Origin of the sequence: Micromonospora sp. CA-246542 (genome assembly GCF_050942905.1) — a bacterium.
Classification (GTDB): Bacteria; Actinomycetota; Actinomycetes; order Mycobacteriales; family Micromonosporaceae; genus Micromonospora.
The window spans coordinates 6,659,113-6,715,177 of the sequence record NZ_CP192040.1; the positions used below are offsets into that span (position 1 = coordinate 6,659,113).

General features: G+C 72.4%; 53 protein-coding genes and 3 pseudogenes (2 of these 56 running past the window's edge). 21 read left to right on the top strand and 35 right to left on the bottom strand.

What is annotated here, in order from left to right:
- Positions 1-158, bottom strand: the start of a protein-coding gene (locus tag ACQP0N_RS31010) for a hypothetical protein (RefSeq protein ID WP_433116052.1). Its footprint begins 712 nt before the window's first position; the window shows 158 of its 870 coding nt (coding positions 1-158); its start codon is at positions 156-158; its stop codon lies off the left edge, out of view.
- Positions 159-252: 94 nt separating this feature from the next.
- Here ACQP0N_RS31010 and ACQP0N_RS31015 point away from each other — a divergent pair, with 94 nt between their 5' ends.
- Positions 253-1,419 carry a homogentisate 1,2-dioxygenase gene (locus tag ACQP0N_RS31015; protein ID WP_433116053.1) on the top strand — a complete coding sequence of 389 codons (1,167 nt, stop codon included), beginning with the start codon at positions 253-255 and terminating at the stop codon, positions 1,417-1,419.
- Positions 1,420-1,573: 154 nt separating this feature from the next.
- On the opposite strand, the gene ACQP0N_RS31020 is transcribed toward ACQP0N_RS31015, so the two are convergent.
- Genes ACQP0N_RS31020 through ACQP0N_RS31035 form a run of 4 tightly spaced genes read right to left on the bottom strand, consistent with a single transcriptional unit; the run spans position 1,574 to position 4,387 of the window.
- Positions 1,574-2,602 carry a tetratricopeptide repeat protein gene (locus ACQP0N_RS31020; RefSeq protein ID WP_433116055.1) on the bottom strand — a complete coding sequence of 343 codons (1,029 nt, stop codon included), beginning with the start codon at positions 2,600-2,602 and terminating at the stop codon, positions 1,574-1,576.
- 10 nt (positions 2,603-2,612) lie between these two features.
- Positions 2,613-3,098, bottom strand: a complete 486-nt coding sequence (gene ispF, locus ACQP0N_RS31025) for a 2-C-methyl-D-erythritol 2,4-cyclodiphosphate synthase (protein ID WP_355051025.1) — start codon at positions 3,096-3,098, stop codon at positions 2,613-2,615.
- Between the two features lie 51 nt (positions 3,099-3,149).
- Positions 3,150-3,845 (bottom strand): 2-C-methyl-D-erythritol 4-phosphate cytidylyltransferase, encoded by a 696-nt coding sequence (ispD, locus tag ACQP0N_RS31030; RefSeq protein ID WP_433116057.1) that lies wholly within the window; start codon positions 3,843-3,845, stop codon positions 3,150-3,152.
- 56 nt (positions 3,846-3,901) lie between these two features.
- Positions 3,902-4,387 (bottom strand): CarD family transcriptional regulator, encoded by a 486-nt coding sequence (locus ACQP0N_RS31035; RefSeq protein WP_007073334.1) that lies wholly within the window; start codon positions 4,385-4,387, stop codon positions 3,902-3,904.
- A gap of 329 nt (positions 4,388-4,716) precedes the next feature.
- Between ACQP0N_RS31035 and ACQP0N_RS31040 the strand changes: the two genes are divergently transcribed.
- The gene (locus ACQP0N_RS31040) at positions 4,717-5,394 is read left to right on the top strand and encodes a hypothetical protein (protein WP_433116059.1); all 678 of its coding nucleotides are present in this window, start codon (positions 4,717-4,719) and stop codon (positions 5,392-5,394) included.
- A gap of 5 nt (positions 5,395-5,399) precedes the next feature.
- On the opposite strand, the gene ACQP0N_RS31045 is transcribed toward ACQP0N_RS31040, so the two are convergent.
- The 4 genes from ACQP0N_RS31045 to ACQP0N_RS31060 form a co-directional block, all read right to left on the bottom strand.
- The gene (locus ACQP0N_RS31045; RefSeq protein ID WP_433116061.1) at positions 5,400-6,041 is read right to left on the bottom strand and encodes a hypothetical protein; all 642 of its coding nucleotides are present in this window, start codon (positions 6,039-6,041) and stop codon (positions 5,400-5,402) included.
- 31 nt (positions 6,042-6,072) lie between these two features.
- On the bottom strand, positions 6,073-7,131 hold the full coding sequence (locus ACQP0N_RS31050; RefSeq protein WP_433116062.1) for a type III polyketide synthase: 1,059 nt from the start codon (positions 7,129-7,131) through the stop codon (positions 6,073-6,075).
- Between the two features lie 85 nt (positions 7,132-7,216).
- Positions 7,217-8,383, bottom strand: coding sequence for an acyl-CoA dehydrogenase family protein (locus ACQP0N_RS31055; RefSeq protein ID WP_433116063.1), 1,167 nt, complete (start codon positions 8,381-8,383; stop codon positions 7,217-7,219).
- A 41-nt stretch (positions 8,384-8,424) separates the two neighbouring features.
- Positions 8,425-9,186: a class I SAM-dependent methyltransferase gene (locus tag ACQP0N_RS31060; RefSeq protein ID WP_433116065.1), complete on the bottom strand. Its 762-nt coding sequence runs from the start codon at positions 9,184-9,186 to the stop codon at positions 8,425-8,427.
- Between the two features lie 46 nt (positions 9,187-9,232).
- Between ACQP0N_RS31060 and ACQP0N_RS31065 the strand changes: the two genes are divergently transcribed.
- The 4 genes from ACQP0N_RS31065 to disA all read left to right on the top strand — a co-directional run bounded on the left by ACQP0N_RS31065 (position 9,233) and on the right by disA (position 13,862).
- Complete coding sequence (locus tag ACQP0N_RS31065; protein WP_433116067.1) at positions 9,233-10,072, top strand: UbiA family prenyltransferase; 840 nt, start codon at positions 9,233-9,235, stop codon at positions 10,070-10,072.
- A gap of 139 nt (positions 10,073-10,211) precedes the next feature.
- Entirely contained in the window at positions 10,212-11,006 is a 795-nt protein-coding gene (locus ACQP0N_RS31070) for a hypothetical protein (RefSeq protein WP_433116069.1), read from the top strand.
- 85 nt (positions 11,007-11,091) lie between these two features.
- Positions 11,092-12,549, top strand: coding sequence for a DNA repair protein RadA (gene radA, locus ACQP0N_RS31075; RefSeq protein ID WP_355050999.1), 1,458 nt, complete (start codon positions 11,092-11,094; stop codon positions 12,547-12,549).
- A gap of 131 nt (positions 12,550-12,680) precedes the next feature.
- Positions 12,681-13,862, top strand: coding sequence for a DNA integrity scanning diadenylate cyclase DisA (disA, locus tag ACQP0N_RS31080; protein ID WP_355051000.1), 1,182 nt, complete (start codon positions 12,681-12,683; stop codon positions 13,860-13,862).
- Positions 13,863-13,895: 33 nt separating this feature from the next.
- On the opposite strand, the gene ACQP0N_RS31085 is transcribed toward disA, so the two are convergent.
- From ACQP0N_RS31085 to ACQP0N_RS31095, 3 genes are all read right to left on the bottom strand, one after another.
- Positions 13,896-14,642, bottom strand: a complete 747-nt coding sequence (locus ACQP0N_RS31085; protein WP_433116071.1) for a hypothetical protein — start codon at positions 14,640-14,642, stop codon at positions 13,896-13,898.
- A 118-nt stretch (positions 14,643-14,760) separates the two neighbouring features.
- Complete coding sequence (locus ACQP0N_RS31090; protein WP_433116073.1) at positions 14,761-15,333, bottom strand: peptide deformylase; 573 nt, start codon at positions 15,331-15,333, stop codon at positions 14,761-14,763.
- Complete coding sequence (locus ACQP0N_RS31095) at positions 15,330-15,842, bottom strand: glycine cleavage system protein R (RefSeq protein ID WP_433116075.1); 513 nt, start codon at positions 15,840-15,842, stop codon at positions 15,330-15,332. The genes ACQP0N_RS31090 and ACQP0N_RS31095 overlap by 4 nt, the downstream gene beginning before the upstream one ends.
- 96 nt (positions 15,843-15,938) lie before the next feature.
- On the opposite strand from ACQP0N_RS31095, the pseudogene ACQP0N_RS31100 reads away from it, so the two are divergent.
- Positions 15,939-16,849, top strand: a pseudogene (locus ACQP0N_RS31100) (A/G-specific adenine glycosylase).
- A gap of 397 nt (positions 16,850-17,246) precedes the next feature.
- Here the strand turns inward: ACQP0N_RS31100 and ACQP0N_RS31105 are convergent.
- The 3 genes from ACQP0N_RS31105 to lysS all read right to left on the bottom strand — a co-directional run bounded on the left by ACQP0N_RS31105 (position 17,247) and on the right by lysS (position 22,253).
- On the bottom strand, positions 17,247-19,796 hold the full coding sequence (locus ACQP0N_RS31105; protein WP_179781273.1) for an ATP-dependent Clp protease ATP-binding subunit: 2,550 nt from the start codon (positions 19,794-19,796) through the stop codon (positions 17,247-17,249).
- Between the two features lie 491 nt (positions 19,797-20,287).
- On the bottom strand, positions 20,288-20,632 hold the full coding sequence (locus tag ACQP0N_RS31110; RefSeq protein ID WP_355051005.1) for a histone-like nucleoid-structuring protein Lsr2: 345 nt from the start codon (positions 20,630-20,632) through the stop codon (positions 20,288-20,290).
- Between the two features lie 112 nt (positions 20,633-20,744).
- Complete coding sequence (gene lysS, locus ACQP0N_RS31115; RefSeq protein ID WP_433116077.1) at positions 20,745-22,253, bottom strand: lysine--tRNA ligase; 1,509 nt, start codon at positions 22,251-22,253, stop codon at positions 20,745-20,747.
- Positions 22,254-22,340: 87 nt separating this feature from the next.
- Between lysS and ACQP0N_RS31120 the strand changes: the two genes are divergently transcribed.
- Positions 22,341-23,081, top strand: a complete 741-nt coding sequence (locus ACQP0N_RS31120; protein WP_433116079.1) for a class I SAM-dependent methyltransferase — start codon at positions 22,341-22,343, stop codon at positions 23,079-23,081.
- Positions 23,082-23,085: 4 nt separating this feature from the next.
- Here ACQP0N_RS31120 and ACQP0N_RS31125 read toward each other — a convergent pair whose 3' ends face one another.
- The 8 genes and pseudogenes from ACQP0N_RS31125 to ACQP0N_RS31160 form a co-directional block, all read right to left on the bottom strand.
- Positions 23,086-23,844: a type III pantothenate kinase gene (locus ACQP0N_RS31125; protein WP_425733664.1), complete on the bottom strand. Its 759-nt coding sequence runs from the start codon at positions 23,842-23,844 to the stop codon at positions 23,086-23,088.
- 17 nt (positions 23,845-23,861) lie between these two features.
- Positions 23,862-24,758 carry a carboxylating nicotinate-nucleotide diphosphorylase gene (nadC, locus tag ACQP0N_RS31130; RefSeq protein WP_433116081.1) on the bottom strand — a complete coding sequence of 299 codons (897 nt, stop codon included), beginning with the start codon at positions 24,756-24,758 and terminating at the stop codon, positions 23,862-23,864.
- Complete coding sequence (locus tag ACQP0N_RS31135; protein WP_433116083.1) at positions 24,755-26,449, bottom strand: L-aspartate oxidase; 1,695 nt, start codon at positions 26,447-26,449, stop codon at positions 24,755-24,757. The genes nadC and ACQP0N_RS31135 overlap by 4 nt, the downstream gene beginning before the upstream one ends.
- A 78-nt stretch (positions 26,450-26,527) precedes the next feature.
- Positions 26,528-27,424 carry a septum formation family protein gene (locus ACQP0N_RS31140; RefSeq protein ID WP_433116085.1) on the bottom strand — a complete coding sequence of 299 codons (897 nt, stop codon included), beginning with the start codon at positions 27,422-27,424 and terminating at the stop codon, positions 26,528-26,530.
- Between the two features lie 96 nt (positions 27,425-27,520).
- On the bottom strand, positions 27,521-27,949 hold the full coding sequence (gene panD, locus ACQP0N_RS31145) for an aspartate 1-decarboxylase (protein WP_433116087.1): 429 nt from the start codon (positions 27,947-27,949) through the stop codon (positions 27,521-27,523).
- A gap of 43 nt (positions 27,950-27,992) precedes the next feature.
- Positions 27,993-28,840, bottom strand: a pseudogene (gene panC, locus ACQP0N_RS31150) (pantoate--beta-alanine ligase).
- Positions 28,837-29,811, bottom strand: coding sequence for a Rossmann-like and DUF2520 domain-containing protein (locus ACQP0N_RS31155; RefSeq protein ID WP_433116089.1), 975 nt, complete (start codon positions 29,809-29,811; stop codon positions 28,837-28,839). The pseudogene panC and the gene ACQP0N_RS31155 overlap by 4 nt, the downstream one beginning before the upstream one ends.
- A gap of 135 nt (positions 29,812-29,946) precedes the next feature.
- The gene (locus ACQP0N_RS31160; protein ID WP_433116091.1) at positions 29,947-30,522 is read right to left on the bottom strand and encodes a TetR/AcrR family transcriptional regulator; all 576 of its coding nucleotides are present in this window, start codon (positions 30,520-30,522) and stop codon (positions 29,947-29,949) included.
- A 119-nt stretch (positions 30,523-30,641) separates the two neighbouring features.
- Between ACQP0N_RS31160 and ACQP0N_RS31165 the strand changes: the two genes are divergently transcribed.
- From ACQP0N_RS31165 to ACQP0N_RS31175, 3 genes are all read left to right on the top strand, one after another.
- On the top strand, positions 30,642-31,553 hold the full coding sequence (locus ACQP0N_RS31165; RefSeq protein WP_433116093.1) for an SDR family oxidoreductase: 912 nt from the start codon (positions 30,642-30,644) through the stop codon (positions 31,551-31,553).
- Between the two features lie 94 nt (positions 31,554-31,647).
- The gene (locus tag ACQP0N_RS31170) at positions 31,648-32,997 is read left to right on the top strand and encodes an SAM-dependent methyltransferase (RefSeq protein WP_433116095.1); all 1,350 of its coding nucleotides are present in this window, start codon (positions 31,648-31,650) and stop codon (positions 32,995-32,997) included.
- A complete protein-coding gene (locus tag ACQP0N_RS31175; RefSeq protein ID WP_355052481.1) occupies positions 32,994-34,181 on the top strand; it encodes an NADH-quinone oxidoreductase subunit D in 1,188 nt (395 codons plus the stop codon). The genes ACQP0N_RS31170 and ACQP0N_RS31175 overlap by 4 nt, the downstream gene beginning before the upstream one ends.
- A 6-nt stretch (positions 34,182-34,187) precedes the next feature.
- Here ACQP0N_RS31175 and ACQP0N_RS31180 read toward each other — a convergent pair whose 3' ends face one another.
- Complete coding sequence (locus tag ACQP0N_RS31180; RefSeq protein ID WP_433116097.1) at positions 34,188-34,922, bottom strand: hypothetical protein; 735 nt, start codon at positions 34,920-34,922, stop codon at positions 34,188-34,190.
- Positions 34,923-35,185: 263 nt separating this feature from the next.
- Here ACQP0N_RS31180 and ACQP0N_RS31185 point away from each other — a divergent pair, with 263 nt between their 5' ends.
- Positions 35,186-35,983, top strand: a complete 798-nt coding sequence (locus tag ACQP0N_RS31185) for a hypothetical protein (protein ID WP_433116098.1) — start codon at positions 35,186-35,188, stop codon at positions 35,981-35,983.
- Positions 35,984-36,122: 139 nt separating this feature from the next.
- On the opposite strand, the gene ACQP0N_RS31190 is transcribed toward ACQP0N_RS31185, so the two are convergent.
- From ACQP0N_RS31190 to ACQP0N_RS31200, 3 genes are all read right to left on the bottom strand, one after another.
- Positions 36,123-37,127, bottom strand: coding sequence for a glycine betaine ABC transporter substrate-binding protein (locus ACQP0N_RS31190; RefSeq protein WP_433116100.1), 1,005 nt, complete (start codon positions 37,125-37,127; stop codon positions 36,123-36,125).
- A 222-nt stretch (positions 37,128-37,349) separates the two neighbouring features.
- On the bottom strand, positions 37,350-38,087 hold the full coding sequence (locus tag ACQP0N_RS31195) for an ABC transporter permease (RefSeq protein WP_433116102.1): 738 nt from the start codon (positions 38,085-38,087) through the stop codon (positions 37,350-37,352).
- Complete coding sequence (locus tag ACQP0N_RS31200; protein ID WP_433116104.1) at positions 38,084-38,770, bottom strand: ABC transporter permease; 687 nt, start codon at positions 38,768-38,770, stop codon at positions 38,084-38,086. Before ACQP0N_RS31200 ends, ACQP0N_RS31195 begins: the two co-directional genes overlap by 4 nt.
- Before the next feature lie 2 nt (positions 38,771-38,772).
- Here ACQP0N_RS31200 and ACQP0N_RS31205 point away from each other — a divergent pair, with 2 nt between their 5' ends.
- Positions 38,773-39,774: an ABC transporter ATP-binding protein gene (locus tag ACQP0N_RS31205; protein ID WP_433116106.1), complete on the top strand. Its 1,002-nt coding sequence runs from the start codon at positions 38,773-38,775 to the stop codon at positions 39,772-39,774.
- Positions 39,775-39,783: 9 nt separating this feature from the next.
- Here ACQP0N_RS31205 and ACQP0N_RS31210 read toward each other — a convergent pair whose 3' ends face one another.
- The 7 genes from ACQP0N_RS31210 to folP all read right to left on the bottom strand — a co-directional run bounded on the left by ACQP0N_RS31210 (position 39,784) and on the right by folP (position 44,358).
- Positions 39,784-40,284, bottom strand: a complete 501-nt coding sequence (locus ACQP0N_RS31210) for a hypothetical protein (RefSeq protein ID WP_355052487.1) — start codon at positions 40,282-40,284, stop codon at positions 39,784-39,786.
- Between the two features lie 56 nt (positions 40,285-40,340).
- Positions 40,341-40,649 (bottom strand): hypothetical protein, encoded by a 309-nt coding sequence (locus tag ACQP0N_RS31215; RefSeq protein WP_355052488.1) that lies wholly within the window; start codon positions 40,647-40,649, stop codon positions 40,341-40,343.
- Between the two features lie 52 nt (positions 40,650-40,701).
- Positions 40,702-41,916 (bottom strand): ABC transporter permease, encoded by a 1,215-nt coding sequence (locus ACQP0N_RS31220; RefSeq protein ID WP_433116108.1) that lies wholly within the window; start codon positions 41,914-41,916, stop codon positions 40,702-40,704.
- 118 nt (positions 41,917-42,034) lie between these two features.
- Complete coding sequence (locus ACQP0N_RS31225) at positions 42,035-42,565, bottom strand: DUF3180 domain-containing protein (RefSeq protein WP_355052490.1); 531 nt, start codon at positions 42,563-42,565, stop codon at positions 42,035-42,037.
- A 19-nt stretch (positions 42,566-42,584) separates the two neighbouring features.
- The gene (folK, locus tag ACQP0N_RS31230) at positions 42,585-43,112 is read right to left on the bottom strand and encodes a 2-amino-4-hydroxy-6-hydroxymethyldihydropteridine diphosphokinase (protein ID WP_433116110.1); all 528 of its coding nucleotides are present in this window, start codon (positions 43,110-43,112) and stop codon (positions 42,585-42,587) included.
- Positions 43,109-43,474 carry a dihydroneopterin aldolase gene (gene folB, locus ACQP0N_RS31235; RefSeq protein ID WP_433116112.1) on the bottom strand — a complete coding sequence of 122 codons (366 nt, stop codon included), beginning with the start codon at positions 43,472-43,474 and terminating at the stop codon, positions 43,109-43,111. Before folB ends, folK begins: the two co-directional genes overlap by 4 nt.
- Positions 43,471-44,358: a dihydropteroate synthase gene (folP, locus tag ACQP0N_RS31240; protein WP_433116114.1), complete on the bottom strand. Its 888-nt coding sequence runs from the start codon at positions 44,356-44,358 to the stop codon at positions 43,471-43,473. Before folP ends, folB begins: the two co-directional genes overlap by 4 nt.
- A 345-nt stretch (positions 44,359-44,703) precedes the next feature.
- Here folP and ACQP0N_RS31245 point away from each other — a divergent pair, with 345 nt between their 5' ends.
- From ACQP0N_RS31245 to ACQP0N_RS31275, 7 genes are read left to right on the top strand one after another with little or no spacing between them, the layout of a single operon-like run.
- A complete protein-coding gene (locus ACQP0N_RS31245; protein WP_053654780.1) occupies positions 44,704-45,018 on the top strand; it encodes a hypothetical protein in 315 nt (104 codons plus the stop codon).
- 13 nt (positions 45,019-45,031) lie between these two features.
- Positions 45,032-45,394 carry a hypothetical protein gene (locus ACQP0N_RS31250; RefSeq protein WP_204942430.1) on the top strand — a complete coding sequence of 121 codons (363 nt, stop codon included), beginning with the start codon at positions 45,032-45,034 and terminating at the stop codon, positions 45,392-45,394.
- A gap of 46 nt (positions 45,395-45,440) precedes the next feature.
- Positions 45,441-48,806 carry an ATP-binding protein gene (locus ACQP0N_RS31255; protein ID WP_433116116.1) on the top strand — a complete coding sequence of 1,122 codons (3,366 nt, stop codon included), beginning with the start codon at positions 45,441-45,443 and terminating at the stop codon, positions 48,804-48,806.
- A 1-nt stretch (position 48,807) separates the two neighbouring features.
- Positions 48,808-50,760 carry an MFS transporter gene (locus tag ACQP0N_RS31260; RefSeq protein WP_433116118.1) on the top strand — a complete coding sequence of 651 codons (1,953 nt, stop codon included), beginning with the start codon at positions 48,808-48,810 and terminating at the stop codon, positions 50,758-50,760.
- Positions 50,757-51,314: a hypothetical protein gene (locus tag ACQP0N_RS31265; RefSeq protein WP_433116120.1), complete on the top strand. Its 558-nt coding sequence runs from the start codon at positions 50,757-50,759 to the stop codon at positions 51,312-51,314. The genes ACQP0N_RS31260 and ACQP0N_RS31265 overlap by 4 nt, the downstream gene beginning before the upstream one ends.
- Entirely contained in the window at positions 51,311-52,486 is a 1,176-nt protein-coding gene (locus ACQP0N_RS31270; RefSeq protein WP_433116122.1) for a M23 family metallopeptidase, read from the top strand. The genes ACQP0N_RS31265 and ACQP0N_RS31270 overlap by 4 nt, the downstream gene beginning before the upstream one ends.
- Positions 52,487-52,499: 13 nt before the next feature.
- Positions 52,500-53,099, top strand: a complete 600-nt coding sequence (locus ACQP0N_RS31275) for a hypothetical protein (RefSeq protein WP_433116124.1) — start codon at positions 52,500-52,502, stop codon at positions 53,097-53,099.
- A 3-nt stretch (positions 53,100-53,102) separates the two neighbouring features.
- Here ACQP0N_RS31275 and ACQP0N_RS31280 read toward each other — a convergent pair whose 3' ends face one another.
- Positions 53,103-53,657, bottom strand: coding sequence for an Rv0361 family membrane protein (locus tag ACQP0N_RS31280; RefSeq protein ID WP_433121888.1), 555 nt, complete (start codon positions 53,655-53,657; stop codon positions 53,103-53,105).
- 194 nt (positions 53,658-53,851) lie between these two features.
- On the opposite strand from ACQP0N_RS31280, the pseudogene ACQP0N_RS31285 reads away from it, so the two are divergent.
- Positions 53,852-56,065 (top strand): annotated as a pseudogene (locus tag ACQP0N_RS31285) (FtsK/SpoIIIE domain-containing protein) (its annotated part continues 333 nt past the right edge of the window); the annotation flags it as partial.

Genomic DNA, 56,065 nt, shown 5'->3' on the forward strand with positions numbered 1-56,065 from the left:
GAGGCGGGGACGAGTAGCGGGCCGACCAGATCCGCGTACCAGGCGGCGCGGTGCTGGCGGTGCGCCTGCAGAGCGTCGGGCAGCGTGGCGCTGCCCGGAGGGAAGACGGCGGCGTCGTCCACCAGGCCGTCGAGGAGCGCGGGCACCTGCGTTGACACGGAACAAGAATCTACGGGACGCTACAAGGAACGGACAACAGCGTCCGATTATCGGACGCCTTCGGCCGGTGAACGGGATATATCGGGAGGCGAGATGCCGTACTACCGCAGCGTCGGCGAGGTGCCGCGCAAGCGCCACACCCAGTTCCGCCAGCCCGACGGCAGCCTCTACGCCGAGGAGCTGATGGGGCAGGAGGGCTTCTCCTCCGACTCGTCGCTGCTCTACCACCGGCACGCGCCCACCGCGATCCTGGCCGCCGACGAGTTCACCCCGCCCGCGTTCACCCGGACGCCGAACCTGCCGCTCAAGCCCCGCCACCTGCGCACCCACAAGCTCGACGCCGGTGATGCCGACCCGATCCTCGGCCGGCAGTACCTGCTCGCCAACGACGACGTCCGCATCGGGTACGTGCTCGCCGACCGCCCGTCGCCGCTGTTCCGCGACGCCACCGGCGACCACTGCCTGTACGTCGAGGCGGGCACGATGCGGGTCGAGTCCCCGTTCGGGGCGCTGGACGCGGTCGCCGGCGACTACGTCGTCATCCCCACCTCGACCATCCACCGGCTGGTCCCCACCGGTGACGCGCCCGTCCGGCTGCTCGCCGTCGAGGCGTCCGGGCACATCGGCCCGCCCAAGCGCTACCTCTCCGTACGCGGACAGTTCCTGGAGCACTCGCCGTACTGCGAACGCGACGTCCGCGGCCCCGACACCCCTTCGCTGGTGGACGGCGAGGAGGTCGAGGTCCTGGTCCGGCACCGTCGCGGCTGGACCCGTCACGTCTACGCGAACCACCCGTTCGACGTGGTCGGCTGGGACGGGCACCTGTATCCGTGGGCGTTCTCCATCCACGACTTCGAGCCGATCACCGGCCGCATCCACCAGCCCCCGCCGGTGCACCAGACCTTCCAGGGGCCCAACTTCGTCATCTGCTCCTTCGTGCCACGCAAGGTCGACTACCACCCGCAGTCGATCCCGGTGCCGTACAACCACCACAACGTCGACTCCGACGAGATGCTCTTCTACACCGGCGGCAACTACGAGGCCCGGCGCGGCTCCGGCATCGAGCAGGGCTCGATCTCGCTGCACCCCTCCGGGTTCACCCACGGGCCCCAGCCGGGCGCCGCCGAACGCTCCATCGGCGCGGACTACTTCGACGAGCTGGCCGTCATGGTCGACACCTTCCGCCCCCTCGACCTCTGCGACGCGGCACGCCCCTGCGAGGACGAGGGGTACGCCTGGACGTGGGCGCGTTCTGTTTAGTCGCCCTTTGGGTTTTCGCCGGAGCCCGCCCGCTCTGGGCGGTCAGGCTTGATCCCGACGCGGGCGGGCTCCGGCGAAAACCCTGACCTGGGCGAGCTGTACGACGCTTGTTGACCTTTTGGGGTTACGCCTTGGGTTGGGTTGGTTGCCTGGGTCAGCGGACGGTTGTTCTGGTGAAGGCGGCGAACTCGGCTATCACCGTGGCGACGATGGCGAGCACCAACGGCCACGGCGAGCCGACCACGGCGTACACGAGTAGCAGCAGCGGCGCGGCCGCCACCGCGTAGATCGCCAGGGCCATCGTCCGGTCGGCGTGCGGCATGGTCGGCAGGACGGTCCGGGTGAACCCCGGAAGCCGTGCCGCGAGCTGCCACACCACGACGCCGCCGGTCAGGGCGGCGAGCACCGCCAGGACGCGGGAGAACCCGTCGTTCGCCGACGCCGCGAACGCGACCACCACCGCGGCGACCAGTGACCAGCCCGCGCCGTAGAACACCAGGCGATGCAGGCCGTACGCGAGGGTCCGTGGGGAGTCGATCCGGCTCGGGCCGAACGTCACCATCTCGGCGATCTGCTCCAGCGCCATCGACCAGCGGCGCTGCTCCAGGCGCAGAACGCCGACGTCGTGCCCGACCTCGGCGAGGCGGTGATCGAGCCGCAGCGCCTCCCGGTAGGCCCGCTCGGCCAGGTCGAACAGCTCCAGCCGGGCCGCGACCAGACTGAGCACCAGGTGCGCCTGCGGCTCCTGGGGGGCCAGCTCGACCCCACGCCAGGCCGCGTTCAGCGCCGGCTGGCCGTTGCGCGCGTCGGCCAGGATCGCCGCAGCGCTGCGCTGGGCGTACGCGTCGGCCGGCCCGAGCGCCAGCAGCCGGTCGGCGACGGCGGCCGCGTCGGCGTACCGCCCCAGGTCGGCCAGCGCCATCGCCCGCACGACGAGCGCCGGAGGGGCGTCCGGTGCGGCGGCCACGGCCGAGTCGGCGGCGGCGAGCGCGTCGGCCGGCCGGTCGGCGGCGAGATGCACCCGGGCCAGCATGGTGAGGGCGTCCGGGTCGGCGGGCTTCAGCGCGAGCCCTTCGGTCAACTCGCCGGCCGCCTCGTCGTGGCGGCCCAACTCGGCGAGGAGCTGGGCGCGTTCGAGGTAGCCGTCGGCGGCGAACCGGTCGGGGGCGGGATCGGTGGACATCGCGACGAGCCTAGGCGGCCGGGGCGTCGTACACCAGAGCCACGGCGACGCCCGCCAGGCCTTCCTCACGGCCGGCGAAACCGAGCCCGTCGGTGGTCGCGGCGGAGACGGTCACGGGTGCGCCGACCGCCTCGGAGAGCACCCGCTGAGCCTCTTCCCGCCGGCGGCCGATCTTGGGCCGGTTGCCGATGACCTGCACGGACACGTTGCCGATCGCCAGGCCGGCGGCCCGCACCCGGCGGGCCGTCTCGGCCAGCAGGGCCACGCCGGACGCCCCGGCCCACTCGGGCTGGTCCACCCCGAAGGCGGAGCCGAGATCACCGAGACCGGCGGCGGAGAGCAGCGCGTTGCAGGCGGCGTGGGCGGCGACGTCCGCGTCCGAGTGCCCGGCGAGACCGTCCTGGTCGGGCCAGAGCAGGCCGGCCACCCAGCAGGGTCGGCCCGGCTCGAACGCGTGCACATCGGTGCCGATGGCCACCCGAGGAACGATCATGATCCGAGACTACGGTAGAACGACCGCGCGGTCCCGCCGTGCGATCGTGAGGCGTCAGCCGCCGGCGGCGAGCAGGTGCTCCGCCAGTGCCAGGTCGAACGGACGGGTGATCTTCAGCGCGTACTCCGAGCCGGGCACACAGGCCACCGGTACGCCCTGCTTCTCGACCAGGCCGGCGTCGTCGGTGAGCGGATCACCCGCGGCGGCGTGCGCGGCGGCCAGCACGGACCGGCGGAAGCCCTGCGGGGTCTGTACGGCGCGCAGGGCGGATCGGTCGACGGTGCCCAGCACCACCTCGTCGGCGCCGACCTCCTTGATGGTGTCGACGACCGGCAGGACCGGGATCACCGCCGCCTGGCCGCCCCGGACCGCGGCGGCGACCGATTCGACCAGCTCCGGTGGGGTCAACGCGCGGGCGGCGTCGTGCACCAGGACGATCGTCGGGCCGGCCGGCACGGCCGCGAGCGCCGCGGCGACGGAGGCCTGCCGTTCGGCGCCACCGGCCACCACGGTCACTGGCGCCACCGGGGCCAGCAGGTCACGGACACCCTCGACGTCTGCCGCCGGTGCGGCGACCACGATCGTGTGGACCGACGCCGCGGCGGCGAGCCGGCGCACGGCGTGCACCAGCAGCGGTTCTCCGGCGAGCAGGCGCAGCGCCTTGGGTCGACCGGGGCCGAGGCGTACGCCAGCACCGGCCGCAGGCACGAGGACCGCGACGTCACCGCGCGGGTTGAGCTGCGCGGTCACGTCGCGGTCCTCGGTGGTTTCTTCGCTACGAAGTGGGTACGACGATGCTGTGCGGACTAGGCCTCGGTGAGGACCTTGTCGAGCAGCGTCTCCGCCTCGTCCTTGGTGCTCTTCTCAGCCAGCGCGACCTCGCCGACGAGAATGTCGCGGGCCTTGGCCAGCATCCGCTTCTCGCCTGCGGAGAGGCCCCGCTCCCGCTCCCGACGCCACAGGTCACGCACGACCTCGGCGACCTTCAGCGGGTTGCCGGAGGCCAGCTTTTCCAGGTTGGCCTTGTAACGCCGCGACCAGTTGGTCGGCTCCTCGGTGTGCGGAGCCCGGAGAACGTCGAAGACCTTACCGAGGCCCTCTTCGCCGACCACCTCACGAACGCCCACGATCTCGGCGTTCTCAGCCGGCACCCGGACCGTCAGGTCACCCTGCGCGACCCTCAGGACGAGATATTGCTTAGGCTCGCCCTTGATGACCCGAGTCTCGATTGCCTCGATGAGTGCGGCCCCGTGGTGGGGGTAAACAACGGTCTCGCCGACACTGAAAACCATAGGTTCGAAACCCCTTTCGCTGTGTCTAGGGTAACACGGTCAGGCAACGATGTCTCACCGATGTCCTGACCGTTGGCGCAGCTCAGGGGCCCTGTGAGAGGTCTTTCTTCAGCTTGACAGGCGGTCAAACCGATGGTTCAAACACGCTCCGTGACGATCGGATGACTTCCCGATACGAGTGAACAGAACGTCGAGATCAAGGGCTATGCGCTCCTCCCATGGTATCCCGGCGTGCGGGACCGCGCCCAGATGTAGCGGGAGGTGCCCCCGGTGCGGGACCCTGGAGTCCGAGCCACACTCCGCTCTCGAGACGCTTCCTGGGGGGTCCGATGGGCAAGCCGGACGCAGAGGGCCACGGGCCATCCGACGGCCTGCCCGACCTACCACCCGAATGGGGCCGCATCGTCGTCCCCGATGACGCCTCCGCCCTCGCCAGCGAGGCCGCCCAGGTGCGTCGTGAGCTGCGCCGGGCCACCGGCCGGTACGCCGGACGCCGGGCACTCGCCCTGCCGCTGCTCGTCCTGGTGGTGGCGGTGCTCACCACCCTGACCGGCCTGCTCGCCGTGACCTGGCCCCGCGCCGGCCGGAGCACCGACCGGCCCACTCCGGCGCCCTCTCCACCACCCGTTTCGCTCACCGGTCAGGCGCTGCCCGCGCTGGACCTGGTCGACGCCGGGCAGGCGCCCGTTCCGCTCCGCGGCCTGTTACCCGCCATGATCATCCTCGTGGACGACTGTGGCTGCCCCGACGTCGTCACCGAGGCCGTGGGGGCGGCGCCCGACGGAGTCACGATCGTCACCGTGACCGAGGGCCGAGCCGTCTCGACCGCACCGCCGGTCGACGGCGTCCGTGCGCTGGCCGACCCCGCTGGCGGTCTGCGCTCGTTCCTGGGCCCGGGCGCCGCCAACGCGCTGCTGGTCGACCGCGCCGGCGTGGTGACCCGGGTGCTGCCCGGCGTCGGGCCGGTCGACGCGTACCAGGACGACCTGACCGCCCTGGCCCGCTGAGCGGCCTACGACGGGGGCAGCGCGACGAGTTGCGCCTCGACGTCGATGGGCTGGTCGCCGACGGCCGACAGCGACACCCGGAACGGCCCGCCGCCGGGCAGCAGCCGGGCGGACGCGAGCGTGCCGTCGCAGTCGATCCGCGGCGGGCCGGCGAGTCTGGCCCCGGTGCTCGTCACCGCCAGCGTGCCCGGTCGGGTGCACCGGTACTGGAGCAGGAAGCGGGAACCATCGTCGGACGCCTGCCGGGTCCGCTCCTCGCCGGGCGCCAGCTCCCGCTGCTCCCGCCAGATCGTGCTGCGGAACGAGGGGAGGTCGCTCCCGGGGACGAGAACCCCCACATCGGCACCGAGGTCGGTGGCCTCACCCGTCTCCGGGTCGATGACGACCCGCCGATCGCCGTCCACCCGGACGACCTCGCCCCTCTGCGAATCAACCCGCATCGTCACCCGTGACTCGGGCTCAAGACGGGCCAGGACACGTTCCAACTCGGTGCTGACGCTGGGCGCGACCACCGGCGGGCGTACCGATCCGGCCACCGGAACTGGCGCGGCGGCACGCCACCACCAGCCGCCGACCGCCAGCGCGCCCAGGGCGATACCGACCAGCACCGCCGACCGCAACCGGTCGTCCTCCGCCCCCGCACCCATGGAACGAGCGTACCGGTCGGGTCGCTGGCGTTCACTCCTGTCGATCCAGCAGGACGGCGTACAGGGTGAGGCCCGGACCGAACGCCAACATGACCACCCGCCGGGGCGGCGGGGTGGAGCGACCCAACCGGTCCAGGATCAGCAGAACCGTCGGCGAGGAGCAGTTGCCGTGCTCGTCAAGCGTCGCCCGGGACGCCGCCAACGCCTGCGGAGGCAGCGCCAACTCCCGCTCGACCACGTTGAGGATCCGCGGCCCGCCCGGGTGTACGGCCCAACCGTCCACGTCGGAGATGGCGCCGCCGTGCCGGGCCAGCAGATCGTCGACCAGACCGCGCACGTGCCGGGAGAGGACCTGCGGCACCTTCGACGACAGCCCCATCCGGAAGCCCGCGTCCGTGACGTCCCAGGTCATGTGGTCGGCCGTCGAGGTGTCGGTGACCGAGGCGACCTCGCGCAACGCGTACCCCCGGCCGCCGGGCACCACCACGGCGGCGACGGCGGCGTCCGAGAAGAGCGCGTGCGAGATGATCTGCTGGGTGTCGACCCGGGCCGTGGACGGCTGGATGTGCAGGCTGGTCAGCTCCGCGCAGAGCAGCAACGCCGGCCGGCCCCGGGCGGTGACGAAGTCACTCGCCGCGCCCAGCCCCGGAAGCGCCGCGTAGCAGCCCATGTGGCCGACGAACATGCGCTGGGTGTCCGCCGCCATGCCCAGGTCACGGGCGAGCAGGATGTCCAGCCCCGGGGTGGCGTACCCGGTGCAGGAGCAGACGATGAACATCCCGACGTCGCCGGCGTCCAGACCGGCGGCGGTCAACGCGCGCCCCACCGCCTCCTTGCCCAGCGGCAGCGCCTCCACCTGGTAGCGACGCATCCGGCGCTCGGTCGGCCAGTCCGAGACGTCCTCGAGCAACGGGTTGACCGCGGCCTGCCGTCGGGTCACCCCCGAGTTCGCGAAGATCCGTTCGGCCAACGCCCGGGTGCTGCCGGAGAAGTGCCGGGAGAAGAAGCCCTCCCACAGCTCGTCCTGCGAAGCGGACGGCGGCTGCGCTGTCCCGAGCCCCGCGATCACTGGTACGGACACGATCCCCACCTCTCGTCAAACGCTGTCCTCCCCCTGGCCGTCCCACCGACCACCTCGGCCGGCCGCACCCTCGTACGTCTCCCGCGACACCCGCTCACCAACGCGGTGCCGATCCGTCGCGGTCCGGGTCCCCGCCCAACGCGGCGATGCCCAGCCAGTCGGCGCAGACGTCCGACGTGGCCGGGTGCAGTGAGCCGCAACGGGCATCCCGGTAGAGCCGCTCCAACGGATGGCCACGTCGGGTCGCCGACGTGCCGGCCGCCTCCAGCATCGACGCCGCCACCTCGGCGGCCGTCGTCCCGGCCAGCAGCTTCGCCCGCCACACCCAGCGGTTGGTCTCCGCGTCACCGGGCGCGTCGTCCACCCGGCGGGCCGCCTCGGCCACCGCCAGCTCGGCGGCAGCCGTCGCCGCGTCCGCCCGGCCCAGCCGCGAGCGCACCGCCGGCAGGCCGGCCAGGTTGCGGGCGTTGAGGTGCTCGGCCGCCGCGTCGATGGCGGCCCGCGCCACCCCCACGTAGACGGCCGCGTAGCTGGCCACCAGCCAGTGCGGCATGAGCTGGGCGATCACGAGCGCCAACCCCTCCACCCCACCGAGCAGCCGGTCGCCCGGCACGGTGACGTCCAGATGCAGGTCGTGCGACGAGGTGGCCCGCATGCCGAGGGCGTCCCAGGTCGGCTCGACGCTCAAACCCTCGCCGGCCGGCACCAGGAACTGCGACACCGTCGACTGATCGGTGGCGCTGCGCGCGGCCACCAGGTAGCCGTCGGCGTGCCCGGCCCCGGAGCAGAAGGTCTTGCTGCCCTTGAGGTGCCAACCGCCGTCGGTCGGCTCGTAGACCGTGCTCAACTGCGAGAGGCGCGCGCCGGTGCCCCGCTCGCTCATCGCGACGCCGTACCAGGCGCCCTGGGCAGCGGCGGTGAGCAGCCGGTCCCGGGCGGCCAGCGCCTCGTCGGAAACGCCCAGAGCCTCGGCCAGCTCCTCGGTGACCGCGCCCAGCGCGCCGGTCACCGAGGCGTGCATGTTGAACACCAGCGCCGTCGCGCCGTTGCCCCGGGCCAGCTCGGTGGCGACCGCCGTGTACTCCGCGAAGCTCGCGCCCAGGCCACCGAGCGCGCGCGGGACCATCAACCCGAAGAGGCCGGCCTCCCGCAGGTCACGGAAGTCCTCGGCCGGGAAGGAGCCGTCCCGGTCGTGCTCCGCCGCCCGCGCGGCGAACCGCGGCGTCAATCGGCGGGCCGCCTCAAGCGCGTGCACCGTCATATCGCTCCCTCCTCGGCGTCCCATACCCCGCCACGAGCCGACTATCCTCTGCGGACCCCCTGGCCCTGGTAGAGCACGGCGGTGGACCGGGTCGGCACGATGCGCGGGGCACGACCGGTCGACGGCACACCCGGTGTCCGTGCCGCGCGGGCCCGCCGCACCAGCCAGGCGAGCAGCCCCCCGACCTGTGGTCGGATCCCGCGTAGGCGCAGCTCGACGCCGTGCCGGGCGCACTCGGCCACCAGCGCCCGCGCGTCCACGAACAACCGTGGATCGTGGATGCCACGCGGCACCGTCGGCAGCCGCTCGGCGATCCGCACCGCGACCAGGCGGGCCAGCGCCGTGTCGTTGAGCGTGTCCAGCACGAGCAGGCCGCCCGGGCGCAGCAGGCGGCACGCCTCGGCCACCGCGCGCGGCCAGTCCGGCACGTGTTCCAGCAGCTCGCCGGCGGAGACCACGTCGGCGCACCCGTCGGGCAGCGGCACCGCCGTGGCGTCACCCTGCACCACCCGTACGCCGTGCCCGGCGGCCTGGACCAGCGCCGAACGGGTCAGGTCCACCCCGACGTGCCGGTAGCCCTTGCCGGCCAGGTGCGGCGCGAGCAGACCGGCGCCGCAGCCCAGATCGACCAGGACCGCGCCCGGACTCCTCGTCGGCGGTACGAGCGCCGCGCGGGCCTCGGCCAGCCAGTGCAGCATCGCGAACGCGCCATCCGGCCGCCACCACTCACCGGCCAGGTCGTCGTACTGGCGCGGATCGTTGCGCGGCAACACCCGCTGAGCGGTCGACGCCACGTCTCGCATGGCTCCGAGCGTGGCACGACTGCTCGGTAACGACCAGACTTCCCTTATGTCGTCGAGGGTGTTAGGGCTGGTCAGGGCGAGCCATCCGGAACCGGCCGCCGCGGTGACCACAGTGTCCGGTCTGCTGGCCTGGGGAGTGGGGCACCGGCCCTGGGGAATCGTCTCCGTGGTGCTCGCGGTACTCGCCAGCCAACTCGCCGTCGGCTGGACCAACGACGCGTTGGACGCCGAGCGGGACGCCACGGTGGGGCGTACCGACAAGCCGGTCGCCGCCGGCGCGGTGGGCCGGCGCGTCACGGCCTGGGCCGCCGTGGCCGCCGCGCTGGCCTGCCCGCTGCTGGCGCTGACCACGAACCCCCGGGCGGCCCTCTGGCTCACGGTCGCCCTGATATCCGCGCTGCTCTACGACTGGCCGCTGAAGGCCACCGTCTTCTCGGTCCTGCCGTACGCCGTCTCCTTCGGCGCCCTGCCGGGCTTCGTGGTGCTGGCGCTGCCGGGCGAGCCGACCCCACCGCTCTGGCTGCTGACGGCGGCGGCCTGCCTCGGTGCCGGCGCGCACTTCGCCAACGTGCTGCCCGACCTCGCCGACGACGCCCGCACGGGCGTACGCGGCCTGCCGCACCGCCTCGGCGCGGCGGGCAGCCGGGCGGCCGCGGCCGGGCTGCTCCTCGCCGCGACCGCCGTCCTGGTCCTGGGACCGCCCGGGCCGCCGTCGGTCCTCGGGCTCGCGGCGGTCGGCACGGCCGCCGTCGTGCCGCCACTGAGTTGGTACGCCGGGCGCTCGGCGGCCCGGGCGGGCCGACGGCCGGTGGCCGCCTTCCGGGCGGTGATGCTGGTGGCCCTCATCGACGTCGTGCTGCTGGTGGCGAGCGGCCGGGTGGTGTGACGGGCACCCCGCAGGGTGGCATTGCCGGGTCCCCGTGCGGGCCTCGATCAGCTCCAACTACCCTGGAGCGCGGTCTGCGCGGGTATGGCCACCTCCCCCGGCGTGCGCCCGGGTGGGGATCGTAACGAGGAGGACCGACGTGACGCGCTCGATCAACCGATCCCGGCGGGCGGCCCTGCTGCTGTCCGGAATCGCGGCGGCCACCAGCCTGCTCGCGTCCGGATGCGGCGCCGGCCAGATCGCCGAGACGGCGTTGAAGGAGCCGTCGGTCCAGGGCGTCAACCTCACGACCCCGAACGGCGCCTACTCGGTGCGTGGCCTGCTGGTCACCTACCCCGGCACCGAGGGTTACCGGGCCGGCCAGGACGCGCCGCTCAACGCGGTGATCTACAACGACTCGAAGAGCCCCGTGACGGTCACCATCACCACTCAGAGCGCCCGCGAGGTGCTGATCTCGGGTGGCTCGGCCAGCCCGACGCCGTCCGCCTCGGAGTCGACCTCGGCCACCCCGTCGGGTTCGGCCAGCCCGTCAGGTTCGGCCAGCCCGTCGACCAGCGAATCCGGCTCGGCCAGCCCGTCCGCGACCCCGTCCGAGACCGGCTCGTCGTCGGCGACCCCGTCCGCACCGGAGTCGGCGCGGGCATCGGGCTCCGCCAGCGCGGCCGCGCCGGGTCAGCCCGCTCGCATCGAGCTGGCCCCGCTGAGCTACCTCCAGCTCAACTCGGAGGCCACCTCGCAGCTTCGGCTCGTCGGCCTGACCGAGGCGCTGCGTTCCGGTCAGAACGTCGTCGTGACCTTCGACTTCGGCAACGGCAACACGGTCACCGGCCCCGCGCCGATCGCGGTGCCGCTCACCCCGGCGGCCCCCGCCTCGCCGATCATCGAGCGCGAGGGCGGCTACGAGGGCAACGAGGGCGGCACCACCCACGAGTGACCCCGATCCTCGAGTACCGGACACCCCGGCGTGGGAACCACCACGCCGGGGTGTTTTCGTCGTACGAGGGGGCTAGCGTCCTGATGTGACCACCTCCCGATCGACCTCCGGCCGTGGCGGCGCGGCCGGTGCGCCCCGCGCCCGGTCCGCCACCCGCGAACCGCGCCCGGCGTACGAGTGCGACGCCTGCGGGCACCAGCCGCCCAAGTGGGTCGGCCGCTGCCCGGAGTGTGGCGAGTGGGGCTCGGTGGTCGAGTCGACGGTGACCGGGCCGACCGTCTCCGGTCGGGTGGTCAGCTCACGGCTGCCGGCCGAGCCGGCCCGGCCGATCGCCACCATCAGCGCGGCTCCGGCCCGCGCCCGGCCGACCGGCGTGAGCGAGCTTGACCGGGTGCTCGGTGGCGGCCTGGTGCCCGGGGCGGTCGTGCTGCTCGCCGGCGAGCCGGGCGTGGGCAAGTCGACCCTCCTGCTCGACGTGGCGCAGCAATGGGCGGTGGGCGCCGGCAGCCCGTCCCTGGTGGTCAGCGGGGAAGAGTCGGTCAGTCAGGTCCGGCTGCGCGCCGAGCGGATGGGCACCCTGCACGATCAGCTCTACCTGGCGGCCGAGAGCGACCTGGCGTCGGTGCTCGGGCACCTCGACGCGGTCAAGCCGGGCCTGCTGGTGCTCGACTCGGTGCAGACCATCTCGACCACCGGCACCGAGGGTGTGCCGGGCGGCGTGACCCAGGTCCGCGCGGTCACCGCCGCACTGGTCTCCGTCGCCAAGGAGCGGGGCATCGCGACCGTGCTGGTCGGGCACGTCACCAAGGACGGCCAGGTGGCCGGGCCGCGCGTGCTGGAGCACCTGGTCGACGTGGTGCTGCACTTCGAGGGCGACAAGCACTCCTCGCTACGGCTCGTGCGCGGCGTCAAGAACCGGTTCGGGGCGGCCGACGAGGTGGGCTGCTTCGAGATGCACGAGGGCGGCATCAGCAGCCTGGCCGACCCGTCCGGGCTGTTCCTCACCCGCTACTCCGAACCGGTGCCCGGCACCTGCGTGACCGTGGCGATGGAGGGGCGGCGGGCCCTGGTCACGGAAGTGCAGGCCCTGATCGGCGCGACGGTGGCCGGCTCTCCCCGCCGTACCGTCTCGGGCCTCGACTCGGCCCGCCTGGCCATGGTGCTCGCGGTCCTGCAACGGCGTACGGAGCGGTTGACCCTGCACGACCGGGAGGTGTTCGCGGCCACCGTCGGCGGCATCCGGGTGGTGGAGCCGGCAGCCGACCTGGCCGTCGCGCTGGCGGTCGCCTCCGGCGGGCTCAACCTGGCGATCGCACCGCATCTCGTCGCGATCGGCGAGGTGGGGTTGACCGGCGAGGTGCGCCGGGTCGGTGCGGTGCCGCGCCGGCTGGCGGAGGCCGCCCGCCTGGGGTTCAAGGTGGCGCTGGTTCCGCCGGGTTGCGGCCCGGCGAGCACCGGCGCGGGGCCGGATCAGATGCGGGTGACCGAGGTCACTGACGTGCGCTCAGCCCTGCACCATGCGGCCCGCGCGTCCGCCGAGTGACTCAGCGTGCCGACGCCAACGGCGATAACGGACAGCATCGCCGCAAGTGGAAACGGTTCGAAGGGCGGCATCGTGACACATCACAGTAACCACGACAGCACCCACCGCACGGCAGTCCGTAGACTGTGCCCGTGCCGATCGACCGCGATACCACCAAGCCTGCCGGAGCGCCGCCCCAGGCCCGCACCGGCACCGTGGGCTCGCCGGCCCGCCCGATCAGCGTGAGCGTGACCGCCGCTGCCGGGGGTGCCGGCGATCCGCTGCGGGCGAATCTCGCCCTGATGGCACCCGGCACCGCGCTGCGCGACGGGTTGGAGCGCATCCTGCGGGGTCGCACCGGCGCGCTCATCGTGCTCGGCTACGACAAGGTCGTCGAGGGTCTCTGCACCGGCGGCTTCCCGCTGGACGTCGAGTTCTCCGCGACCCGGGTCCGCGAGCTGTGCAAGATGGACGGCGCCGTGGTGCTGTCCAGTGACGGCACCCGCATCGTCCGGGCGGCCGTGCACCTGATGCCCGACCCGTCCATCCCGACGGAGGAATCGGGCACCCGGCACCGCACCGCCGAACGGGTCGCCCGGCAGACCGGCTACCCGGTGATCTCGGTCAGCCAGTCGATGCGGATCATCAGCCTCTACGTCAACGGTCAGCGGCACGTCCTCGACGACTCGGCCGCGATCCTCTCCCGGGCCAACCAGGCGCTGGCCACCCTCGAGCGCTACAAGCTGCGGCTGGACGAGGTCTCCGGCACGCTCTCCGCGCTCGAGATCGAAGACCTGGTCACGGTGCGGGACGCGGTGGCGGTGGTGCAGCGGCTGGAGATGGTCCGCCGGATCGCCGACGAGATCGCCGGTTACGTCGTCGAGCTGGGCACCGACGGTCGACTGCTCGCTCTCCAGCTCGACGAGCTGATGGCCGGCGTCGACGCCGACCGCACGCTCGTCATCCGGGACTACCTGCCCGTCGGCCGTAAGTCCCGCACTTTGGACGAGGCGCTGGTGGAGCTGGATCTGCTGGGCGCCACCGAGCTGATCGACCTGGTGTCGGTCGCCAAGGCGATCGGCTACCCGGCCGCCTCGGACGCGCTGGACGCCGCCGTCAGCCCGCGGGGCTTCCGGCTGCTGGCCAAGGTTCCGCGCCTGCCAGTGGCCGTGGTCGACCGTCTGGTGCTGCACTTCGGCAGCCTGCAGCGGCTGCTGGGGGCGACCGTGGAGGACCTGCAGGCCGTCGAGGGTGTGGGCGATGCCCGCGCCCGAGGCGTCCGCGAGGGCCTGTCCCGGCTCGCCGAGGCATCCATCCTTGAGCGGTACGTCTGATCCGCCGCCGATCCGGCTGGCCGGAGTGCCGGCTCAGCCGGTGATCGTGATCTTCGCGGGCTCGCTGTACTTGGTGCCGACCCGGGCGAACACCTGGTACGTCCCCGCGGGCGCGAACGGCCCCGCGGCCAGACCCGCGCCGTCGCACCGGCTGGTGTCCCGTCCGTTCCAGCCCACCTGGTAGGAGCGCTCGAACCCGGGCGTGAACGACTGCACATCCGAGCCCTGGACCTTGCCGCAGGTGTCGGACGACCACACCTTCTCGGCGCCCGCCTTGATGAAGATCTCCTGGAGGTCGGCGCCGACGTTACGGCTGCACGTCCGGTTCGAGGTGTTCTTGATCTTCAGCTGGAGGTCGACCACCGCGCCGCGCTGTGCCGAACTGGGCCGCGCCGCCGACGTCACGCTGATCTCCGCGTCGGTGCAGGTGCCGTCGTCGACCGATCCCGCAGCCGAGTCCGGCGGTGGGTCATTGGTGGTGGCTCCGGGGCCGGGGTCCGTGGCGTTCGTGGCACCCGGATCGGCGGATCGCTCCGTGGCACTGGGCACCGCCGACCCGGACGCCGACGGAGCCCCCGACTGCGGGGTCAGCACCGGCCCCACCGCTCCCGGGCTCGACGTCGGAGTCGGCGTCGAGCCGGCCCGTGGGTGACCGCCGGAGCGACCCGAGCCGGTGCAGGAATAGAGCACGACAATCAGGAAGAGCAGCACCGTTCCGAATACGACGGCGCGACGCCGCCAGTACACGGCGGGTGGCAGGGGGCCGACCGTCAGACGCATGATGCCCCCCACCGTAGTCGCGCCGCACCCACCGGCGGGTCACGACGCGCCGGAGCGTCAGCGGGGCGGCGCGAACAACCTCCACTGAGGACGGACGGAACGGCGGCCGGCCACTCGCTCAGAGGTACACCTTGCGCTGGTAGACGGCGTGCGCGCCGGCCACCCGGTCCAGAAAGAGCAGCCCCGCACAGTGGTCGATCTCATGCTGCAACGCCCGCGCCTCGAAGCCGTCCGTCACCAGTCGGACCGTCGCCCCCGTGCCCGGCAGGTCACCCTCCACGACGAGCCGACTCGCCCGCTTCACGTCCCCGGTCAGGTCCGGCACGGACATGCAGCCCTCCCGACCCGGCTTCCATCGGGTCGCCTCGACCACCCGGGCGTTACACAGCACGAAGGTGCCGTGCACGGTGACCGCCTTCGGGTGGCCCGTCACGTCGACGGCGAAGACCCGGACGCCCACGCCGACCTGCGGCGCCGCCAGACCCACGCAGCCCGGCGAGACCCGCATCGTGGCCACCAGGTCGGCGGCCAATCGGATGATCTCCTCGGCGGTGGGATCGACGTCGCCTCCGGCCCGGCTCAGCACCGGGTGCGGGGCCGACACGACGGCCCGCACCTCACCCGCCACCGCCAGCGACTCCGGCGTCCAATCCCCCAGACCGGCGTACGCCTCGCCCTGCCCGTCGCTCACAGCAGATCCGGGTCTGCCGGCCGGAGGGTGACCTCGACCCCCACCTCGGCGGCCGTCCGGTGCAGCCGTTCGGTCAGCGCCTCGACGACCCCCGCCGGCAGCTCGACCTCGGCCAACACCACGTAGAGCGAACCGGCCAGCCGGGTGCTCAGGTCGGTGACGTTGCCACCGGCGTCCACCAGCACCCGGGTCATCGCCGCCACGATGCCCATCCGGTCCGACCCGTGCACCGCGAGCACGTACGGCTCGCCGGCCGGCGCCACCTCACCGTCCGGCGTCACCGCGCGTACGGTCGCCAGAAGTTGCCCCTCGGCGGCCAGCGGCGCCAACGCCGCCTCCACCTCGGCGGCGGCCGGGCCGGTGCAGATGAGGGTCATCGCGAAATGCCCCCGCAGCCGGGTCATCGTGCTGTCGGTGAGGTTCGCGCCCAGCCGGGCCAGCACCTCGGCGACGTCGGCCACGATGCCCGGCCGGTCCCGGCCGATGACGGTGATCGCGAGCTCGTTCATCCGCGCATTCTGCCCGATCCGCCCACCAGCACGGCGACACCCTCTCGGAGCCGCCCAACCAGCGGGACCGGACCGCGTGACATCATCGACGACGCCATGACTCAACCCGATTTCGCCGCACTCGTCAGCCGATGGTTCCAGCAGCACGCCCGTGACCTGCCGTGGCGGGAACCCGACGTGACCCCGTGGGCCATCCTGGTCAGCGAGGTCATGCTCCAGCAGACGCCCGTGGTCCGGGTGGTGCCGGCCTGGCACGCCTGGCTGGCCCGCTGGCCCGACCCGGCGGCGCTGGCGGCGGACACCCCGGCCGAGGCGATCCGCATGTGGGGGCGGCTCGGCTATCCGCGCCGCGCGGTCCGGCTGCGGGAGTGCGCGGTGGCCATCGTGGACCGGCACGGCGGCCAGGTGCCCGACCGGCTGGAACAGCTACTGGCGCTGCCCGGTGTGGGCACGTACACGGCACGCGCGGTAGCCGCGTTCGCGTTCGGGCAGCGACACCCGGTGGTCGACACCAACGTCCGACGGGTGGTCTGTCGAGCCGTGGCCGGTGAGCCGGACGCCGGCCCGGTCACCCGCCCGGCCGACCTGGTCGCCACCGAGGAGCTGCTGCCCCGGAGCCGGCCGCCGCCGCACTGGCCAGCGCCGCCTTCATGGAGCTGGGCGCGGTGCTCTGCACGGCCCGCGCACCGCGCTGCACGGCCTGCCCGGTCGAGTCGGTCTGCGCCTGGCGGGCCTCCGGGCAGGAGCCACCGACCGGCCCCACCCGCCGCCCCCAGAAGTACGCGGGCACCGACCGACAGGTACGCGGACTGCTGCTCGGGGTGCTCCGGGAGACCAGCGGGCCGGTCCCGCACCAGCGCCTCGACCAGGTGTGGACCGACGACGTGCAGCGCGCCCGCGCACTGTCCGGCCTGGTGCAGGACGGACTCGTGGAGCCGGTCGGCGCCGACTCGTTCCGGCTCACCGGCGACGGCCCGTCGACCCCCACCGCCAACCTGACCACCTGACCAACCCGCCCCCGCCCTCGGCCTCCACTGGCAGTCGCCCTCGGGGGCGGGCGCGGTGCACCACCCTCCTGCGCGTCCTTTGCTCTGCTTCAGCGGAGGAAACACTCGTGGCGGCTGGGTGTTGCCTCCGCTGAAGCAGAGCAAAGGTGGTGGTGTGGGGGTCCGGCCGCCCTCGGCGGCACGTCGGACGACCGGACGTACCTCCCGGCGATGAGCGCTGGTTGCGACTCCCGCACCCCGGCGCCGGGCGCCCGGCGCGCACGGCGCGCTCGGCGCGGTGTTGAGCGCGGCACCTCGGGCGCGGTGTTGAGCGCGGCGTCGAGTTGGGGGCGGTGCGCAGAAAGGGGCGGGGCCCCGGTGGCTTACGCCGCCGGAGCCCCGCCCCTTGTGCTGCTGGTTATGCCACCTCGTCCGTCGCCGCTGCCGCGGTGCCGGCGGCGGTGCCCCCGAGGTCGGCCGGAACGGCGTCCGGAACCTCGACCGGCTTCTCCGCACCCCGGAAGACGAGCTTGGACTTGTCGATGTCGTTCGGGTCGCCCTCGCAGTCCACCACCACGATCTGACCGGGGGTCAGCTCGTTGAACAGGATCCGCTCGGAGAGGTTGTCCTCGATGTCGCGCTGGATCGTGCGACGAAGCGGACGGGCACCGAGCACCGGGTCGAAGCCCTTCGCCGCCAGGTACTTCTTGGCGTTGTCGGTCAGCTCCAGACCCATGTCCTTGTTCCGCAGCTGGCCCTCGATCCGCTGGATCATGATGTCCACGATCGAGAGGATCTCGGTCTGGCGCAGCTGGTGGAAGACGATGGTGTCGTCGATCCGGTTGAGGAACTCAGGCCGGAAGTGCTGCTTGAGCTCGTCGTTGACCTTCTGCTTCATCCGGTCGTAGTTGGACTCGGAGTCCTCCGACTGCTGGAAGCCCAGCGACACCGCCTTGGCGACGTCACGGGTGCCCAGGTTGGTGGTCAGGATGATGACCGTGTTCTTGAAGTCCACGATCCGGCCCTGACCGTCGGTGAGCCGACCGTCCTCCAGGATCTGCAGGAGCGTGTTGAACACGTCCGGGTGGGCCTTCTCGATCTCGTCGAACAGGACCACCGAGAACGGCCGACGCCGCACCTTCTCGGTCAGCTGCCCGCCCTCGTCGTAGCCGACGTAGCCGGGAGGGGCACCCACGAGCCGGGAGACCGTGTAACGGTCGTGGAACTCGGACATGTCCAGCTGGATGAGGGCGTCCTCGCTGCCGAAGAGGAACTCGGCGAGCGCCTTGGACAGCTCGGTCTTACCGACACCGGACGGGCCGGCGAAGATGAACGAGCCGGACGGGCGCTTCGGGTCCTTCAGGCCGGCCCGGGTACGCCGGATCGCCTTCGAGACCGCCTTGACCGCATCCTCCTGGCCGATGACGCGCTTGTGCAGCTCGTCCTCCATGCGCAGCAGGCGCGAGGTCTCCTCCTCGGTCAGCTTGTAGACCGGGATACCGGTCCAGTTGCCGAGCACCTCGGCGATCTGCTCGTCGTCGACCTCGCTGACGACGTCCAGGTCACCGGCCTTCCACTCCTTCTCCCGCTGCGCCTTCTGACCGAGGAGCTGCTTCTCCTTGTCGCGCAGCTGGGCGGCGCGCTCGAAGTCCTGCGCGTCGATCGCGGACTCCTTGTCGCGGCGCACCTGGGCGATGCGCTCGTCGAAGTCACGCAGGTCTGGCGGCGCGGTCATCCGGCGGATGCGCATCCGGGCGCCGGCCTCGTCGATCAGGTCGATCGCCTTGTCCGGAAGGAAGCGGTCCGAGATGTATCTATCGGCCAGAGTTGCGGCAGCCACCAGGGCTGCGTCCGTGATCGAGACCCGGTGGTGCGCCTCGTAACGGTCCCGCAGGCCCTTGAGGATCTCGATGGTGTGCGCCAGCGACGGCTCACCCACCTGGATCGGCTGGAAGCGGCGCTCGAGAGCGGCGTCCTTCTCCAGGTGCTTGCGGTACTCGTCGAGCGTGGTGGCGCCGATGGTCTGCAGCTCACCACGGGCCAGCATCGGCTTGAGGATGCTGGCGGCGTCGATCGCACCCTCGGCGGCACCCGCACCCACCAGGGTGTGGATCTCGTCGATGAACAGGATGATGTCGCCGCGCGTGCGGATCTCCTTGAGCACCTTCTTGAGGCGCTCCTCGAAGTCACCGCGGTAGCGGGAACCCGCGACCAGCGCACCCAGGTCGAGCGTGTAGAGCTGCTTGTCCTTCAGAGTCTCGGGCACCTCGCCCTTGATGATCTTCTGGGAAAGCCCCTCCACCACGGCGGTCTTACCGACGCCGGGCTCACCGATCAGGACCGGGTTGTTCTTGGTACGGCGGGAGAGCACCTGCATGACCCGCTCGATTTCCTTCTCGCGCCCGATGACCGGGTCGAGCTTGCCCTCGCGGGCGGCCTGGGTCAGGTTGCGGCCGAACTGGTCCAGCACGAGGCTGGTCGACGGCGCGGCCTCACCCGGCGCGGCACCCGCCGCGGCGGGCTCCTTGCCCTGGTAGCCGGAGAGGAGCTGGATCACCTGCTGGCGGACCCGGTTGAGGTCGGCGCCGAGCTTGACCAGCACCTGGGCGGCGACGCCCTCGCCCTCACGGATCAGCCCGAGCAGGATGTGCTCGGTGCCGATGTAGTTGTGGCCGAGCTGCAGCGCCTCGCGCAGCGACAGCTCCAGCACCTTCTTGGCCCGCGGCGTGAACGGGATGTGCCCGCTCGGCGCCTGCTGGCCCTGGCCGATGATCTCCTCGACCTGCTGGCGGACGCCCTCCAGGGAGATGCCGAGGCTCTCCAGGGCCTTTGCCGCGACGCCTTCACCTTCGTGGATCAGGCCCAGCAGGATGTGTTCCGTACCGATGTAGTTGTGGTTGAGCATCCGGGCCTCTTCTTGGGCCAGGACGACAACCCGTCGCGCTCGGTCGGTGAACCGCTCGAACATGCCCTCGTGCTCCTCACGTGCCGTGCGCCTTGATGGTCAAGATCTTGGCGGGGCCGGTGCACGAACGTCCGGGACGGGCGTCCGTGCCTCCTTACTCTATCGTCGCTGACCGACTCAGCTGAGGTCGTGTCTCTCCGGTCCGGGTCGGTTCCACGTCGTTTTGCACAACCGTCCGCGCTCAGGAGGTGTTCCGGTACCCCTGTCGCTACGCGTAGAGCGAAATCCGGTCGGCCACGGAGAAGCCCTCCGCCGCCGCCGGAGAGGCCCAGAGGGGCCCAGCGGGGGTCGCGACGGTCATCCACAGATTGTGGAAAACTTCTCCACCGTCTGTGGACAACGTCGCCCGGTCCGCCCGACATTCCCGCCCGCGACCCGGCCACCGCACGCGGCCCCGATGGGGTGGAAAGACGGCGACGCCGGCCCGGAGAGTGCTCCGGCCCGGCGTCGGTGTCGCCCCACGGTGGCCGTCGCCACCGCTGCGCTGAACGAGATCAGCGCTTGGCGTGGAACTCGTCGACGATCTCCTGCGGAATACGACCGCGGTCCGAGATGTCCTTGCCGGCCTTCTTGGCCCAGTCCCGGATCGCCTTGTTCTGCTCCCGGTCGGCGGTGGCGCCACCGCGACCGCGGGCGGCCCGCCCACCGATCACCACGCCACCGCGACCAACCTTGGTGCCGGCTCCGACGTACGGCGCGAATACGTCGCGCAATTTCGCGGCGTTGGCGCCGGACAGGTCGATCTCGTACTGAACGCCGTCGAGCGCGAACTTGACGGTCTCGTCCGCGTCCCCGCCGTCCAGGTCATCGACCAGCTTGTGAATGATCTGCTTGGCCACGTCCCACATTCCTTTCGAGCAGGGCGCTCCTGCTAATGAGAGCACAATAACCCCCGTGCTGCTCGCCCCGTCAATAGGATGCCGTTACGACTCGCAGGGAGTCGGCGGACGACTACTCCGGGCGGACCAACGGGAAGAGGATCGTTTCCCGAATTCCGAGGCCGGTGAGGGCCATCAACAGGCGGTCGATTCCCATTCCCATACCCCCGGCGGGAGGCATTCCGTACTCCATGGCCCGGAGAAAGTCCTCGTCGAGACGCATCGCCTCGTCGTCGCCCCGGGCCGCGAGCTGCGCCTGGGCGACCAGCCGTTCCCGCTGCACCACGGGGTCGACCAGCTCGGAGTACCCGGTGCCCAGCTCGAAACCGAGGACGTAGAGGTCCCACTTCTCGGCGAGTCCCGGCTCGCTGCGGTGCCCCCGGGTGAGCGGGCTGGTCTCCTCCGGGTAGTCCCGCACGAAGGTGGGCGCCTGCAGGCCGGGGACGACCAGTTCCTCGAACAGCTCCTCGGCCAGCTTGCCCGGGCCCCACTTCGGGTCCACGGCCAATCCCACCTTGTCCGCGTACTCGACCAGCCGAGCGCGTTCGGTACGGACCGTGACCTCCTCGCCGAGCGCCTCGGAAAGGACCCCGAACAGGGACACCGATCGCCACTCGCCGCCCAGGTCGAACTCCCGCCCGTCGGCGTGGGTCACCACCGTCGAGCCGCCCACCGCGATCGCCGCCTGTTGCACGAGATTGCGGGTCAACTCGCCGATCGTGTCGTAGTCGCCGTACGCCTGGTAGGTCTCCAGCATCGCGAACTCCGGCGAGTGCGAAGAGTCGACACCCTCATTACGGAAGTTGCGGTTGATCTCGAAGACGCGATCCACGCCACCGACGACGGCGCGCTTCAAAAACAGTTCCGGAGCGATTCGAAGATACAGATCGGTGCTCAACGCATTGCTGTGGGTCACGAACGGTCGGGCCGTCGCACCCCCGTGCAGGAGTTGCAGCATCGGAGTTTCCACCTCGATGAAACCCTGACCGTGCAGAGAATCGCGCAGGCTCCGTACCGCCGCCGCGCGGGTACGGACCATCTGCCGGGCCTGCGGGCGGACGATCAGGTCCACGTAGCGCTGCCGGACCCGTGCCTCCTCGGAGAGCGGCTTGTGCGCCACCGGCAACGGCCGCAGCGCCTTGGCGGTCATTTCCCAGCGCTGCGCAAGCACCGACAACTCACCCCGGCGGCTGGTGATCACCTCGCCGGTCACGCCGACGTGGTCACCCAGGTCGACGAGGCGCTTCCAGGCCTCCAGCCGCTCCGCGCCGACCCGGTCGAGGGAGAGCATGGCCTGCAACTCCGTGCCGTCGCCGTCCCGCAGGGTCGCGAAGCAGAGCTTCCCCGTGTTGCGTACGAAGATCACCCGGCCGGTGACCGAGACCTCGTCGCCGGTGGCGGTGTCGGTGGGCAGCTCGGCGTAGCGGCTACGGACGTCGGCCAGCGTGGTGGTCCGCGGGAAACCGACCGGGTAGGGCTCGACGCCCTCGGCGAGCATCCGGTCCCGCTTCTCCCGGCGGACCTTCATCTGCTCGGGAAGGTCGTCGGCGGGGTCCACTGGCACGGCGTTCTGCTCGCTCACGGCACGCTTCCTCGTCACGGGAGATACAGGGGGTCAGGCCCGAGCGTACTCAAGCGTTCCGGGGGCCGTTACCGGATACTGCCCGTCATGGTCGATCCCACTCACGCCCTCTCCTTCGGTGCCGCGGCGAGCGATTACGACCGGTTCCGACCCACCTATCCCGCCGCGGCGCTCCGGTGGGCCCTCGACGGTCTGGGCGACGGCGGGCAGGTCGTCGACCTGGGCGCCGGCACCGGCATCCTGACGCGCGCCGTGCAGGCTCTGGGCTTTCACGTCGTACCCGTGGAGCCTGATCCGGGGATGCGGACGCAACTCGCGGTCTCCACGCCGGGCACGACGGCGCTGGCGGGCAGCGCGGAGGCCGTGCCGCTGTCCGACGGCGTGGCGGACGCGGTGCTGGTCGGGACGGCGTACCACTGGTTCGACCGGGAGCCCGCGCACGCCGAGATCGCCCGGGTGCTGCGCCCCGACGGCATCTTCGCCCCCATCTGGAACATCCGGGACGACAGCGTCGAATGGGTGGCAGAGCTGGGCAGGATCGCCCACCTCGACGACAAGTCGGCCGAGCTGGTCCAGAACAACACCGACTTCGGACCCGGGTTCACGGCCGTCGAGGCGCGCGAGTTCCGGCACCGCACGGTCCTCACCCCGGACGAGGTGCTGGGCATGGTCCACACCCGTTCGTACTGGCTCACCGCCTCGGCCGACGATCAGCGGCGGGTCGCGCGCGAGCTGGCCGACCTGCTGGACACCCACCCCGCACTGGCCGGCCGGGAAACCGTCGAGCTGCCGTACCGGACGTTGGTCCTGCGCGCCCGACGACGCTGACCGGTCAGAGGTTTCGCTCGTAGACCATCCGCAGGCCGATCAGCGTGATCATCGGCTCGTGGTGGGTGAGGCTGCGACATTCGTTCATCACCAGGGAGGCGAGGCCGCCGGTGGCGATCACCGCCCGCACCTCGCCCAACTCCTCGGTCATCCGCTCGACGATCCGGTCCACCTGCCCGGCGAAGCCGAAGTACAGGCCGGACTGGAGGCACTCCACGGTGTTCTTGCCGATCACCGATCGGGGTTTGGTGGCCTCGACCTTGCGGAGCTGGGCGGCGCGGGCCGCGAGCGCGTCGAAGGAGATCTCGATGCCCGGGGCGAACGCCCCACCGAGGAATTCGCCACGGCCGCTGATCACGTCGAAGTTTGTGGTGGTGCCGAAGTCCACGACGATCGACGGCCCGCCGTAGAGCGTGTACGCGGCCAGGGTGTTCACCACCCGGTCGGCGCCCACCTCCTTCGGGTTGTCGATCGCCAACTGCACCCCGGTGCGCACGCCCGGCTCGACGATGACGCTCGGCAGGTCAGCGTAGTAGCGGCCGAGCATGGTCCGCAGCGAGCGCAGCGCCGCGGGCACCGTGGAGCAGGCGGCCACCCCGGTGATCTCGACGTTGTCCCCGGCGAGCAGGCCCCGGAACATCAGGCCCAGCTCGTCCGCCGTCGAACGGGCATCGGTCTTGATCCGCCAGGAGTGCACCAGCTTGTCGCCCTCGAAGGTCGCCAGCACGGTGTTGGTGTTTCCGATGTCGATGCAGAGCAGCACGGTCGAAGCCTAGACAACTAATTCGTGCGCAGGTCCAGCGCGATGTCCAGGATCGGCGACGAGTGCGTCAACGCGCCCACCGAGAGGAAGTCGACGCCGGTGGCCGCGTAGCGGGCCGCCACCTCCAGGGTCAGCCCGCCGGTGGCCTCCAGCTCCGCCCGGTCGCCCACCGCGGCCACCGCCTCGGCCAGCAACTCCGGAGTCATGTTGTCGCAGAGCAGGAAGTCGGCCCCCGCCTCCACCGCCTCCACGGCCTCGGCGACGGTGGTCACCTCGACCTGTACCGGCACCTCCGGGAACGACTCCCGGACCCGCCGGTACGCCGCCGTGATGCCCCCGGCGGCCAGCTTGTGGTTGTCCTTGATCATGGCCACGTCGTAGAGGCCCATCCGCTTGTTGGTGCCGCCGCCGGCCCGCACCGCGTACTTCTCCAGCGCCCGCAGGCCCGGCGTCGTCTTGCGGGTGTCCAGCACCATCGCCTTCGTGCCGGCCAGCGCGTCCGCCCAGGCCCGGGTGTGGGTGGCCACCCCGGACATCCGGCAGAGCAGGTTCAGCGCCGTCCGCTCGGCCGTCAGCAGCAACCGGGTGGGGCCGGCCACCGACGCCAGCACGTCGCCGCGGGCCACCCGCTCGCCGTCGCGGGCCGACATCGACACCTCGACGGTACGACCGAAGCCCGTCACCTCGCCCACCAGCTCGAACACGGCGGCGGCCACCGCCAGCCCGGCCACCACGCCGTCGGCGCGGGCCACCAGGTCGGCGGTATCGGTCTGCTCGGCCGGAATGGTCGCCACGCTTGTGACGTCCAGGAAATCCGGCCCCAGATCCTCGACCAGCGCGGTCTCGACCACCCGACGTACCTGTTCCGGGTCCAGTCCGGCCGCCCGCAGCGCCACCCGAGTCGACTCGATCATGAATTTGCCTCCCACTGCTGCGTCACCGAGCCCTGCGCCCCGACCGACCCGACGAGGTGGCCCCGCCACCGCTCGTCGGCCGTCGGGAAGTCCTCCCGCCAGTGGCACCCCCGCGTCTCGGCGCGCGCGTACGCTGCCGTGACGAGCGTCGACGCCACCGTGAGCAGGTTCGTCGCCTCCCAGTCGGCGGTCCGGGGTCGACCCCGCGCCGCGCCCAGCTCGGTGAGCGTCGCAGCCGTTCCGGCCAGTGTCGCGGCCGAGCGCAGCACCCCGGCGCCACGCGTCATCGCCCGCTGCAACGTCGGCGTCGCCTCGGCCGGCACCACCCAACCCGCGCCCCCGCGCCACGCGCCGACGTCCGCCGGCTGCGCCTGCTCGGGCAGGCCGGCCGCGATGTCGTCGGCGATCCGCCGGGAGAACACCAGCCCCTCCAGCAGGGAGTTGCTGGCCAACCGGTTCGCGCCGTGCACGCCCGTACAGGCGACCTCACCGCAGGCGTACAGGCCGGGGATCGACGTGCGGCCCCGCAGGTCGGTGCGGACCCCGCCGGAGGCGTAGTGGGCAGCCGGGGCGACCGGGATGAGGTCGGTGGCCGGGTCCACGCCGATCGCCAGGCAGGACGCCACGATGGTCGGGAAGCGCGCGGCCAGGAAGTCGCCGCCGAGGTGCCGGGCGTCGAGGAAGACATGGTCCGCGCCGCTGGCCAGCAGCACGCGGTGGATGCCCTTGGCCACCACGTCCCGGGGGGCCAGCTCGGCCAGCTCGTGCTGGCCCACCATGAACCGCTTGCCGTCGGAGTCCACCAGGTACGCGCCCTCGCCGCGCAGCGCCTCGCTGACGAGCGGCTGCTGCGCGTGCCCGGCACCGGGCACCCCGACGCCGGAAGGGGTGATCAGCGCGGTCGGATGGAACTGGACGAACTCGACGTCGGTCACCGCCGCGCCGGCCCGCAGCGCCAGCGCCACCCCGTCGCCAGTGGAGACGGCCGGGTTGGTGGTGGCCGCGAAGACCTGGCCCATCCCGCCGGTGGCCAGCACCACCGCCCGGGCCAGCAACGCGCCGACGCCGTCCTCGCTACCCTCACCGAGCACGTGCAGGGTGATCCCGCAGGCCGGGCCGAGGCCGTCCGGGCCGTCACCGGGGGCGCGCAGCAGGTCCAGCACGAGGGCGTGCTCGACCAGCCGGATCCACGGGTCGCGTTGCACCGCGGCGTGCAGGGCCCGCTGCACCTCGGCGCCCGTCGCGTCGCCGCCGGCGTGCACGATCCGGTCCGCCCGGTGCCCACCCTCGCGGGTCAACATCAGCGAGCCGTCCGGATGGCGGTCGAACTCGGCGCCGATCCGCATCAGCTCCCGCAGCCGGGTCGGCCCCTCCTCGACGAGGACCCGGACTGCTGCCGGGTCGCAGAGCCCCACACCGGCGATCTCGGTGTCCCGCGCGTGCGCCTCCGGCGTGTCCGCGGGGTCGAGCACCGCCGCGATGCCGCCCTGCGCCCACCGGGTCGAGCCGTCATCGATGTTGACCTTGGTGACGACGGTGACGTGCAGGCCCGCCTCCCGCAGGTGCAGCGCGGCGGTCAGCCCCGCCACCCCGGACCCGACCACGATCACGTCGGTGGTCTCCACCCAGCCGGGCTCGGGCGCGGCCAGCAGTCTGGGCAGGGCCGGCAGGTCGACGGTCGGAAGGTCCATCCCACCAGTCAACCCGAACGATCCTCGCCCGGGGCGGCGGGGGCTCAACGAGTGGTTTGGGCTACCCCGTCCGGCCGCTCACTTCGTCCGCACCGGCAGGCCGGCCGGGCCCGCGCCCTTCAACGACGCGGTGACCGTACGGTCGCTCAACCACAGGTAGCAGCGAACCCCCCGGTCACCCACGCGCCAGCGCCCCGCGCCGGGCGGGCGCACCACGACCCCGCTGCGGAACCGCAGGTCGGAGTCGTCCGGCACACCCACGTAACGCCCAAGGACGCTGCGGCAGCCGGTGTAGAGGGGCGCCCAGTCGGCGTTCTTGGCCGGGTACGGCTTGTCCGGCGCGCGCCACACCCCGACGAACTCGGCGTCGTGGCGGCCGGCGCAGTTCACCGGGACCAGCGTCTGCACGTCCCGGCCCGCCCCGCCACGGGTCTGCTGACAGCCCAACCGCAGCCCGCTGTTGCCCTTCAACGCGTTCCGCAGGCTGCCCGAGCGGACCACCACCGTGGCCGCCGTCTCGACCGTGGTCAGCTCGGTGACGTCGCACCGGTACCAGCGGGCGCCGGCCGTCCAACCCGGCCCGGAGGGCAGCGCCACCGACAACCGCAGACGCCCGGCCCGCCAGTCGTCGCCCACGTACGCGGAGGCCCGGGTGTCGCACTCGGCGAACGCGCCGCGCAACTCCACCGAGCCGGTGGCCGGCGCGGCGGGCCGTTCGGTGGGGAACGCCCCCACGTGCACGGTCTCCACCCGGTGCGGGCCGGCGCAGTCGATCGGCTGGTAGGCGGCCAGCGTGACCACCTCGACGAAGTCGGCGGCCTGACACACCCCGACCGCCGGCGTGAACGCCGTGGCCGGCGGCAGCGCCGCCCAGTCGTCGGTCAGGTCGTCGTCGAGCCCACCGGAGGTGGCACAGCCCATCAGCAACACTGCCGCGACGGCAGTGGCGAACAGGGTCGTCATGGCACGGCGCATCGCGGCCTCCCCCAGCCACCTACCGGCTTCCGCCAGCGTGCCCAGGGTAACCGGAAATGACCTTCCGGTGACAGACCGGAATCTCCGCGCGCGAGATCAGACTCCGGACACCGCGAACGGGTTGGGTACCGGGTCACCGGCCGTGCCCGGCGCAGCCGTCGCCGGGTCGACGCCCAGCTCGACCACCTGGTTGTCGGCGTTTACGTGCACCACCCGCGGCCGGTACGACCGGGCCTCGGCGTCGTCCATCTGCGCGTACGAGATCAGGATGACCAGGTCACCGGGGTGTACGAGATGCGCGGCAGCACCGTTGATGCCGATCACACCGCTGCCCCGCGCACCCGGGATGACGTACGTCTCCAGCCGGGCGCCGTTGGTGATGTCCACGATCGCGACCTGCTCGCCGGGAAGCAGGTCGGCGGCGTCGAGCAGGTCCTCGTCCACCGTCACCGAACCGACGTAGTGCAGGTCGGCCTGGGTCACCGTGGCGCGGTGGATCTTCGACTTGAGCATGGTCCGCAGCATCGGACTGGCCTTTCGGAAAGGGGTGGTGGGGGTACGGCCGAGGTCAGGGACGAGGAGCCAGGTGGATCGCCGCGTTGTCGATCAACCGGGTGGTGCCCACCCAGGCGGCGATCACCAGGCGGGCCGGCCCGGACACCGGCCCGGGCTCCAGCTCGGGATCGGTGAGCACCAGGTAGTCGAGCTGGGCCCCGGGCGTACCGGCGCCGAACGCGGCGTGCGCGGCGGTCAGCACCTCGCCCGCGTCCAGGCCGTCGTCGGCGGCCCGGGCCCCGCCCGCAGCGCGGCGGAGAGGCTGAGCGCCGCCGCGCGCTCGGGCTCGCTCAGGTACCGGTTGCGGCTGGACAGCGCCAGCCCGTCCGGCTCCCGGACCGTCGGTACGCCGATCACCTCGACCGGGACGTCCAGGTCCCGGGTCATCCGCCGGACCAGGGTGAGCTGCTGGTAGTCCTTCTCGCCGAAGAACGCCAGGTGGGGGCGCGTGAGCTGAAGCAGCTTCAGGACCACCGTGAGGACGCCGTGGAAGAAGCCGGGACGGCTCGCGCCCTCCAACTCGGCGCCGAGCGGCCCCGGGTCCAGCCGCACCCGGGGCTGGCCGTCCGGATACATGTCCGCCACCGAGGGGGCGAAGACCAGGTCGGCGCCGGCCCGCCGGCACACCTCCAGGTCGGCCTCAAGCGTGCGCGGATAGCGGTCGAAGTCCTCGTTCGGCCCGAACTGCAACGGGTTCACGAAGATCGTCACCAGGACGTGGTCGGCCTGTTCCCGGGCCGCGCGCAGCAGCGTCTCGTGCCCCTCGTGCAGGGCGCCCATGGTCATCACCACGCCGACGGTGCCCTTCAGCGCGCCCCGGGCCTCGTCCAGCTCGGCACGGGTGTGCACCACCTGCGTCATGCCGCCACCTCCCGATTCGTCCCGGCGAGCACCCCGAGCAGCGACTGCGCGTCCACCGGTCGTAGCCGGCCGGCCGCGATCGCCCGGTCGGCCGTACGCCGGGCCAGCGCCAGGTAGGCGGGGACCGACTCCGGCGCGGTGGCGGTCAGCCGGGCCAGGTGCCGCTCGACCGTGCCCGCGTCGCCTCGGGACACCGGACCGGTCAGCGCGTCGTCGCCGAGCCGTAGCGCGTTCTCCAGGGCGGCCCGCAGCAGCGGGGCGAGCACTTTCTCCGGACGGGCCACCCCGGCGTCACGCAGCCGGTCGGTCGCCTCGTTCACCAGGGTCACCAGGTGGTTCGCACCGTGCGCGAGCGCGGCGTGGTAGAGCGGGCGGTCCGCCTCGGCCACCCACTCGGGGACGCCGCCCAGGTCGGTGACGAGCCGGGCGGCCAGCGGACGCAGGTCGGCCGGGGCCGTGACCCCGTACGAGATTCCGTCGAGACGGGCCAGGTCGTCCGGCGTACCGGTGAAGGTCATGGCGGGGTGCAGGGCCAGCGGCCGGACGCCGAGCGCGGCGGCCGGCGCCAGCACGGCCAGACCGTGCGCGCCGGAGGTGTGCGCGACCACCTGACCCGGGTGCAGGGCGCCCCGCTGGGCGAGATCGGTGACCACCTCGGCCAGCGCGTCGTCCGGCACGGCGAACAGCAGCAGGTCGGCGGCGGCGCGGGCGACGGAGGTGACCGGGCGGCGGGGCACGTCGGGCAGCAGCAGCGCGAGGCGGGCGCGACTGGCCCCGGATTCACCGGCGACGGCGGCCACGTGGTGCCCGGCGGCGGCGAGCGCCGCGCCCAGCACGGCTCCGACGCGGCCCGCGCCGACGACACCGACGGTGAGTGGGCGGGAGGTGGCGCGGGCGCCGGTGTCGGCGCGATCCCACGACCCGGCGGGCCCGTGTGGGGCGGCCGGACGCGGGCGCAACGGTGCGCTCATGACGACGATCCAGTCCTCGAGAAGGGGTACCGGTCGATCGCAAGTATGCGCCCGGCTCGCCGAACCGGGACAAGCATGTGTGAAAACCTTCACCGCTCCCCGGGCACCGACCCCGGAGCGCAGATCTTCCAAGATCTACTGATGCGAGCCCACGGGTGACGTGATCGCGCGCAGCTCGGCGGCCACCTCGGCGATCAGGTCGCTGAGCGAGGCGTCGCTGCCGGGCGCGATCCAGCGGGCGTACGCGACCCGGAAGACCATGGCACCCGACTCGGTGGCCAGGGTGGCCGTGGTCTCGTCGAAACCCTTGGCGCGGAGGGCGGCGGTGACAGCGGCCACCAGCGAATCCGTCTTGCGCAGTTCGCGCTCCCGCAGCTCCGGACTGCTCTCGATGATGGCCTGTCGGGCCCGGACGAATTCCAGACGGCCGACGAAGACCTCCTCGGCCGCCCGGCCGAAGGCCGCCACCACGGCGTCGAACGGGCCGGCGTCCGACTCTGCCACCGTCTTGACCAGCACCTCTTCCAGGTGCCCGCTGCCGCTGAACAGGGCCTCGCGTTTGTCGCCGAAGAGTCGGTAGAAGGTGCGCTTGTCGAGACCGGCCCGCTCGGCGATGTCGGCGACGGTGGTCTGGTCGAAGCCGCGCTCCCGGAACAGCTCGAAGGCGGCCGCCTGGAGGCGGCCACGCGCGTCGGGTTGCCAGCGAGCCATGCCCTGATGGTATCCGATGTCACATTGCGACATTGCCGCCCTTGGTGATGTCGCGCAATGACATCAGGCGGGGTACGGTGATGTCGCAATGTGACATCGGCACTCGCGAAGGACACCCCATGCGCGTATTCGTCACCGGCGCCTCCGGCCACCTCGGCTCGGCGGTCGTGCCGGAACTGCTCTCCGCCGGGCACGACGTCGTCGGCCTCGCCCGCTCGGACACCTCCGCCGCCGCCATCGAGAAGCTCGGTGGCGAGGCCCGCCGGGGCGACCTTTCCGACCTCGACGTGCTCCGCGACGAGGCGGCCGCCTCCGACGGAGTGATCCACCTGGCGTTCCGCCACGACCTCATGCTCAACGGCGACCTCGCCGGCGCGGCCTCGGTCGACCTGGACGCCCTCACGGCACTCGCCGACGGCCTGGCCGACTCCGGCAAGCCCCTGGTCGGCACGAGTGGCACCGCCATGCTGGTCATGGGCGGCATCGTCGGTCGCCCCGGCACCGAACGGGACACCTTCCCGGGCGGCGGCTACCGGATCGACGCGGAGAACTTCGTGGTCGGCCTCGCCTCCCGTGGAGTGCGCTCCAGCGTCGTCCGACTCGCGCCGACGGTGCACAGCTCACTCGACCGGTACGGCTTCATCGCCGCCATCATCGCGAGCGCCCGACAGCACGGGTACGCCGCGTACGTCGGCGACGGGGCCAACCGGTGGCCGGCCGTACACACCGTGGACGCGGCCGTGCTGTACCGACTCGCCCTGGAGAAGGCGCCGGCCGGCGCACGCCTGCACGGCGCCGCCGATGAAGGAGTCTCCTTCCGGCAGCTCGCCGAGACGATCGGCCGCAACCTCGACATCCCGGTCCGGAGCATCGACGCCGACGAGGCGGGCGAGTACTTCGGCTTCCTCGAGCGATTCGCGCAGATGGACAACCCGACCTCGTCCGCCGTCACCCGCGACCTGCTCGGCTGGACCCCGACCCACCCCGGCCTGATCGCCGACCTCGACGAGGGGCACTACTTCCGGCCGTGAACCCGCAGGGCCGCGCGACGGGGATCGGAGGCCGGCACCGGACCGGTAGCCGTAGGGTCGGCACGGTGACGCCCTCCGCACTCCGCACTCGCTGATGCCGATCACGTGGCGGGACGCGATGAGCCAGGCCCTCTACGGGCCGGACGGCTTCTTCGTGGCCGGCACCGGACCGGCCGACCACTTCCGGACCAGCGTGCACGCCTCCCCCGCCTTCGCCACCGCGCTGCTGCGCCTCCTCACGCAGGTCGACGCCGCCCTCGGCCATCCACCACGGCTGGACGTGGTCGACGTCGGGGCTGGGCGCGGGGAGCTTCTGCTCGCCCTGCGCCGCCTTGTCGCGTCTGCCGGCTCCGTCGGACTCACGGTCGGGGTTTCCGGGGAGCCCGCCGACTCCGTCGGACTCGCGGTCGGGGTTTCCGGGGAGCCCGCCCACTCCGGGCGGTCAGGCTTGATCCCTACGTGGGCGGGCTCCCCGGAAACCCTGACTCCTGCGGCCGTCGTCCGTCGGTCACCCGACGAGCCGTCGTTGGTCGCTGATCGTCCGTCGCTGGCGGAGCGGGTCCGCTTCACCGCAGTCGAGTACGCCGACCGGCCGGAGAACCTGCCTAAGGACATCTGGTGGACCACCGAGATCCCCGACGGCATCACCGGACTGCTGCTGGCGACCGAGTGGCTGGACAACGTGCCGTTGGACGTGGCGGTGAAGACCACTGATGGCTGGCGGTATGTGCTGGTCGAACCCTCGACCGGGGTGGAGACGGTCGGTGGGCCGGTCGACGCCGCTGATCTTGATTGGCTGACCACCTGGTGGCCCGGCCCTGCGGGATCTCGCGGTGCGGACCGTGCCGTTACCGGTGGTCGAACCTCGCCGGATGCGACGAGCGGAAGCGGGTCGGGTTTCGGGGCAGCCCGGCCGGCGCAGGGATCAAGCCTGACCGCCCGGAGCCGGCCGGGCTGCCCCGAAACCCACAGCAGTGACTACCGACGCGCCGAGATCGGCCGAAGCAGAGATGCGGCATGGGCCGATGCGGTGCGACGGATCAGCCGCGGGTTGGCGGTGGCGGTCGACTACGGGCATCTGCGGGAGGGGCGGCCGGTGGACGGGACGTTGACGGGTTTTCGGGGTGGGCGGCAGGTGCCTCCGGTGCCGGACGGGTCGAGCGATGTCACCGCGCACGTGGCCATGGACTCGATCGCCTCCGCCGGCGCAGCGGTCGCCCGGTGTGCGTACTCCCTGGTCTCTCAGCGGGAGGCGCTGCGGGCGCTCGGGGCCGACGGCGGCCGACCGCCGCTCAGCCTGGCCGGCACCGACCCGGCCGGCTACGTGCGGGCGCTGGCCGCGGCGTCGGCGGTGGCCGAGCTGACCGATCCGGCCGGGCTCGGCGGACACTTGTGGCTGCGCCAACCGGTCGGCATCGGGCTACCGCCGGCCGTGGCACGATGACGGGCATGAGCACCGACGCCGGGGACCTCCGTGAACTGACCGTCGGCACCGGGGCCGGGCTGGTCGCCGGCACCGGCGGTCAGCAGCTCGGCACCGACATGGTGCTCAACATCGGCCCGCAGCACCCGTCGACGCACGGCGTGCTGCGACTGAAGCTCGTGCTCGACGGCGAACGGGTGGTCGCCTGCGAACCGATCGTCGGCTACATGCACCGGGGCGCGGAGAAGCTCTTCGAGGTACGCGACTATCGGCAGATCATCGTGCTGGCCAACCGGCACGACTGGCTGTCGGCGTTCTCCAACGAGTTGGGCGTGGTGCTCGCCGTGGAACGCCTGATGGGCATGGAGGTGCCGGAGCGGGCCACCTGGCTGCGGATGGCTCTCGCGGAGCTGAACCGGGTGCTGAACCACCTGATGTTCCTCGGCTCGTACCCGCTGGAGATCGGCGCGATCACCCCGGTCTTCTACGCGTTCCGGGAACGGGAGACCATCCAGGCGGTGATGGAGGAGGTCTCCGGGGGCCGGATCCACTACATGTTCAACCGGGTGGGCGGCCTCAAGGAGGAGGTGCCGTACGGCTGGACGGGACGGGCCCGCGCGGCGATCGGCGAGGTCCGTCGGCGGCTGCCCGACCTGGACCACCTGATCCGGCGCAACGAGATCTTCCTGGCCCGTACCGTCGGAGTGGGCGTGCTGTCCGCCGCGGACGCCGCCGCGTTCGGCGCGTCCGGGCCGGTGGCCCGCGCCTCCGGGCTCGACCTGGACCTGCGCCGCGACGACCCCTACCTGGCGTACGACGAGCTGGACGTCCCGGTGGTCACCAAAACCGCCGGGGACTGCCACGCCCGCTTCGAGGTGCTCCTCGACCAGGTGTACGCGTCGCTGGACCTCGCCGAGCAGTGCCTGGACCGGGTGGACCGGCTCACCGGGCCGATCAACACCCGCCTGCCGAAGGTGCTCAAGGCGCCGGAGGGCCACACGTACGCCTGGACGGAGAATCCGCTCGGCATCAACGGCTACTACCTGGTGTCGCGGGGCGAGAAGACGCCCTGGCGGTTGAAGTTGCGCACCGCGTCGTACGCGAACGTGCAGGCGCTGGCCACCCTGCTGCCCGGCTGCCTCGTACCGGACCTGATCGCCATCCTCGGCTCGATGTTCTTCGTGGTCGGCGACATCGACAAGTGAGCGGGATCAGCGCCAGCGGTCGGTGATCGGGGCGCCGCCGGCGCGGGGCGCGTCGTCCTGCGGCGGGTAGCCGTACCGTTCCTCGACCCGGCGGCGGCCACCCCGCTCGGGGGTGGGTTCCGGCTCGTGGCCGCGCTGACGCGGCGGACGCCACTCGTCCGGTACGGCCACGCCACCGACCGGCAACGCCGGCCGACGATCGTCCTGCCGACGCGGGTCCTCCTGCCGACGCGGGTCCTCCTGCCAGCGCGGATCCTCGTGACGGCGGGCGTCCTCGTGGCGACGCGGATCCTCGTGGCGGCGCGGGTCCTCGTGGCGGCGCGGGTCCTCGTGGCGGCGTGCCTCTTCGTGGCGGACGGACGCCCAACGGTCCGCCATTCGGTACTCGGTGCCCGTGGCGTCGGCGTGCACCTCGGCCCGGCGTTCCCCGACGTGCAGCTCACGGCCGTTGTCGTCGTCGCGGACAGCCGCCCACCGGTCGCCGGCCCGCAGCTGGGACCAGTACTCGCCGGTGTCGTCCGCGCGCAGGGCGGGACCGGGCTGCGGGGCGACCGCGCGCTCCGGCTCGGCCTGCTCCGACCAGCCACGGCGCTGCGAACGACCGTCCCACGCGGACTCGTCGGCCGGCGCGTACGCGTCGCGCTGGTCGGTCCACTCCGGCTCGTCGCCGCGAGCCGTCCTGCGGGGCTCCTCGTCGCCACGCTCGGGTCCACCCCATCCCGAACCGTCGCGGGGGCCCACCGGGGCCGACTCCCCCCGAGAGGCGTGCTGCGCACCCCAGGACCGGTCGTCGGCGCGGCGGCCGCGGTCGTCGTCGGCGTACGCGGACCGGGGCTCCTGCGCGTCGTCCCAGGAACGGGCACGCCCCGGGCGCCGCCGCCCCGGGTCCATTCCTGGGCCGGCGGGGTCCACTGGCCGCCGTACCCGGCGCCGTAGCGCCCACCCGACTCGGCGGGACCGCCGTCGACGACGGTGTGCCGGGTCGTAACGTGCACGGTCTCGGTGTGCCGGACCACGCCGACCGGCCGGTGCGTCGACTCCGGGCGCTCGCGCTCACGCGGGCGGTCGTACTCCCGCTGCGGGTCGTACTCGCGCGCCCGGTCGTGCTCCGGCGGGCGCGCAGCGGCGCCGTACACGCTGCCGGCGGTGGGCTCGGGAGCATCCGCGGCGCGGTGGCGGTACGCCGGTTCGTCGTCGGCACGGTCGTCGCGTCCCCACCGACCGGCCGCCTCGTCCGGTGCCGGCACCCGCGCCCGAGGGCGTCCTCGCCCGTGGCCGGGCCCGGAACCCGACCGGCGGCCTCGCCCGGAGCCGGCACCCGCACCCGGGCGGCCGGGATGTCGCCGGGCACCGGTACCCGGCTGCGGGCGGGTGGGGTGTCGTCCACCGGTTCGACGGACGGCACGCGGGCCCGGCTGGCCGCCGCCGGCTCGGCGGCCGGGGCGCCGCCAGCGAGGGCCGCGCCGGTGGCGTCGAGGCGGCGACGGACCGCGGCGATCCCCTCCTGGGCGCGCTGCGCCTGGTCGAGCGCCTGGTTACCGCGCTGCGCGGCGGCCACGATCTCGGCGCGCAGCTCCCGGCGCAGCTCCTCGATCTCCTCCAGCAGCTCGTCGGCCCGCGCCGACGCGCCGTCCCCGTCGGGGCGCAGCGCGATGGAGAGGCCGATCAGGACCACCGCCACGATGGCGAGCACCGCCGCGAGACGCAGCGGACCGTTACCGTCAGCCACCAGGAGAATCAACGCCGCGACGGGCGCCAGCGCCACGCCGCCCCAGAAGAGCACGGTCAGCAGGAGCGGTTGACGCCGGGCGTCGGAGGTGACCGGGGCTGGCATGGAAGAGCAGCCTACCGACGATCCGCACCGGAGGGAACGGTTCCCGGACGCACGGACGCCCCCGCCCCTACGGGGCGAGGGCGTCCGTCACACGCCGTAGCAGAGCGTCAGCTCGTGGCGAACGCACTGTCCGAGGAGAAGACCAGACCCACACTGATCTTGCCCTCACGCAGACCGTTCTTGGTCAGCGGTCCACCCTGGTCCAGCGAGGAGAACGAGCCCACCGACAGACCGTAGGTCTTCTCCAGGCCCGGCTTGCAGAACGGCCGCTGCTGGCACTCCGGCGGGCCGCCCAGCACGGTGGCGCTGCCGGAGCACTTCGCGGCCAGCTCGGAGAGGGTCCGTACGCCGTACTTGTCGGCGAACTCCTGGGTCACCGCGAAAGCGTTCTGGTCCTGCGCGGCGGCCGGGGCACCGAAGGTGATGCCCACCTTGTCGCCCTCGGCCTTGAGCGCGGTCACCGTGGTGTTGATGTCGGGCGAGGAGACGGGCTTGGGGTTCTGGCCGTTGGCCTTGGTGTTGAGGAACTCGGCCATTGTCGACGCGTACTCCGGGACGACCTGGACCTCGCCCTTCTCCAACGCCGGCTCGTACAGCTCCCGGTTGCCGATCTGCTGCACCTTGACCTGGTAGCCGGCGGTGGTGAGCGCGATGCGGTACAGCTCGCCCAGGATCTGGCTCTCGCTGAAGTTGGCGGCGCCGACCACGATCTCGCCACCCGGGCCCTTGGCGATGCCCGCGGTGAGGTTGTTGGCGCTGGCGAACTCCTCGGCCGCGACCTTGGGGGTCTTGCGGTCGACGTCGACGGCCTTGTTGAGCTGGACCAGCTTCGGCGTGTCGAGAGTCGCGGAGACCTTGTCGAGCGCGGCGATCAGCTGTGGGTTGGCCACCTTGCTGTTGATCGCCGGGATGACGTTGTCGGAGTTCTGGAGCTTCTTGTCGTCGGTCAGCGCGATGAGCTGCTTGCCGGCGACCGGTGCGCACCCAGCGCCGGAGGCGCTGGTCTGGGGGGCGTCGGTGCCGGACGAGCCGGCGTCGCCACACCCGGTGAGAAGTGCTGCCCCGGCCACGACGCCGACGGCGCCGATCGCGAGACGTGTACGTGCGCGCATATGTGCCGCCCGCCTTCCGTGTCCCGGCGCGACCCGTCCCGGGCCGGCCGCGTGTCCGACGGGCGATCCTGGATGTCGATCGCCCGCAATTCCCACCCAACATGGTCCACGGCCGACCGACAACTCGGGATGGGCTTCGTCACCGCATCGTCACCGACCGGCCCGCCGCTGGTCGCCGCTTCGGCGTCCGCTCACCCGGACGAGAGCACGCCCGGTGACCTCTCAGGCGCGGCCGGTGGCGTCGGCGGGTCGCGGACGGCCCGCGCGCTGCCGGCCCCGGCGCAGTGGACGCGGGGTGACCACGCGTTCGACGATCCCGAGCAGCAGCTCGGCCAGCAACGCCAGCCCGGCCACCAGCACACCGCCGGCCACGATCTGCCCACCGCCGACGGCGATGCTCAGACCGAACCCGGTGCGGATGATCTCGCCGAGCCCGCCGCCGTTGACGAACGAGGCCAGCGCCGCCGTGGCGATGACCTGCACGGCCGCGGTCCGGAAACCGGCGGCCAGGTACGGCACCGCCAACGGCAGCTCCACCCGCCGCAGCAACTGCCCGCCGGACAGGCCCATCCCCCGGGCCGCGTCGCGCGCCTCCGGGTCCACCTGGCGTACGCCGGTGTAGGCGTTGGCCAACAGTGGCGGCACGGCGAAGACAGCGAGCGCCACCACCACCGGCGTACGTCCGAAGCCGAGGAACGTCAGCGGCAGGATGGTCAGCAGCGCCAGGGTGGGGATGGCGAGGGTGGCGTTGGACACGAGCACCACCAGGCCGCCGCCCCGACCAACGTGCCCGAGCCAGAGCCCGACCGGCCAGGCCACCAGGCAGCCGAGCGCCACGGCCAGGGCGGAGATCGTCAGGTGCTCGCCGAGGCGATCCAGGATGCCGCCGGGGTTGGTCCAGTTCAGCGGGTCGTTGAGCCAGAGCACCCCCTGCTGAAGGGGGTTCGCGGCGGCGCTCACCGGGCGCCCCGGGCGGCCCAGGGGGTGACCAGCCGGCCGACGAGCACCAGCAGCAGGTCCAGCAGCACCGCCAACGCCACGCAGAGCACCGTCCCGGTCATGATCTCGGCCTTGTAGAGGTTGTTCTGGAAGCCCGCGAAGATCAGTTGCCCGAGGCCGCCATGCCCGACCAGCACCCCGACCGTGACCAGCGCGACGGTCGACACGGTGGCCAGCCGCAGCCCGGTCAGGATGCCGGGGATGGCCAGCGGAAGGTCGATCCGGAACAGCCTCCGCCACCGGCCGTAGCCCATGCCCTCGGCGGCCTCGCCGACCTCCGGCGGCACCTGGTTGAGCCCCGCCACCACGTTGCGGACGATCAGCAGCAGCGCGTACAGGACCAGCCCGACCAGTACGGTGGTGGCGCCGGTCCCCAGGTATGGCGCGATGAAGGCGAACAGCGCCAGCGACGGAATGGTGTAGATCACTCCGGTGACGCCGAGGATCGGGCCGGCCAACGGGCGGAACCAGTACGCGAGCACGGACAACGGCAGGGCGATGAGCACCGCGATCAGCACCGCGCGCCCGGTGAGGGAGGCGTGTTCGCGCACGGCGGCAAGGATCGTGTCAGAGTTGTCCCGCACGTACTGCCAGGAGAACCAGGGGTTACCCGGGTCGGCCCGGTAGCTCAGGCGGAAGGACATACGTGGACGTTACCCCGGAGGCCCCCGGCGCAGCCGAGTCCCCTCGCGCGGCGTCGATCTCCCTGCAGGGCATCCAGAAGCGCTACCCGAACGGCACCGAGGCCGTCCGGGAGCTGAGCCTGGACGTCCGGGCCGGCGAGCTGGTGGTGCTGATCGGCCCGTCCGGCTGTGGCAAGTCGACCGTACTCCGCATGATCAACCGCTTGATCGAGCCGACGGCCGGTCGGATCATGCTCGGTGACGAGGACGTCACGGACGCCGACCCGGTGCGGCTACGCCGCCGGATCGGCTACGTGATCCAGAACGTCGGCCTCTTCCCCCACCAGACGGTCCGGGCCAACGTGGCCACCGTCCCGGGCCTGCTCGGCTGGTCCCGCCAGCGGACCCGCGCCCGGGTCGACGAGCTGCTCGACCTGGTGGGACTGGACCCGAACCAGTTCGGCCGCCGCTATCCGCACGAGCTGTCGGGCGGTCAGCGGCAGCGGGTCGGCGTGGCCCGGGCGCTGGCCGCCGACCCGGTGGTGCTGCTGATGGACGAGCCGTTCTCGGCCGTGGACCCGATCGTCCGGGCCCGCCTGCAGGAGGAGTTCCTCCGCCTGCAGGCCGAGGTCCGCAAGACGATCGTGCTGGTCACCCACGACCTCGACGAGGCCGTCCGGCTCGGCGACCGGATCGCGGTGCTGTCCGAGGGCGGCCATCTGGAGCAGTACGACACGCCGGCCGCGCTGCTCGGCGCACCCGCCACCGCGTTCGTCCGGGAGTTCGTCGGCGCCGACCGGGGCATCCGCCGGTTGGCGGTCACCCCGCTCGACCGGGAGTCCCTGGAGCCCGTGCCCGGCGACGCCCCCGCCGACCTGCCCACCGTGGGGCTCGACGGCACGGCGTACGACGCCCTGGCGGCGCTGCTGACGTCGGAACAGGACCGGCTCCTGGTGACCGACGAAGGCCGCCCGGTGGGCGCGCTCAGCCGCCAGAGCCTGCTCGGCCCCGGGGCCGGTTCCTAGGAACAGGTCCTAGGCGCGGCCGCCGAGGCTCGCGGTGCCGATGATCCAGCCGGTGAGGAAGCCGTAGCCGGCGCCGCTGCTCGCGTCCTGCAGCGCCTTCAGCAGCGACGGGTCCGGGCCGAGGAGCGCCGCCAGCACGGCGGCGAGCCCTCCGGCCAGCACGTACGCGGCCCAGCCGGAGAAGAACTGGCTGACCGGCCCGGGTACCCGGGCCACCTGCGCGGCGGGCAGCAGGTAGAGCAGCGCCACCGCGAGGAGCACCAGCGCGACGGCCCGCAGGTCGGCGGCGAACAGGCCGCCGGCCTGCCCGTCCGCGTCCAGTCGCCAGGCCGGCCAGGCGAGCAGGCGCAGGTAGAAGCCGCCCGCCGAGGTCGGATCGGTAAGCGTCGCGGCGGCCCAACCGGTGTACGCCGGGCTGCCGCAGATGCCGACCAGCAGCAGTACGGCGAGCGCGCCGGTGCCGGCGGCCGTCCCGTAGCCGCTGACCGGGCCCGTACGGACGAATCCCATGATCCGCCCAGCGCCCCGGCCAGCCGGCCGGGTGGACCTGGGCTGCGTGGGGCGGCTCAGTGCTTCAACAGGTAGTCGATGAAGGCGGCCCGCAGCAGCGGCGCCGACTCCTCGTAGCCGTGCCCGGTCAACTCCCGCCACAACGCGTTCGCCTCGTCGATGGTCGGGCCGATCGAGTTCGGCGCGCCGTCCAGCACCGTGGCCTCGTCCGCGTTCGGCAGGTGGCGCAGCACCGACCAGTAGAAGCCCACGTCGCGGCGCTCCCGGGCCAGGGCGAACGCCCGCTCCCGCAGTTCCTCCGTGGACAGCGCGTCGAGTTCCTCGAACGAGGTTCCGCCGGGGGCGGCGGCTGGTGTGTCGGTCATGCGGCGAGCCTAACGGTCGAGATCACCGTCGGCTCGGCGGACGCCGCACGGCTCACCGGTCGCCGGCATCCCAACGCCGCGGGCCGTCCTCCCAGCGGGGATCGCGCCACGGGTCGGCCGGCTCCGGCGCGGGCGGCGTCGGCAGCGTCGGCGGCCAGTTGTCGGCCAACTGGGGCCGGGGCACGCTCCAACCCGAGCTGATCGTGCCGTCGCCGACGGGCTCGGGCTTCTCCACCACACCCGGCCGGGGCCGCCCGAACGTCTCGACCAGTCGGGTCGCCAACAGCCCGACACCGAGCGCCACCCCGCCCACCGCCCAGCGGCTCACCGACCAGTCGCGCTCCGGCGCGTACGCCTCGAAGACGGTGACCAGGCCGACCGCCAGCACCGTGCCGAACACGCCACCGCGCCGGCCGTACGCGCTGGTGCCGCCGAGCAGGGACACACCGACGGCGAGCACGGTCCAGTCCAGCCCGGAGGTGGGCGTGACGACGCCGGGAGGGTTGGCGGCGAGCAGGACCCCGGCGAGCGCGGCCAGCACGGTGGAGCCGACGAGCGCCAGCGCGGTGACCACGGCGGCCAGCGCGCCCCGACGCCGGGCCGGATCGGCGACCGGCCGGTACCGGCCCACCAACCGGCGGATCGCGCGGATCGTGCCGAACAGACCGCCGAGGACCGCGACGGCGGCGAACCCGGCGAAGAGGTAGCCGGCCGTACTTCTCGGGTCGTAGTTCCCCTGCACCAGCACCGGCGCAGACCGGCGTTCGATGTACACCACCACGCCGGCGGCGCCGGCCAGGCTCGCCGCCCACGCGGGCACCTGCAGGGCCACCACGGCGAGCGCCAGCACGAGACCACCCACCGCGGCGACCACGACGGCCGACCCCACGGACGTGGCCAGACCCCGGTCGCCCTGCTCCGCGTAGTGCAGCGCGGCGGCGACGGCCACCGGCCCGATGGCCAGGTTGGGGGCGGCGGTGCGCAGACTCAGCCCGGCGGCGAGAGCGAGCAGCCCCAGGCCGACCGCGTCGACCAGCAAGGTGCGCAGGTCCGCACCGCGTAGCGCGTCCGGGTCGGCCCGCCAGAGCAGCCAGCCCAGGCCAGCCAGACCGGCCAGCAGCAGGAACTCCCAGAACACGTGCACGCTGACGCGGTCGCGGCCCGGCTCGCCGTGGGTGGGATCGTCGAAGACGTTCTCCAGGACGGCGGCGGGAACCGCGGGCGTGGGGTCGACCGACCGCTCCCGGCCCGTGTCTTCGTACCCCATGGCACCGCCTCCCCAGTGGCCGGCCGCTTCCGTCCCGGCACACGGACGGACCGGGGCGGCCGTTGCTCTCCGATCGGAGGCACCGTACCCGCGGTGGGAGCCGGACGTAACCCCCTGCTCAGCGCTGGCCGGGGCGGCTCTCGCGCTGGTCCTGCTCGTGCTCGTCGTCCGGGCGCTCCGGGACGCGGCAGGAACGTTCCAACCACAGCGCGGCGCCCACCAGCGCCAGCGACGCCAGTAACCCGCCCCCGGCGGCCGGCCGGTCCTCGGTGGCGGCGCGGGTGGTCTCCACGAAGAGCCACCCGCTGAGCCCGGCGTAGAAACCGGCGAAGATGGAGCCCGCCAGCGCCGACGCCTTGGCCAGCACCACGAACCGGGCGACCAGCAGCGGATTGACCGGATCCCGGCCGGGCTTGCGGTCGATGCGGCCGCGGGTGTTGACGGCCGCGTACGCCTCCAGCACCGCGAGCGCGGCCAGCGTCACCACCGGCAGCCACGGCAGGCGGGGGATGCCGCTGTAGTAGAACGCGCTGATCAGGAGCCAGGCCACCGCCGCCGCGGCCAGGGCCGCCACGACCAGCGTCGAGATCCGGGTGGGGCCCATCCGCGACCCGTCGGGGCCCGGCGGTGGGGACTTCGCCTGACTCATGTCGGCCGGCTCCACTGGGTCATGTCGTCGACTCTAACGTCAGTTCCGGCCGGGGACGCAGTTCCAGCGCGTCGTCGGCGGCCGGGCCGGAGGTGAGCAGGTCGGTCAGCCAGCCATGGCCGGGCAGCCGCCCGTACGGTTGGATGTCGATCCACGGCCGCAACACGAACGCGCGCAGGTGGGCGCGGGGGTGCGGCAGGGTCAGCTCCTCCTCGTCGCTGAGCAACGGCTCGTCGTCGTCGCCCCACACCGCGATCACGTCCACGTCGAGGGTGCGCGGCCCGAACCGCCGCCCCGGGTCACGGACCCGACCGGCCGCGCGCTCCGCGTCGTGGGCCCGCGCCAGCCAGTCGCGCGGGGTCGCGCTCCCGTCCTGGGCGAGCACCACGGCATTGAGGTACGCGGGCTGGTCGGCGTCTCCCCACGGTGGAGTCTCGTACACCCCGGAGACCACCAGCACGGAGTCACCCAGCGTCGCGACGGCCGTCCGGAGGTGGTCGAGGCGATCGCCGAGGTTGCTGCCGAGCGACAGCACGGCCCGGGTCATCGGGTACGCGTCCGCGTCATCGTGACGGCCACGTCGGTGAACGTGTGCGGCACCGGCGCCTCCGGCTTGTGCACGGTGACCGTCGCGGTGACGACCCGCTCGTCGGCCAGGCAGACCGCGAGCAGCCGGTCCGCCAGGGTCTCGATCAGGTTGACCGGTTCTCCGGTCACCACCGCCACCAGCCGCTCGGCCAGTTCGCCGTAGTGGACCGTGGCGGTGACGTCGTCGCTGGCGGCGGCCGGGCCGAGGTCCAGTTCGAGGACGGCGTCGACCACGAAATCCTGCCCCTGCTCCCGCTCGAAGTCGTACACCCCGTGCCGGCCGCGGGCCCGCAAGCCGGTCAGCTGGATCCGGTCACTCATCGGATGGCCTCCGCACGACCGACGGGCTGGCCATCGGGACGGACGGGCGTGAGGCGCGGCCGGCCGGTGGCGGTCCAGACGGCGAGCGCGTCCGCGGTGGCCCGCACGTCGTGCACGCGTACGCCCCAGGCGCCGGCCGCGACGGCCAGCACGCTGGTGGCCACGGTGGCGGCCTCGCGTTGGGCGGTTGGCCGCGGTGTGCCGTCGGCGGCGGCGAGCAGGCGACCGAGGTAGGACTTGCGGCTGGCGCCGAAGAGCAGCGGGTAGCCGAGGTCCAGCAGCTCCGGTAGGCGCGCGCTGAGTTCCCAGTTGTGGGCGGCCGTCTTGGCGAAACCGAGGCCCGGGTCGACGACGATGCGGTCGGCGGCCACCCCGGCGGCCAGCGCCGCGTCGACGCGCTGCCCGAGCTCCACGCGTACGTCGGTCACCACGTCGGTGTAGCTCGCCAGGTCACGCATCTGCCGGGAGTGGCCGCGCCAGTGCATGAGGACCCAGGGGCAGCCGGCGTCCCGCACGACACGGGCCATGTCGGGGTCGGCCAGTCCGCCGGAGACGTCGTTGACCACCACGGCGCCGGCGGCCAGCGCCGCCTCGGCCACCCGCGCGCGGCTGGTGTCGATGCTGACCGGTACCCCGGCGGCGCTCAGCTCGCGGACGACCGGCAGTACGCGTTCGGCCTCGGTCGCCGCGTCGACCCGGTCGGCGCCCGGGCGGGTCGACTCGCCGCCGATGTCGATCAGGTCCGCCCCGGCCTCGCGCAGACGGACGCCGTGTCCGACGGCCGCGTCGAGGTCGGCGTACCGTCCGCCGTCGGAGAAGGAGTCCGGCGTGACGTTGAGGACGCCCATCACCACCGGGCCCGGAGCCCGTACCAGATCGGTCACGACTAGACCGTACCGGTCGTGACGACGGAGCTCGGCGACCCGGGTCGACCATCCCTGACGTGCACATTGGAACAGGTGTACGATCGGTCGTCCGGGCAGCAACAGGCAGTCCCTTCGCGGCTTGTCGCAATCCGGGGCGGCCCGTACGCTTTGGAATTGGCCAGCATGGAGATGGCGAAGCCTGGAGGGAGGGCCGAAGCGGGGAAAAACCGCCCAAAGCTCGCCACCCTCCGTGGTGAGTAACGAACACAGGGTCGAAATCGCTGCGCCCTGTGAGCAGATTTCCCGCCAGGCTTGCCTACTGCACCGCCGCGGCTCCGCCGGCCGCGATATGGGGAGGTTCCAGTGATCGCCTTCGAGCTCATGGAGACGGCGTCGTCCGGCGTCGCCCACGCGCTCTCCACCCTGGCCTCGGCTCCGCTCGCGGAGCCGGCACCGAAGGGGATCGACACCAACGGTGTGGTCACCTTCTTCGCCAGCAAGATCGCGCCGATCCTGCTCGCGGTCCTGGGCGTCATCTTCATCGGTCGCGCCAGTCGGGGCGAGATTTCCAAGGTCCTGACGAGCTCGGCGATCGCCATCGTCGGACTGGCCTTCATCGCCGGGGCGGCAACACTCTTCTTCGTCGGCGATTACCTGATCGACCTGATCTTCGAATAGGCGCGGTCACCAGATGCGGCTGCGCACCGACGACGACATCTACCGGGCCCGCCTGGTCTACCTCGGGCCGCCCGGCTACACACTTCCGGTCCACCTGCCCTACGCCCAGTACGGGCTCTTCATCCTGCTCGTCCCCCTCTACATGTTCATCCACTGGCTGTTCACGTTGACGGTCGACCTCTTCCCGGCCTGGGAGATCGCGCTCGCCATCGTGACCACGTCTTTCATCTTCCGGCACGTTGATCCAGATCGGCCGGCGCGGGTGGTCATCCGCACCGCGCTGACCGACTGGCGACGCACCCGGGAGCCGGCGATCGAGCAGCGCGACCCGCGCCTGGTCGGCAGCCGGATCAGGATCCGGGAGGAGCTGGCATGACCGGGGGTACGTCGATCGGTCTGTTTCACCTGGGTGAGGCGGTCGCATGAGTCGCTCTTCCACGCCGGGCTCCCCGGCCGGCCGCCCGGCCGTGCCGGCCAGTCACCGTGCGCAGTCGTTCGACTACCCCGAGACCGAGGATGAGGTCGCACTCGATCCCGCGCTGGTGACCTCGCCCGGTCACGGCGCGGTCGGCGTGTTCCAGGCACCCCGGCCGGTCGCCCGCCGGACGCCTCCCGCCGAGCCGAGCACGGTCTCGGCCGGCGAGAACGCCGACATCGACTCGCCCTTTTTGGACCTGTTCGGTGGCGCCCGCCCCCGGGCCGTGACGGCGGCTCCCGCCAGCCGGCCCCAGCCGGCGATCCCGCAGCAACCGCCGACGCCGACCCGGCCGGCTCCCGAGCTGGAGCCACCGTGGACACCCGACGAGTCGCGCAGCGCCGGGCGCCGGGCAGACACCCATCCGGCCGGCGAGACCCGGGTGCCGCACCAGGCGGGCGACCGCCGTCCGACGCTGCAGCCTGCGGCCGAGGTCGAGCAGACCGCCGCGCCCGCGTCCCCGTCGGCGGTCACCGCCCCAGCGCCCCGGGCATCGGGCACCACGTCCGTCGGGCAGCCGGCAGCCCCGGTGGAGCGCCCCGTCGCCCCGGCCGAGCGGCCGACCGCGCCGACGGCCCGCCCGGTCAGCGCCGTTCCGGGCGAGCGGCCGGCTCTGGAACGCGGACCACGTCGCACTTCCCGGCCGGAGCATTCCACGGACGCCGGCAATGAGGTGGCCACGCCCCGCCAACGGGCCACGAAGCAGCAGGACCGGCCGATCAAGCCGGTCCGGGTCCGCGCCCCGAAGATCAAGTTCGGTGACCGGGACCCGTCGGTCGAGCTGGCCATCACCGAGATCGCCGGTCACCTGACCTTCACGCCGAACACGGTGACCGCCTGGTACTGGCTGCCCGAGGTGCGCTGGGCCTTCCGCCCCGACGCCGAACGCGAGGCACTGCTGTCGGCGATCTCCGAGCAGTACGCGGGCCTCGCCGGCTTCCGACTGCACCTGCGGCGGACCACCCGGCCGTTCCCGGCCGACGAGTGGGCACGCACCATCGACACCCACACGGCCGCGCCGCTGCCCGACGTGCCCGGCACGACCGGCTGGGCGGACCACCTGGTCGCCGCCCAACGGCACCTGATGGCGGTCAACCACGCCGAGGGGCAGACCTACCTGGGCGTCACCTTCGCCCGGCGTTCCCTCGGCGACTCGATGACCGAACGCCTGCTCCGCACCTTCGGCCGGGGCACGGCCGACGGCGAGCGTCGCAAGCTGGGTCGCACGGTCGAGCAGTTCGACGAGGTGCTCGGTGCGTTCGGCATGCGTGGCCGACGGGTCACCGCGCAGGAGCTGGAATGGCTGCTCTACCGCTCGGTCGCGCTGTGCATGGCGCCCCCGGGTCGGCTCTCGCCGGTGACCGACGGGCAGTGGGAGCGCGGTGACCTGCTCGCCCTGACCGAACAGGTCGAGCGCTACCGCACCCCGTACGGCTCGACGGTCAAGCTGGTCAACCGGATGACCGGCGAGGAACGGCACGTGGCAGTGCTCGCCGTCGGCCGGATGGAACCGCTGGAGATCCCGGAACGGCACGAGCCGTGGCTGCACTTCCACGAACGACTGCCCTGGCCGATGGAGATCTCCACCCGGGTCGACATCCTCGGCTCCGGTGACTCGTTCCGTAACCTCGAACACCGGCTCCGAATGATCCGCTCCCAGCAGCTCGACTACGCCGAGCACGGCATCGACGCTCCCCCGGAGCTGGAACGCCTCGCCAAGCGGGCGCTGGTGATCGGCGACGAGATGACCACCGGTCTGCCCGTCGACTCAGCGCGCGCACACGGCTGGCACCGCATCGCCGTCGGCGGCCGGACCAGGGAGGAGTGCCTGGAGCGGGCCCGCCGGCTCATCCAGCTCTACTCCCGCGAGCTGCGCATCTCCCTGCAGCACCCGAAGAACCAGGACTGGCTGGCCCGCGAGTTCATCCCCGGCGAACCGATCGCGAACACCGGCTACGTCCGCCGGATGCCCGTCCCGCTGCTCGCCGCCGCACTCCCCCAGGCCGCCTCCACCGTCGGCGACCGCCGAGGCGACCTGATCGGACGTACCGCCGGCACCTGCCGCCGCCCGGTCTTCCTCGACCTGCACTTCCCCATGGAGGTACGCGAACGCTCCGGGCTCGCGGTGTTCGTGGCCGAGCCGGGTGGTGGCAAGTCGACCCTGCTCGGCGCGCTGGGCTACCTCGCCGCCCGACGGGGTGTGCAGGTGACCCTCCTCGACCCGTCCGGGCCGCTGGCCCGGCTCTGCGCCATGCCCGAGCTGCGCCCGTACTCCCGGGTGTTGAACCTGACCGGCTCCGAGCACGGCACCCTGGCGCCCTACTCGCTCATCCCCACGCCCCTGCGCACCGAGTTCGCCAGCGGGGCCGCCGGCGACCGTGAGTTCGAGATCGCCGTCTCCAATGCGCGCGCCGAACGCCGCATGCTGGTCCAGGACATCTGCATGATGCTCGTGCCGCCGCAGGTGGCCCGGGAGGCGTCGACCGCCACCCTGTTCCGGCACGCCGTCCGGCAGGTGCCCGCCGAGGAGACGTCCACCCTGGACGACGTGGTGAGCTGCCTCGGGCGGCTCGACGACGACGCCGGCAAGGAGTTGGCGAACCTACTCCTGGACACCGCCGAGATGCCGCTCGCCATGCTGTTCTTCGGCCGGCCACCCGAAGGGCTGCTGGGCGCGGACGCGGCGCTCACCGTGATCACCATGGCCGGACTCCGGCTGCCCGACCTCAAGATCGAACGTGAGTACTGGTCGGCCGAAGAGGCGCTCGCCCTGCCGATGCTGCACACCGCGCACCGGCTCGCCGTCCGCCGCTGCTACGGCGGGTCGATGTCGTCCCGCAAGCTGGTCGGCCTCGACGAGGCGCACTTCATGGAGGGCTGGCGGTCCGGGCGTTCGTTCCTGGTCCGGCTCGCCCGCGACTCCCGGAAGTGGAACCTCGCCGCGCTGGTCGCCTCGCAGAACCCCCGCGACATCCTCGGCCTCGACGTGCAGAACCTCGTCTCCACCGTCTTCGTCGGCCGGATCGCCGAAGACGCCGAGATCGCCTCCGAGGCGCTGCGCCTGCTGCGGGTGCCGGTCAACGACGGGTACGAGGCCACTCTGGCCTCGCTCTCCGCCGCCGACAGCAACTCGGCCTCCCGCCTCGGCTTCCGGGAGTTCGTGATGCGCGACGTCGACGGCCGGGTGCAGAAGGTCCGGGTCGACGTCTCGTACGTCGACGGCCTGCTGGACCACCTCGACACGACGCCCGCCGCGATCGCCGCGGCGGCCGGAGTCCTACCGAGCATCTCCCTGCCCGATCTGGAGGCGTGACATGGCTGGGGCCCGGGTTCGGATCGCGTCGTTCCTGCTCGCGCTCGGCGTCCTGGCGGGGGCCACACTCAGTTGGCCGTTCCTCGGCGCGGAAGCGGCCGCCGCCGCCCCACCCGTCACCCAGGCCCGAGCCGAACTCTGCACCACCGCCGAGTGGCAGGCCGACTTCCGGGCCTGCGTGGGGAAGCTCCAGGCGGTCAGCGAGGACGAGGTCAAGTGCCGCAACGCGCCGACCCCGGGCACACCCGACTCCGGCCTCGCCGGCTGGTTCGCCGCAGCACCACCGGCTGAGGCGGCGAACGGCATAGCCGGTCGCTACAGCCTTTATGGATACGCGGGTTACAGCTACAACACCTACGACATCGACGGCGGCTGCGCATCGAGCGTCCTACATCCCGACTACAAGTTCACGACGACGATCGCCAACGGGGAGTTCATGGTCGCCACGGCGGTCATCGGCGCATCGAACGCGTTGCGCGAGCGCGCCTGGGATCCCCGATCCATGTGGGGCTGGGCGGACCCGCTGGTAGAAAAGGCGACGAAGTCCGTCTACGAGAAGGTGTTCAGCGTCTTCGGGATCGTCACGCTGTGCGTGGTGGGCCTCTACCTCCTCTGGCGCTCCCGCCAGTCGGACATGAGCAACGCGATGACCACCGCGGGTTGGGCTCTCCTCGTGATGGTCGCGGTCACCGCACTGGCCGCCTGGCCGGTGAAGTCGGCGAACATCGCGGACGGCACGCTGATCACCAGCCTCGGTGTGGTCCACGACGCGGTAGGCCCGCAAGCGAAGGAGCCCGACCCCGGGCGATGCATTGATCCGGACCGCTGCAAGGACCTCCGCACGCCGGCCGTTCGCGCGAGCGACACCGCTACCGAGACCATGCTCTACCGAAACTGGGTCCGGGGTGTCCTCGGGTCGGCCGACAGCGAGACGGCTCGCAAGTACGGGCCGGCGCTGTACGACGCGCGATCCCTGACATGGGGCGAAGCCCAGTCAATGCGCGCCAACCCGGCCACCCGGGAGGCGACAATCAAGGCGAAGCAGCAGCAGTGGGCGCGGGTGGCCCAGCAGATCCAGACCGAGGACCCGGAGGCGTACGAGTACCTCCAGGGCGTCCGGGACATGGACCGGGTCGGGGCGGGGTTCATCGCGGTGCTGGCCTCGGTGCTGTTCGCCATGTTCGACCTGACGGCGTCGCTTCTGGTCCTGCTGGGGTTCCTCATCTTCCGGTGGGCGGTGATCGCGGCGCCCATCCTGGGCACCGTCGGGCTGCTCAGACCGGCCAGCGCCGGCCTGCGACGGCTGGCGAACGCCGTCGTCGCCGCGATCTTCAACATCGCCATCTTCGGCACCGGGGCCGCCATCTACCTGTTCGCGGTCGATCTGATCATGAGTACGCCCACCCTTCCCGGATGGCTCCAGGTGGTACTGGTGTGGTTGTGCGGAGTGGTCGGTTGGCTACTGCTACGGCCGTACCGGCGCATCACCCAGCTTGGTGGTAAGGACAGCAGCGAGGCGGTCGGTTCGGCCGGCTCCTGGCACCGCCGCTTCTTCCGTGACATGCGGGTCGCGGCGCGACTCGACATCGTGGAGCCTGGGGGCACGGTGGAACCGGTGGGCGGGCGCCGCCGGTCACCGGACGCCGAGCAGACCCGGCTGCGCCCGGAGGCACGCCGGGAAGACACGGCCCCGACGCCGACGCCCACCCCGGCAGGGAGCCGACGCAGCGACGACGTTCGACCGGATGGTCACGAACGCGCCGACGAGGCACCGATCGGGGAGACCGGCGGTCGAGACCGTCCCGTGCCGCCGCAGCCTCGTCGCCGCCAACCGGCGACGTGGACCGAACCGGATGTTCCGGCGGAGAACCCGTCATTCGTGGTCTATCGGCCGGGATCTACCGAACGTGCGCCGGATCGCACCGGACCACGGGTGCGTTCCGAGGCTCGGTGACAGCGATGCGACGGGCCCTGGAGTTCCTCTTCAGCCGGGCACTGCGATCCCGGCTGGGGGTGGCCGCGCTGATCGCGGTCCTCATCCTCGGGGTGATCGGAGCGGCGCGCCTGGTGTCCGGTCCGACCGACCCGACCGACGGGTTGAGCAACCGGCCGAACCGGCCGATCACCACGGTCGACCCGACGGCTGGTGACGATGGTCTGATCGCCACCGAGGCGCCCCCATCGCCGGTAACCCCACCCGGTGCTCGTTCGCCCGAGCAGATCGCGGACCGGTTCGCCTCGGCCTGGATCGGCCGGCCCGGCATGACAGCCGACCAGTGGCACGCCGGGCTGCGGCCGATGTCGACGCCGGCGCTCACCGAGAAGCTGGCCGGGGCCGAGCCCGGCGGGGTGCCGGCCGAGGAGGTGACCGGTCCGCCGACGGTGCGGTCGCGCACCGAGACCTTCGTCGAGGTGCTGCTACCGCTCAACACCGGCCGTCTCCGGTTGGAGCTGGTGATGGCGGACAAGAGTTGGCTGGTCGACGTGGTCGACTGGGAGCGACAGTGACCGCCGGCCGAGCAGGCCGCGCTCTTCGTCGGCCGATCCGGGCCGGCGTGATCGCCTCGGTGCTCACCGGCGTACTGCTCCTGCTCTGCTGCACCGGGGGGACAGCGGCATTCTTCCTCAGTGGTCTCGGGGGCGATGCGGAGGACGGCGACGCCCTCGCCGGCTGGGGCTGCGGGCCGGTGCGTCCCGTCGACATCACCGGCGAGCTACCGCGGTTCAGCGAGTACGGCGACGCGCAGGTCCGCAACGCGGCGATCATCATCAAGGTCGGTCAGGACATGGGGGTTCCCTCGCGTGGTTGGGTGATCGCCCTCGCCACGGCGATGCAGGAGTCCGCCCTGCGCAACCTGGCCAACAAGGACGTGCCCGAGTCGCTGTCCCTGCCACACGAGGGCGTCGGCGCCGACCACGACTCGCTGGGCCTCTTTCAGCAGCGTCCGGGGTGGGGCTCGATCGCCGAGCGGATGACACCCGCGTACACCGCCCGGAAGTTCTACGAGAAACTCGTCAAGGTGCGCAGCTGGCAGCGCCGGCCGCTGACCGTCGTGGCGCAGCAGGTCCAGGTCAGCGCCTATCCGGACGCGTATGCCAAGCACGAGGAGCTGGCCGGCAAGATCGTGGACGCACTCGCCGGTGGTGCGGCCCGCACCGTTCAGATCAATGGCAAGGCGGTGTGCGACGCGGCCGAGCGCGGCGAGATCGCCGCTTCCGGCTGGACGGCACCGATCTCCGGCGACGTCGGCTCCGGTTTCCGGACCACCGATCGTCCCAGCCACAACGGTGTCGACATCGGAGCGGCAAAGGGCACCGAGATCCGTGCCGCGGCAGCCGGGCGAGTGCTTGTTGCCCGCTGCGACCCGGACAACAAGGGACGCCGGAGTTGCGACGTGGACGGTTATCCGGGCAAGGGTGGCTGTGGCTGGTTCGTCGACATCCTGCACGCCGGTGGCTACATCACCCGTTACTGCCACATGGTGGTCCAGCCCCGTGTCTCGCCGGATCAGATCGTCCCCGCCGGCGAGGTGATCGGACAGGTCGGCAGCAGCGGCAATTCGTCCGGACCGCACCTGCACTTCGAGGTGCACCTGCGCAGCGACCGGTCCAGCCGGGGCGCGACCGACCCGATCCCCTTCATGCGCCAGCGGGGCGCTCCGCTGCGCGCCGCGGAGTGAGGCCGTCACTGGCATGACCGGACCCCTGCCGGACCCGTTCGCCGACCAACCCGACTGGGCGCCCCGGCCACCCCGCCCCCTGACCATCGTGCCCGCCACTGGGCGCGTGGAGCTGCGCGGGCAGCGGGTGCTCGTGGGTCTGCCCGGGCTGGGCTGGCGTGGAGACCTGCGCGCGGACGACCGGGTCGTGCAGGGCGCCCGCACCTACGTGCCGGTCATCCCCGAACACGAGTGGTACCGGGCCGAGGCCGACCAGGTCGAGGTGTTCGCGCCGCTGGTGCCGGTGGAGCGGGTGTGGGTGGAGACGGTCGGTGAACGGCCCACAACGGAGGGCGTACGGGACAACGGCATCCGGTTGGTCTCGCTCGACGGCCCTTCCCACCGCGCTCCCACCCCCGTATTCGAGGCGGACGCGGTCACCGGACGCCGGGTTGTGCACGTCGAGGACGGTCGCGAACACCGGGACATGAGAGCGGTGACCGAGACTTACTCGGGAGCCGAGGGCGACATCTGCGTGCGGATCGCGCCCGAGGTGGAGTGGTACCGCTGGGCCTGGCGCGGCCAGTCACCCACCACGCTGGAGGTACCGGTCCATCTGCTGTGGATCGAGTGAAATCTAGCCGACCCTCGCACCAGTACATACACGCCAGCCGTCTCTGTCCTGGACATCGAACCGCCAAGTGTCAGCCAGACTTTGTTGAATCCCATCGATCGATGCACTACGGCGGATTACAGCGATGACCGAGGCATTACTCGAATTAGTCTTCGCGACGCTAATACCTTCGATGTTGATCGAGAATGAAACGCCAAGTTCTTGCTCACGTCGGACTGCTTGCGCATTGAACTCATCCAGCGCCGGGACCGACCCATCGCAAGTAAATAGCTTGGCTCTGTTGGGGTCGCGAGACACAAGCGCTGCCTGCAGATAGTTGACGACGACAACGTCGGGGGCGCTGCGGTCCGGAGCAGCGGCGCGGTTGTACAGCACGAAACCTGTCACCACCCCACCGAGCAGGAGCAGCGCGAGCACACCACCGACAACGATGAGCACGGTGCGCAGCCGGCGGCGTCGTGGCTGTGGAGCCGGCGTTGGCGGGGCCGGCGGCAGCTGTTCGGACGGAGTCCGCTGGGCCGGTACGCGGGAGACCTGGGAACCGGCGGGGGGCTGCACTGATTCCACCTCCTGACGTTAACGGCTGGACGGCCCGGAGCCAATGCCTCAGATCCAGCGGATCGTGACGGACCACTCCCCACCGGTGACATCCGCGACAACACCGGCGCACCGCCGCAGTACCTCCCGGAGGTGGGGCTCTGGCTGGGATACCGTCACTGCTCGGGGAGGGGTTGCCGACCTCGGGTGAGGGGGTGGACACGGTGGCCGGTCCGAAAGCACGCACGAACCGCGCCGCGGCGTTGCACCGCCGGGCTGCCGCTGTCGTCACCGCCGCCGCCGGGATCCTCGACGAGGTGCGCCCGGCCCCTGCCGATCAGCGTCGCCAGTACGAGTTGGCCGAGCGGCTTCAGCTGGTTGCCGCGCGGCTGGCCCCGGGCTGGTCGGGGGCCGCTCTGGATTCACTCGACGTGGGGTCTCCGGCGGGTGACGGCCCACCAGCGTTCGTACGGGTCGGCACGGCGGCGCCCCTGGACGACGCCCGGTTCCCCGCTCTGGTGCCGCTGGTCGGCACGGGCCATCTGAGCGTGGATGCCGACGGGCGGGAGCCGCGGGTGGCGGGGCTGCTGCGGGCCGTTGTGCTGCGGCTGCTGGGGGCCGCGCCCGCGGGCGCGCTGCTGGTACGCGCGGTGGATGCCACAGGCGCCGTGCTGACGCCGTTCGGCGCGCTGGCCGACGCCGGGCTGCTGCCCCCGCCGGCGGTGGACGTGGCGGGTCTGCGCGCGGTGTTGACGGAGGCGGAGCAGTGGGTGACGCCGGGGGCGAGCGGACGGCGTCGTCACGACCGTACGCTGCTGCTGGTGGTCGCCGCGCTGCCGGAATTGACCGGCCCGACCGACCTGGCGCGGATCGAGACGCTGGCCGAGCAGGGACCGGCGGCGGGGCTGCACCTGGTGGTGGCGGGGTGGCCGCCGTCCGGCCCGTACGCGTCCCGGGATCCGTTGCCCCGGGCCACCTCGCTGGTGTTGCGCAACGCGTACGCGCTGCTCGGAGACCCGCCGGGCGCATCGTTCGCGAGCCCGGGGGCCGAGGCGCCGGGTGGGATGAACTCACCGGTCTTCGTGGAGACGGACCCACCGGCGGATCTCGTCGACGCGGTCTGTCGACGGCTCGCCGCCCAGGTGGAGGCGGGCTCCCGGTTGGCGTTGGCGGATCTGTTGCCGGAGACGGGCGACAGCCTGTGGGCGGCGGATTCCTCGGACAGCCTCACCACGATGGTGGGGGACGCGGGTGGTCGGCCGGTGCCGCTGGGCTTCACGGAGCTGACGCCGCACTGGCTGGTGAGTGGCCGGTCCGGTGCGGGTCGTGCCGCGTTCCTGACCACCGCCCTGCTGGGGCTGGTCGCCCGGTACGGCCCGGACGATCTGGCGCTCTACCTGGCGGATCTCGGCGACGGCGAGTCGTTCGTGGAGTTTCTGCAGACCGAGCGGGACCGCTCCTGGGTCCCGCACGTGCGGGCGGCGGCCATGGCGGCCGACCGGGAGTACGTCCGGGACCTGTTCGACCAGTTGACGGCCGAGGTACGGCACCGCGCGGAGGCGGCGGAGCGGGCCGGCGGGCAGCGCTTCGCGGAGCTGCGCCAGCACCGCCCGCTGCCTCGCATCGTCTGTGTGGTGGACAATGTGCCGCTGCTCTTCGCCGAGCGGGATCGGCTGGCCACCGAGCTGGCCGCACAGGTGGACGCGCTGGCCCGGTCCGGTCGGGCGTACGGCGTGCACCTGGTGCTGGCCGGTGCGGGTGAGCTGGGGTTGAGTGCCCGCACGGACGCCGGGCACCGGGATTCGGTGCTCGGGCAGTTTCCGGTACGGGTGGCGTTGCCGGGCGGCGGCCCGGTGTTGGAGCCGACGAACGATTCGGCCGCCGGTCTGCCGGTGGGCAGCGCGGTGGTGAACACCGCCGGTGGGTTGGGCGGCCCACGTGGCGCCATCCGTGGTCACGAGCGGTTGGTCCGCCACCCCGATCCGCTCGACGATCCGGCGGTGGTCGAGCGGCTGCGACACGAGCTGTGGGCGGCCCGACCGTCGGATGCGGTGCCGCCGGTGGTGTTCGCCGGGTACGCCCGTCCGCTGCTGGGCAACGATCCGCGTCACCGGGCGGCCCTGGCCGGGCAGGCAGGTTGCCCGGCGGCCCTGCTGGGCCGGGCGGTGGACGTGGCCCGTACGACGGTCGCCGTACCGTTGGGGCCCGCTCCTGGACGTAACCTCGCGGTGCTGGGCTCGGGCGCGGCGGCGGGTGGCCTGCTGGCGACGGCGGCCCGGAGCACCGCGAGCCACCATGCGGCGGGCACCGCCCGGTTCGTGGTGGCCGCGCCCGACCAGGGGGCTCGCCCGCTGGCGGAAGCGTTGACGGCCGAGCTGGCCGCCCGTCATCCGGCCCGACTGGTGGACCTGCCGACGCTGTTGGCGGAC

Coding starts and splice junctions, on each gene's coding strand:
- ACQP0N_RS31015 (WP_433116053.1), top strand. CDS start 253: ATGCCGTACTACCGCAGCGTCGGCGAGGTGCCGCGCAAGCGCCACACC.
- ACQP0N_RS31020 (WP_433116055.1), bottom strand. CDS start 2,602: ATGTCCACCGATCCCGCCCCCGACCGGTTCGCCGCCGACGGCTACCTC.
- ACQP0N_RS31035 (WP_007073334.1), bottom strand. CDS start 4,387: ATGGTTTTCAGTGTCGGCGAGACCGTTGTTTACCCCCACCACGGGGCC.
- ACQP0N_RS31040 (WP_433116059.1), top strand. CDS start 4,717: ATGGGCAAGCCGGACGCAGAGGGCCACGGGCCATCCGACGGCCTGCCC.
- ACQP0N_RS31045 (WP_433116061.1), bottom strand. CDS start 6,041: ATGGGTGCGGGGGCGGAGGACGACCGGTTGCGGTCGGCGGTGCTGGTC.
- ACQP0N_RS31055 (WP_433116063.1), bottom strand. CDS start 8,383: ATGACGGTGCACGCGCTTGAGGCGGCCCGCCGATTGACGCCGCGGTTC.
- ACQP0N_RS31060 (WP_433116065.1), bottom strand. CDS start 9,186: ATGCGAGACGTGGCGTCGACCGCTCAGCGGGTGTTGCCGCGCAACGAT.
- ACQP0N_RS31065 (WP_433116067.1), top strand. CDS start 9,233: ATGTCGTCGAGGGTGTTAGGGCTGGTCAGGGCGAGCCATCCGGAACCG.
- ACQP0N_RS31085 (WP_433116071.1), bottom strand. CDS start 14,642: ATGCGTCTGACGGTCGGCCCCCTGCCACCCGCCGTGTACTGGCGGCGT.
- ACQP0N_RS31095 (WP_433116075.1), bottom strand. CDS start 15,842: ATGAACGAGCTCGCGATCACCGTCATCGGCCGGGACCGGCCGGGCATC.
- ACQP0N_RS31105 (WP_179781273.1), bottom strand. CDS start 19,796: ATGTTCGAGCGGTTCACCGACCGAGCGCGACGGGTTGTCGTCCTGGCC.
- ACQP0N_RS31120 (WP_433116079.1), top strand. CDS start 22,341: ATGGTCGATCCCACTCACGCCCTCTCCTTCGGTGCCGCGGCGAGCGAT.
- nadC (WP_433116081.1), bottom strand. CDS start 24,758: ATGATCGAGTCGACTCGGGTGGCGCTGCGGGCGGCCGGACTGGACCCG.
- ACQP0N_RS31135 (WP_433116083.1), bottom strand. CDS start 26,449: ATGGACCTTCCGACCGTCGACCTGCCGGCCCTGCCCAGACTGCTGGCC.
- ACQP0N_RS31140 (WP_433116085.1), bottom strand. CDS start 27,424: ATGCGCCGTGCCATGACGACCCTGTTCGCCACTGCCGTCGCGGCAGTG.
- panD (WP_433116087.1), bottom strand. CDS start 27,949: ATGCTGCGGACCATGCTCAAGTCGAAGATCCACCGCGCCACGGTGACC.
- ACQP0N_RS31155 (WP_433116089.1), bottom strand. CDS start 29,811: ATGAGCGCACCGTTGCGCCCGCGTCCGGCCGCCCCACACGGGCCCGCC.
- ACQP0N_RS31160 (WP_433116091.1), bottom strand. CDS start 30,522: ATGGCTCGCTGGCAACCCGACGCGCGTGGCCGCCTCCAGGCGGCCGCC.
- ACQP0N_RS31165 (WP_433116093.1), top strand. CDS start 30,642: ATGCGCGTATTCGTCACCGGCGCCTCCGGCCACCTCGGCTCGGCGGTC.
- ACQP0N_RS31170 (WP_433116095.1), top strand. CDS start 31,648: ATGCCGATCACGTGGCGGGACGCGATGAGCCAGGCCCTCTACGGGCCG.
- ACQP0N_RS31175 (WP_355052481.1), top strand. CDS start 32,994: ATGACGGGCATGAGCACCGACGCCGGGGACCTCCGTGAACTGACCGTC.
- ACQP0N_RS31190 (WP_433116100.1), bottom strand. CDS start 37,127: ATGCGCGCACGTACACGTCTCGCGATCGGCGCCGTCGGCGTCGTGGCC.
- ACQP0N_RS31200 (WP_433116104.1), bottom strand. CDS start 38,770: ATGTCCTTCCGCCTGAGCTACCGGGCCGACCCGGGTAACCCCTGGTTC.
- ACQP0N_RS31210 (WP_355052487.1), bottom strand. CDS start 40,284: ATGGGATTCGTCCGTACGGGCCCGGTCAGCGGCTACGGGACGGCCGCC.
- ACQP0N_RS31215 (WP_355052488.1), bottom strand. CDS start 40,649: ATGACCGACACACCAGCCGCCGCCCCCGGCGGAACCTCGTTCGAGGAA.
- ACQP0N_RS31220 (WP_433116108.1), bottom strand. CDS start 41,916: ATGGGGTACGAAGACACGGGCCGGGAGCGGTCGGTCGACCCCACGCCC.
- ACQP0N_RS31225 (WP_355052490.1), bottom strand. CDS start 42,565: ATGAGTCAGGCGAAGTCCCCACCGCCGGGCCCCGACGGGTCGCGGATG.
- folK (WP_433116110.1), bottom strand. CDS start 43,112: ATGACCCGGGCCGTGCTGTCGCTCGGCAGCAACCTCGGCGATCGCCTC.
- folB (WP_433116112.1), bottom strand. CDS start 43,474: ATGAGTGACCGGATCCAGCTGACCGGCTTGCGGGCCCGCGGCCGGCAC.
- ACQP0N_RS31250 (WP_204942430.1), top strand. CDS start 45,032: ATGCGGCTGCGCACCGACGACGACATCTACCGGGCCCGCCTGGTCTAC.
- ACQP0N_RS31255 (WP_433116116.1), top strand. CDS start 45,441: ATGAGTCGCTCTTCCACGCCGGGCTCCCCGGCCGGCCGCCCGGCCGTG.
- ACQP0N_RS31260 (WP_433116118.1), top strand. CDS start 48,808: ATGGCTGGGGCCCGGGTTCGGATCGCGTCGTTCCTGCTCGCGCTCGGC.
- ACQP0N_RS31275 (WP_433116124.1), top strand. CDS start 52,500: ATGACCGGACCCCTGCCGGACCCGTTCGCCGACCAACCCGACTGGGCG.